This is a genomic window from Streptomyces sp. NPDC058045 (assembly GCF_042885635.1).
Taxonomy (GTDB): Bacteria; Actinomycetota; Actinomycetes; order Streptomycetales; family Streptomycetaceae; genus Streptomyces.
The window spans coordinates 1-57,671 of the sequence record NZ_JBHVRR010000031.1; the positions used below are offsets into that span (position 1 = coordinate 1).

The window sequence follows — 57,671 nt, forward strand, 5'->3', positions numbered from 1 at the left end:
TACTGCAGGGGGGACCCTGTGGGAGAGTAGGACGCCGCCGAACAGTCATTGATGAGAGGCCCCCGTGCTTGCACGGGGGCCTCTCGCATTTCCAGAGTTTTTTGCTGCCTTGGCCCGCCGCCCTTTTTTCGGAGTTTTCTTCAGAGCTTTCCGGCGGCTTTGAGGGCGAGGTAGGCGTCGGCGAGAGCGGGGGGCAGTTCGTCGGGGAGGGCGTCGACCACGGTGACGCCGTGGCGGCGGAGGCGTTCTGCGGTCTGTCGGCGTTCCGTTGCGGCCTGGGCGGCGGCTGCGGCTCCGTATACGGCGTCGATGGTGCCGCGGCCGGTGGACATGCGGGCAAGGTGCGGGTCGGCGACGGAGGCGGCGATGACCGTGTGGCGCTGGGTGAGTTGGGGGAGTACCGGCAGCAGGCCCTCTTCGACGGGGGCTGCTTCGAGGGTGGTGAGCAGGACGATGAGGGAGCGGCGGGGGGCGGTGCGGAGGGCGGTGGCGGCCATGCCGTGGGCGTCGGTTTCGACGAGTTCGGCGTCCAGGGGGGACAGGGCGGTGACCAGGGCGGGGAGGAGTTCGGCGGCTGGTCGGCCCTGGACCAGGGCGCGGATGCGGCGGTCGTAGGCGAGCAGGTCGACGCGGTCGCCGGCGCGGGAGGCGAGGGCGGCGAGGAGGAGGGCGGCGTCCATGGCGGCGTCGAGGCGGGGTGCGTCGCCGACGCGGCCGGCGGCGGTGCGGCCGGTGTCGAGGACGAGCAGGATGTGCCGGTCGCGTTCGGGGCGCCAGGTGCGGACGGCGACGGTGGTCTGCCGGGCGGTGGCCCGCCAGTCGATGGAGCGGGTGTCGTCGCCGGGTACGTACTCGCGGAGGCTGTCGAATTCGGTGCCTTCGCCGCGGAGCAACACGCTGGTGCGGCCGTCGAGTTCGCGGAGGCGGGCGAGTTTCGACGGGAGGTGGCGGCGGCTGTGGAACGGGGGCAGGACGCGCACCGTCCATGGCACGCGGTGGGTGCCTTGGCGGGCGTAGAGGCCGAGGGGGCCGTAGGAGCGGATGGTGACGCGGTCGGCGGTGCGGTCGCCGCGGCGGGTGGGGCGGAGGCGGGTGGTGAGGCGGCGGCGTTCGCCGGGCGGGATGGTGAGGCGGTGGCGGGAGGCGTCGGTTTCGGTGCCGGGTTGCCAACTGCTGGGCGGCCAGGCGTCGCGGAGGCGGGCGCGTAGGGGGCGGCGGGTGGGGTTGGTGACGGTGAGGGTGATGTCGGCCGGTTCGCCGGGGCGGGCGGTGGTGTCGCCGGAGCGGCTGAGGGTGAGGCGGCGGACGGGGGCGGCGAGGGCGGCGTCGCAGGCGCAGGCCAGGGCGATGGGGGTGTTGACGGCGAGGAGGCCGGTCCAGCTCGGGTCGAGGAGGCCGACCGGGAGGGTGCCGAGTGCCGTGAGGAGGGCGGCGCGTCCGGTCAGTGCCATGGTCGGTCCTTGTCGTTCGTGCCGGGTGCCGGTTCGGGTGGGGCGGGTCAGCGGGGTACGGGGACCTGGCTGAGGATCGCTTCGATGACGGAGTCGGCGGTGACGCCTTCCATTTCGGCTTCCGGCCGGAGTCTGACGCGGTGCCGGAGGGTGGGCAGGGCGAGGGCTTTGACGTCGTCGGGGGTGACGTAGTCGCGGCCGGTGAGCCAGGCCCAGGCGCGGGCGGTGGAGAGGAGGGCGGTGGCGCCGCGGGGGGAGACGCCGAGGGTGAGGGAGGGGGATTCGCGGGTGGCGCGGCAGATGTCGACGACATAGCCGGTGATGTCGGTGGAGACGGTGGTGGCGGCTACGGCTCGGCGGGCGGCGTCGAGTGCGGCGGGGCCGGCGACGGGCCGGATGCCGGCGGCGGTGAGGTCACGCGGGTCGAAGCCCTGGCTGTGGCGGGTGAGGACGTCGATCTCGTCCTGCCGGGAGGGCAGTGGCACCGTCAACTTGAGGAGGAAGCGGTCGAGTTGGGCTTCGGGCAGGGGGTAGGTGCCTTCGTACTCGACGGGGTTCTGGGTGGCGGCGACGAGGAACGGTTCGGGGAGGGGGCGGGGGGTGCCGTCGACGGTGACCTGGCGTTCTTCCATGGCTTCCAGGAGTGCGGACTGGGTTTTGGGCGGGGTGCGGTTGATCTCGTCGGCGAGCAGCAGGTGGGTGAAGACGGGGCCGGGCTGGAAGGAGAACTCGGCGGTGCGGGCGTCGTAGACGAGGGAGCCGGTGATGTCGCCGGGCATCAGGTCGGGGGTGAACTGGACGCGCTTGGTGCCGAGTTCGAGGGAGGCGGCGAGGGCGCGCACTAGGAGGGTCTTGGCGACGCCGGGGACGCCTTCGAGGAGGACATGGCCCCGGCACAGCAGCGCCACCACCAGGCCGGTGACGGCGGGGTCCTGGCCGACGACGGCTTTGGCGATCTCCGTGCGGAGTGCTTCGAGCCCGGCGCGGACGGCCGCCGGGTCGTCGGTGGCGACCTTGGTGAGGGGGGCGTTGTCAGTGGTGGGGTCCATCATGGATGGCGTACCTCTCGTTCGAGGGCGTCGAGCTGGTCGGCGAGGGCGATGAGGGCTGCGTCGTCGCTGGGTGGCGGCCCGAAGAGGAGGGTGTGCAGGGCGGGGCCCGGGGTGCCGAGGCGGGCGGTGAGGGCGGGGACGAGTGCTTCGGGGGTGTGGGCCTGGGCGGTGGGGGTGCCGGTGAGCGGGGCGAGCCGGTCGCGGGTGGCGGTGCGCAGTGCGGTCGCGGCCCGGTCGCGGGCGCGGTGTCTGCGGTAGAGGCGGGCGCGGCCTTCGGCGGTCTCGGAGGCCCGTACGGCGACGGGGAGGCGTTCGGGGACGAGGGGGCCGAAGCGGCGGGCCCGCCAGGCGGCGGTGAGCAGGACGGCGATGAGGAGTTGGGCGGTGGCCCAGAGCCAGCCGCCGGGGATGAGGTCGAGGAGGGTGCGGTTGCCGCCGGTGGCGGTGGAGTCGGTGAGGGAGGGGAGGTACCAGACGAGGTGGGGGCGGGTGCCGAGGAGTTGCAGCGCGAGGGAGGCGTTGCCCTGCTGGTCGAGGCGGCTGTTGTAGAGGAGGTCGGGGGCGCCGAGGAGGACGGTGTCGCCGGTGGCGGCGGGCAGCCGGACGAGGGTGGCGGGCCCGTCGCTGCGGTAGCAGGTGTCGGCGTCGGGGAGGGCGGTGGTGTAGCGGCGCCCGCCGGTGTCCGCGGGGCCGGCGCGGCGGGCGGCGGGCAGGTCGCAGCCGGGGCTGAGGGTGGTGGTCGTGCTGGGGCCGTCGGCGAGGGCGACGCCGGGGGCGAGGGTGCCGGTGGCCCTCTCGCCGGGGGCGATGAGGACGGTGCGGCCGCCGGCTTGTGCGGTGGCGGTGTGCAGTTGGGTCTGCTGGTGCCGGGTCAGCAGGTCGGGGACGGCGACGAGGAGGGTGGTGTCGGGGCCCGCGGCGGCGGCTGCGGCGTCGGCGGTGGTGACGGTGCGGGTGGATACGCCGCGGTCGGCGAGGAGTTGGGCGACGGCGCGGGAGCCGAGGGGGTCGGCGGCCCGCGGGTCGAGCCTGCCGTGCTGGTCGCCGGAGCGGACGGTGGCGATGGTGACGGCGGTGGCCAGCAGCAGGACGGCGGCCAGGAGGAGGCCGCGGTTGCGGGTCCACATCCGCCGGGCGCCGGGTGCCGTCGAAGTGGCGACGGTACGCGGGGTGTTGGCGGCTGGTGCGGTGTCGGCGGGTGGGGTGGTGCCGGTGGGGCCGGGGCGGGTGTCGGTCATGGGCGGGGCTCCGGGGGCGGTCCGCCTGAGCCGGTGCCGCCGGTGCCGGGTGCGGTCGTGGTGAGGACGGGGCGGGCGCGCTCCAGGGCCTGGTCCAGGTCGGTGAGGCGGGCGTAGGCCGTGGCGTCACCGGGGCGGCCGCCGTAGGTGACGTCGTCGAAGTCGCGGGCCGCGGTGCGTAGTTGGGGGCGCAGGGCGGGCAGGGGGCGGGCGGCTTCGGTGGCGGCTTCGTCGGCGGTGCGGCCGGCGCGGGGTTCCAGCAGGGCGCGTTCCTCCAGGGCGCGGACCACGGCCCGCATCCGGTCCTGGACGGCGAGGCTCCAGTGCTGCTGGGCGGCGTGGGCCTCGGCGGCGGCCCGGTACTGGGCGGCGGTCCGCGGCTGATCGGCGAAGAGGGGTTCGGCGGTGGTGGCGCGGCGCTGCGGGGTGCCGAGCCGCCACCACAGGGCGGCGGCGAGCGCGGCCACCGCCAGCAGGATCACGACCAGGCCGAGGGCGCCGCCGGGGGTGGCGCCGGCGACTCCGGCGAGCAGGTCCCCGATCCAGCGCCAGACGTGGTCCATGAGTTGTTGCAGCAGGCCGGGGTCGTGCTCGTGGTAGCGCTGCTCGGACAGTTCCCGGCGGGCCGCCTCCCGGGCCGCTTCCCGCCCGATGCGCACCGGCGGGCCCCCGTCACCGCCCGCCGCCCGCAGCACGTCCCCCGTGCCCCGCACCCGGTCAGCGTCCCGCGGTCGGGCCGGGGTCCGGGAGGCCGGCGGCGCGGGCGAGTTCCAGGTCCAGGGCCTCGCGGCGGATGCGCTGGTCGATGTAGAGCAGCACCGTCACACCGGCGCTGATGGGCAGCGTCAGGGTGGTGCCGATCACCGAACCGATGCCGGTGAGCACCAGGAACGTCCAGTTGAGGTCGCCGCTGCCGAGCAGTCCGCCGACGCCGTCGCCGGTGATCACCGAGGCGATCACGGTGAACGGCACCACGATGATCGCCGCCACGATGTACGCGATGAGACCGGCCAGCAGCTGGATGCCGAACACCCGCCACCAGGAGCCGCGGACCAGTTTGGTGGAGCGGCTGAGGGCCTTCAGCACGGTCTGCCGCTCCAGCATCAGCGCCGGGGACGCCAGCGAGAAGCGGATCATCAGCCACACCGCGACGACCGTGGTGGCGAGCCCGCCGAGTACGGCCAGGGCGACGCCCGGGTCGTGGGGGCCGGCGACGGCCATCAGGATGCCGGGCAGGGCGCCCACTCCGATGAGGAGCATCGTCAGCAGCGGCAGCAGCAGCGTCAGCCCGAGCAGCCGCAGCAACTGCGGCCGCGCCTCCTGCCAGGCTTCGGCGACGGTGGCCGGGCGGCCGAGGACGGCACGGCTGGTCACCGAGGTCAGCAGGGCGGTGGCGACGACGGTGCCCAGCAGCGTGATCAGCAGCACCAGCACACTGCCGAGCAGGTTCAGCAGCACCGTCGACATCAACTCGTCGTTGCTGGCGCCGGGGTCGAGCAGCGGGTCGGTGCCGGTGGAGTCGCCGAGGGCGTAGCGCTGGAGGAAGAGCGCGCCGATCTCGGTGACGACGGCCACGGCCAGCGAGATGCCCAGCACGGTCCGCCAGTAGGCGCGCATCGTGGAGACGGCGCCGTCGAGGATCTCGCCGACGCCGAGCGGGCGCAGCGGGATGACGCCCGGTTTCGCCGCCGGTGGCTGCGCCGACCAGCCCCAGCCCGGACCGTGCTGCCCGCCCCACCCGGCGCCTCCTCCCGGGCCGCCCGTGCCGGGGCCGCCGGGTGGCGGGGTGCCGCCCCGGCCGGACCCGGCCGTGGGGGAGTGCGGCGGGGTGGGGCCGCCGGTGCCGCTGCCGGGCGCGGTCCACTGGGCGGGCGGCGGCTGCTCCTTGGACCACTTCGGCGGTGTGCCGTCCTGCTGGGGCGGCACCTCGGCGGTCCCGTCCTGGCCGGCGGCCCCCGGCTGCTCCGGGTCGGAGGAGGCGGATCCGGGCGATGCCCAGCCCGGAGTGTCGTTCATCGTCGCTCCTTCACAGTGCCCCGCCCGCGGGCGCGGCGGCAGGTTGGCAGCCATCGTGCCACGGTGCCCGCCGGCACCGACCGGGCGGACCCGTACCCGTGCCCGAACCGGTCCCCGGGCACCCTCGCCCGGTTCGCCGTCGGCTGAACTTCTGCTGGACGCCGGGTACGGGGCAGACTGGGCAGATGGCTGATCAGCAAGCGCATCCCCCCGACCCCGGGCCCGTCCCGCGAGACCCCGGGGACGAGGCCGCCGGGGCGCCGTCCGCGGCGACGGGGGCGGCCGACGGTCCCGGCGGTAGCGGCCCCGGTGACGGTCCCGGCGTATCGGGCGCCGCGGGTCCCCGCGGCTTCGGTGACCTCGCTGGTCGTCCCGGTCCCGCGGCCACTGGCACATACGGCCCGCGGGAGTCAGCAGGGGTGCCGGCCATCCGCTGGGCCGAGGGGGCCGAGGGGCCGGCCGGGGCGGTCGTGGTGCTGCTGGACCAGACGCGGCTGCCCGCCGAGGAAGCCGAGTTGGTCTGCGCCGACCCGCAGGCCCTGGTCGGCGCGATCCGCAGTCTCGCGGTGCGCGGTGCGCCGCTCCTCGGGATCGCCGGCGCCTACGGGGTGGCGCTCGCCGCCGCCCGCGGCCATGACGTGGACCAGGCGGCCGCCGCACTCGCCGCGGCCCGGCCCACCGCCGTCAACCTGGCGTCCGGAGTGCGTCTCGCACAGGCCGCGCACCGCGGCGCCCTCGCTGCCGGAGCGGACGCCTCCGCCGCCGCCCGCGCCGCGCTGGCCGCCGCCCGCGACCTGCACACCCGGGACGCCGAGGCCAGCGCCCGGATGGCCCGGCACGGGCTGGCCCTCCTCGACGAGCTGCTGCCCGCCGGCGCGCACCGCATCCTCACCCACTGCAACACCGGCGCCCTGGTCTCCGGCGGCGAAGGCACCGCGTTCGCCGTCGCCCTCGCCGCCCACCGCGCGGGCCGCCTCGCCCGCCTCTGGGTCGACGAGACCCGCCCCCTGCTCCAGGGCGCCCGCCTCACCGCCTACGAGGCCGCCCGGCACGCCATGCCGTACCGGCTGCTCACCGACAGCGCGGCCGGTTCCCTGTTCGCCGCCGGCGAGGTCGACGCGGTGCTGATCGGCGCGGACCGGATCGCCGCCGACGGCTCCGTCGCGAACAAGATCGGCAGCTACCCGCTGGCCGTCCTCGCCCGCTACCACCATGTGCCGTTCGTGGTCGTCGCACCGGTGACCACACTCGACCCGGACACCCCCGACGGGCCGTCCATCGAAGTGGAGCAGCGCCCCGGCCGCGAAGTGACGGAAATCCCCGCCGTGGTGGCGGCACCGGGAACGGAACCGGCCGCCGTCGCACCCCCGGGAACTCAGGCGTACAACCCGGCGTTCGACGTGACGCCACCCGAGTTGGTGACGGCGATCGTCACCGAAGAAGGCGCCGTGTCGCCCGTGACAGCGACGGCGCTCGCCGAGCTGTGTGCCAGGTCACGCCAGGTAACGATTAGCTAATGGGATGATGGCGTTCATGAAGGGACGAGTCCTTGTCGTCGACGACGACACCGCACTGGCCGAGATGCTCGGGATTGTGCTGCGTGGTGAGGGTTTCGAGCCGTCGTTCGTGTCCGACGGGGACAAGGCGCTGGCCGCATTCCGCGAGAGCAAACCGGACCTGGTCCTCCTGGACCTGATGCTGCCCGGCCGTGACGGCATCGAGGTATGCCGCCTCATCCGGGCCGAATCCGGCGTGCCCATCGTCATGCTCACCGCCAAGAGCGACACCGTGGACGTCGTCGTCGGCCTCGAATCAGGCGCCGACGACTACATCGTGAAACCGTTCAAACCCAAGGAACTGGTCGCCCGCATCCGGGCGAGGCTGCGCCGCTCCGAAGAACCCGCACCCGAGCAGCTCGCCATCGGCGACCTCGTCATCGACGTCGCCGGCCACTCCGTCAAACGCGAAGGCCAGCCCATCGCCCTCACCCCCCTCGAATTCGACCTCCTGGTCGCCCTCGCCCGCAAACCCTGGCAGGTCTTCACCCGCGAAGTCCTCCTCGAACAGGTCTGGGGCTACCGCCACGCCGCCGACACCCGCCTCGTCAACGTCCACGTCCAACGCCTCCGCTCCAAAGTCGAGAAAGACCCCGAACGACCCGAGATCGTGGTGACCGTACGCGGCGTCGGCTACAAGGCCGGACCGAGCTGACATGCCCAGGGACGACGGAGCCGCTCCGGCACCCGGCACGCCGGGAACCCGCCCGGAGCGGCCGGTCGGTCTCAGGACGCCGGGCCCACGCCTCACCCACCTCCTCGACGGCGTCCTCCTCCAGGGCGGCGTCCAGGGCAGCCCCGTGCTGCGGCTGTTCGCCCGCTGGATCCGCCGCCCCCTGCTGCCCGCCCTCCGCCTCTGGCGACGCAACATCCAACTCAAAGTCGTCGCCACCACCCTCCTGATGTCCTTCGCCGTGGTCCTCCTCCTCGGCTTCGTCGTCATCGGACAGGTCTCCCACGGCCTCCTCGACGCCAAGGTCAAAGCCAGCCAGAGCCAGGCCGAAGGCGGCTTCCGCGCCGCCAAGGACGCCGCCGACACCGCCAGCACCAACACCGGCAACCAAGGCGGCAACAGCCCCGACGGCCGCCCCGAACAGAACGCCGCCGCCTGGATCAACGACCTCGTCGGCCAACTCTCCAGCAGCGGCCAGAGCGCCTTCTACGTCGCCACCCTCACCCCCGGCGGCGACGGCGACACCTCCAGCGTCCGCGCCCCCCGCGCCCCCGACGCCGTCGACCCCATCGCCAGCGTCCCCGAAGCCCTCCGCAGCCGCGTCTCCGGCACCACCGGCGCCTCCCAGAGCTACACCCGCATCACCTACACCAACGGCCAGGCCTCCGAACCGGGCCTCGTCATCGGCAAGCAGCTCAACGGCATCAACGGCGACTCCTACCAGCTCTACTACCTCTTCCCCCTCACCCAGGAAGAGAAGTCCCTCGACCTCGTCAAGACGACCCTCGCCACCGCCGGCCTCTTCGTCGTCGTCCTCCTCGGCGCCATCGCCTGGCTCGTCGTACGCCAGGTCGTCACCCCCGTACGCATGGCCGCCGGCATCGCCGAACGACTCTCCGCCGGCCGCCTCCAGGAACGCATGAAGGTCACCGGCGAAGACGACATCGCCCGCCTCGGCGAAGCCTTCAACAAGATGGCGCAGAACCTCCAGTTCAAGATCCAGCAACTCGAAGACCTCTCCCGGATGCAGCGCCGCTTCGTCTCCGACGTCTCCCACGAACTCCGCACGCCCCTCACCACCGTCCGTATGGCCGCCGACGTCATCCACGAAGCACGCGGAGACTTCGACCCCGTCACCGCACGCTCCGCCGAACTCCTCGCCGACCAGATAGACCGCTTCGAATCCCTCCTCGCCGACCTCCTGGAGATCAGCCGCTTCGACGCCGGCGCCGCCGCCCTCGAAGCCGAACCCATAGACCTCCGCGACGTCGTACGCCGCGTCGTCGGCGGCGCCGAACCCCTCGCCGAACGCAAAGGCACCCGCATCCGCGTCGTCGGCGACCAGCAGCCCATAGCCGCCGAAGCCGACGCCCGCCGCGTCGAACGAGTCCTGCGCAACCTCGTCGTCAACGCCGTCGAACACGGCGAAGGCCACGACGTCGTCGTCCGCCTCGCCGCAGCAGGCGGCGCCGTCGCCGTCGCCGTACGCGACTACGGCGTCGGCCTCAAACCCGGCGAAGCCACCCGCGTCTTCAGCCGCTTCTGGCGCGCCGACCCCGCCCGCGCCCGCACCACCGGAGGCACCGGCCTCGGCCTCTCCATCGCCCTCGAAGACGCCCGGCTGCACGGCGGCTGGCTCCAGGCCTGGGGCGAAGCCGGCGGCGGCAGCCAGTTCCGCCTCACCCTCCCCCGCACCGCCGACGAACCCCTCCGCGGCTCCCCCATACCCCTCGAACCCGACGACTCACGCCGCAAGAAACGCGCCGCGAAACACCCCACCCCCCAGGGCGCCACCCGCAACCTCGCCACCGTCCCCGCCCAACCCCCCGCGGCCACCACCCCCCTACCGCCCCACACACCCGCACCATCCGCCCTCACCGGCACCACCCGCCCCGCACCACCCACCGCAGACCCCACCGCCCTCCCCGGCAACGGCGCCCGCGTCATCGCCCGCCCCGCACCCGGCGACCCGGCACCCCACAGCACCGACAGCACGGCACCCCCAGCGGGTGCGGACAACGCGGAGGGAACCCGTGGGTGAACCCCGCGCCACCGACCCGGCGCCCCACCACACCACCCCCCGCCACCCCCGGCGGACCCGGCACCTCCGCACCGGCGCCCTCCTCGGCTCCACCGCACTCCTCCTCGCCGGCTGCGCCTCCATGCCCGACAGCGGCGACGTCCACGGCGTCGAAGCCTCCCAACGCTCCGACTCCCAAGTCCGCGTCTTCCCCATGCCGCCCCGCGACAACGCCGGACCCGAAGAGATCATGCAGGGCTTCCTCGAAGTCCTCACCAGCGACGACCCCCAGTTCGAAATGGCCCGCCGCTACCTCACCACCGACGCCGCCCACACCTGGCACCCCGAACTCTCCACCACCGTCCTCACCGACGGCCCCAACCTCCAACGCACCACCGACCGCTCCGGCTACGACGACGCCGAAGGCCGCCAATACACCCTCAACGGCCGCAAGATCGCCACCGTCGACGAACAACACGCCTACGCCCCCGCCCAAGGCGGCTACCGCGAAACCGTCCACCTCACCCTCCAGACCCGCAACGGCCACCGGGAATGGCGCATCGACCGCCCCCCGAGCAGCGCCGTCCTCGGCACCTCCGACTTCCAACGCATGTACCGCCCCGTCGACAAGTACTACTTCGCCCGCGACGACTCCACCGGACCCGGCGCCCAAGCCCCCCTCGTCGCCGACCCCGTCTACGTACGCCAACGCCTCGACCCCGTCACCCAGACCGTCCGCTCCCTCCTCGCCGGACCCAGCCGCTGGATCGACCCCGCCGTCCGCAGCGCCTTCCCCGCCGGCACCGCCCTGCGCCCCGGAACCCGCGCCATCGCCCCCGACGACGAGAACCGGCTCCGCGTCCCCCTCAACACCAAAGCCGACCACATCACCCAGCCCCAGTGCCTGCGCATGGCCGCCCAGATCGTCTTCACCCTCCGCGACCTCACCGCCACCGGCATCGCCGAAGTACAACTACGGCGCTCCGACGGCTCCTCCCTCTGCGAACTCGGCAAGGACCGCGCCGAGACCGTCGCCCCCCACCACAGCGCCGACCGCCCCGGCCACCAGTACTTCCTCGACGACAAGAACCGCACCGTACGACTCCCCGCCACCGGCAGCGACGACCAGGCAGAACCCGTCCCCGGCCCCCTCGGCACCGGCGACAAACCCCTCTCCGCGATAGCCGTCGCCCGCGACGAACAACGCGCCGCCGGCATCTCCCTCGACCGCCGCACCCTCTACATCACCGACCTCGCCACCAGCGCCACCCTCGGCGAACCCGCCCTGCACAGCAAAGCCAAAGCCGAGAAGGACGGCCTCACCGCGCCCAGTTGGGACGCCCGCGGCGACCTCTGGGTCGCCGACCGCAACCCCAGGAAACCCGCCCTCCTCCTCCTCGACCCCGACACCGACCAGCCCCTCCGGGTCGACACCCCCGGCCTCGACCCCGCCCGCATCGAAGCCGTCCGCATCGCCTCCGACGGCGTCCGCATCGCCCTCCTCACCGAGGACCACGGCAGCACCTCCCTCAGCATCGGCCGCGTCCACCGCACCCGCGACGCCGACGGCGGCCCCGTCGTCACCGTCACCCAACTCCGGCCCGGCGCCCCGCAGATGGAAGACGTCACCGCCATGTCCTGGGCGGGCGGCAGCCGCCTCGTCGTCGTCGGCCGGGAATCCGGCGGCGTCCAGCAGATCCGCTTCGTCCAGTGCGACGGCTCCGCCCCCGCCAGCGGCGTCCTGCCCGGACTCACCGGCGTCCAGCAGATCGCCGCGTCCGACGACGACCGGCTGCCCCTCGTGGCCCACTCCGACGACGGCATCGTCCGCCTCCCACCCGGCACCCCCTGGCAGACCGTCCGCAAGAAGGGCACCGCCCCCGTCTACCCCGGCTGACCGGCCCGCGGCCCGACCGGTCACCCCGCTCACGGCAGCAGCATAGGCAGCGGCGCACCCTTCACAGCCCCTTGTCCACAAGCCCCATTCATCACAACAATCCCTGTCCACAAGCCTTGTCCACAGCCCCTGTCCACAGGGGTGGCCCGCCCGCCCCCGCCTTGGCAGAGTGAAGACATGCGAGGTTGGTGGCAGGACCTCATGGACCTGATGCTCCCCGCCGAGTGCGCCGGCTGCGGAATCCCCCGCACAGCACTCTGCGGACAGTGCCGAACGGCCCTGACGGGCGGCCGCCCACACCGGGCGCGGCCCCACCCGGAACCGCCGGGGATACCCGTGGTACACGCCGCGGCACCCTACGGCGACGAGGTCCGAGCCCTCATCCTCGCCCACAAGGAACGCGGCGCCCTCGGCCTGGCCCGGCCACTCGGCACCGCACTCGCCACAGCAGTCCGGGCCGGCTGCCACCACGGCGAGAACGACCTACTACGACAGGAGCGGGGGCAGGAGGGGCAGCGGCAGGGACTGGGGTGGCGGGATGGGGATGGGGCGGAGGGGAGGGGGGAGGGGGAGGGGCCCCACCCCGCCCCCTGGATCCTCGTCCCCCTCCCCTCCACCCCCCGTGCCGTCCGGGCCCGTGGGCATGATGCTGCGCGCCGGCTGGCCTTCGCGGCGGCGGGTGAGTTGAGACGGTCGGGGACCGCGGCGCGGGTGGCGCCGGTGCTGCGGCAGCGGCGGCCGGTCGCGGACCAGTCGGGCCTGTCCGCGCGGGAGCGCCGCCGCAATATGGCGGGTGCGCTGGGGGTGGCCGAGGGGGCCGGCCGGTTGCTGTCCGGCGCCGGGCGCATCGTGCTCGTCGACGACCTGATGACGACGGGGGCGACTTTGGCGGAGGCGGCCCGTGCATTACGTGTAGAGGGAACGGGGACCGGGGTAGGAGCGGCAGTGATCGCTGCCCCACCGGATTCCCTTGAAATAAACCGGAACTGACGGGAAACCTGCGTCGTTGCAGGTGGTGAGAGGTTCAATTCACTTGAACGGAGGTACACCGAACAAGAGGGTGACGCCATCCGCCGACTGGGGATATGTTCGGTTGTGAGGAATGACGGAGGTCGTCTCCTCGCATATCGGAATGCCTTCCGCGGGTTTCCGGGCCGTGTTTTCCACCTGTCATCCCCCTTGGGAGGGGTGGCGATCTCACCCGCGGGGGAGAAGGAGGTGGACGTCACCGAGTCCGAGGTTCCGGCGCCGGCCGGGGCCTGGTGCAATCGGGAGATCTCCGCCTCGTGCGGAGTGATCCGGGAACGGAGTTCTGCGTGGACATCGTCGTCAAGGGCCGCAAGACCGAGGTGCCCGAGCGGTTCCGCAAGCACGTGGCCGAGAAGCTCAAGCTGGAGAAGATCCAGAAGCTTGATGGCAAGGTGATCAGCGTCGACGTGGAGGTGTCCAAGGAGCTGAACCCTCGCCAGGCGGACCGCTGCGGCCGGGTGGAGATCACGCTCCGCACCCGTGGCCCGGTGATCCGGGCGGAGGCAGCCGCCAGCGATCCGTATGCGGCGCTCGACCTGGCGACGGAGAAGCTTGAGGCAAGGCTGCGGAAGCAGCACGACAAGCGGCGTACCCGGCGGGGCACCGGCAGGATCTCCGCCGCGGAGGTCGCCGAGCGGGTCCCCGACGCCGCTGTTCTCAACGGTGACGGCAGCATCGCGCGGGACGAGGAGAGCGACGGCGTCCCGACCAAGAAGGTCGGTTCCATCGAGGTCAAGGGCGACGGCCCGCTGGTGGTGCGAGAGAAGACGCATGTCGCGGCCCCGATGACGCTCGACCAGGCGCTCTACGAGATGGAGTTGGTGGGGCACGACTTCTATCTCTTCGTCGACTCGGAGACGAAGGAACCCAGCGTCGTGTACCGGCGGCACGCCTATGACTACGGCGTCATCCACCTCACCACGGACCCGATGGTCGCAAGCCCCGGTGACGGAGCCGGTGGGGCACTCGGCGGCTGAGCCGGGGAACCGGCGGCGCTCGCCCCGTCGTTGACCAGTTTGATCAGGTGGCCCCCGGGGGGTGTTGGTCCCTCTGGGGGCGCCTGTGCACCTGTGTACGACGGCTCCCGGATCGCTTGTGTGCACTGTCGCGCGGCCCGGCATGGAATCATGTCGCCCAGCCCAACCGCCGTACTGCTGAACGGGGTTGGGCGGGATCGCCCGGCAGTGAGACAACGGGCCACGGCCTTCAGGGGGAGGAACGATGGCGGACAGCTTCGGTCCGATGTACGACGAGGACGCCGGGGAGGGCGACACCGGTTTCGACGGGATGGGCTCGGACCGCGGGATGCGGCGGGCGGAGCCGATCCGGGTCCTCGTCGTCGACGATCACGCTCTTTTCCGCCGGGGCCTGGAGATCGTGCTTGCCGCCGAGGAGGACATCGAGGTCGTCGGTGAGGCCGGGGATGGTTCGGAGGCGGTCGACAAGGCGGCGGACCTGCTGCCCGACATCATCCTGATGGATGTCCGGATGCCCAAGCGCAGCGGTATCGAGGCGTGCACCTCGATCAAGGAGGTCGCCCCCAGCGCCAAGATCATGATGTTGACGATCAGCGATGAGGAAGCTGATCTGTATGACGCGATCAAGGCGGGCGCGACGGGCTATCTGCTGAAGGAGATCTCCACCGACGAGGTGGCGACGGCGATCCGTGCGGTGGCCGACGGGCAGTCGCAGATCAGTCCGTCGATGGCTTCGAAGCTGCTCACCGAGTTCAAGTCGATGATCCAGCGCACCGACGAGCGGCGGCTGGTGCCGGCGCCGCGGCTCACCGACCGTGAGCTGGAGGTGCTGAAGCTGGTCGCCACCGGCATGAACAACCGGGACATCGCCAAGGAGCTCTTCATCAGCGAGAACACGGTGAAGAACCATGTGCGGAACATCCTGGAGAAGCTTCAGCTCCACTCCCGGATGGAGGCCGTGGTCTACGCGATGCGGGAGAAGATCCTCGAAATCCGCTGAACTGCCGCCCCGCGTCGGCCGGTTCAAGCACCGCTTCCGCTGAGCCTCCCTCCCTCGTGCGGGTCCGCCGCCCGGTCCGCCTTCTGTCTTCCGCCCACCGCTCCGCCCGCTCAGGTGCGGGCCAGTGCCGTCTTGAGTTCCGTGGCCAGTCGGTCCCGCACCTCCCCGCCGGTGACCCGCTCGATACGGACGTCGGAGCACCCGACCCAGCCGGCGGCCGTCACCAGGGCCTCGGCCACGCCGCGCAGCGCTTTGGCGTCGCAGATCTCCATCGACACCTGCCGTGCGACCAGGGTCGTTCCGTCCCGTCCCGGGTCGACGCGCCCCACGAGGCGTCCCCCGGTGAGGACCGGCATGGCGAAGTAGCCGTGCACCCGCCGTGGCCGCGGCACATAGGCCTCCAGACGGTGGGTGAAGCCGAAGATCCGCTCGGTGCGCGCCCGTTCCCACACCAGTGAGTCGAAGGGGGAGAGCAGCGTCGTACGGTGCCGGCCGCGGGGCTCGGTCTCCAGGGCGGCCGGGTCCGCCCAGGCGGGGCGGGACCAGCCGGCGACGTGGACCGGGACCAGTCCGCTGTCGGCGATCACCGTGTCGAACTGCTCGGCCTTCAGCCGGTGGTAGTCGGCTATGTCGGAGCGGGTGCCGACGCCGAGTGCGCGCCCGGCCTGTGCCACCAGCCGCCGCAGGCACTCCCGGTCGTCCAGCCCGTCGTGCAGCAGCCCGGTGGGGATGGCGCGTTCGGCCAGGTCGTAGACGCGTTTCCAGCCGCGGCGGGTGGTGCAGACCACTTCGCCGTACATCAGGGCTCGTTCGACGGCGACCTTCGCGGCGGACCAGTCCCACCAGGGGCCGCCGTTCTTCGCGCCGCCCAGCTCTGTCGCGGTGAGCGGGCCCTCGCTCTGCAACTGGGCCAGGACCTGCTGGTAGGCGCCGTCGGGCAGGTGGTGGTTCCAGTGCGGGCGGGCGCGGTAGGCGCGGCGGCGGAAGGCGAAGTGCGGCCATTCCTCGATGGGGAGGATGCAGGCGGCGTGCGACCAGTATTCGAAGGAGTGGGGCGGGCCGCCCTCGGCCGGGGTCCAGTAGGCGTTCTCGACGGTGCGGCGGCCGACGGGGCCGAGGCGGGCGTAGGGCACCAGCTCGTGGGAGCGGGCGAGGACGGAGATGGTGTCGAGCTGCACGGCGCCGAGGTGGCGCAGGACGCCGCGGACTCCGGCCCGGCGGTCGGGTGCGCCGAGGAGGCCCTGGGCGCGCAGGGCGATGCGGCGGGCTTCGTCGGCGGTGAGCTCGACGGCGGGTGCGTGCGGACTCTGCATGACTGGCACGATAGGCGCCGCCACTGACAGTGGTCCGCCGCCGGGAAAATTCGGTGGGGATCGGTGCGTGACGATTCGTCGCTCGCTGTGTCTTAGGTGTGGGGGACGGGCGGGTTTTCCGGCCGGAGGCGGCACCTTCGGCGGCTCCCGGCCGTTGTCCCCTTTGGCCTTCGTGTGTTGTCGTCCTGCCACACCTCCCGGCGTGGCGGGGTCCTCGCTTACGATGGCCGTTGCTCAACGGAAACCGACCGCCAGGCCGACCGGCAAGGAGACCAACCCCCGTGTCCGTCCTCTCGAAGATCATGCGTGCAGGCGAAGGCAAGATCCTGCGCAAGCTGCACCGCATCGCGGACCAGGTCAACTCCATCGAAGAGGACTTCGTGAGCCTCTCCGACGCCGAGCTGCGGGCCCTCACCGACGAATTCAAGGAGCGTCTCGCGGAGGGCGACACCCTTGACGACATCCTCCCGGAGGCGTTCGCCGCGGTCCGTGAGGCCGCGAAGCGGGTCCTGGGGCAGCGTCACTACGACGTGCAGTTGATGGGCGGTGCGGCGCTGCATCTCGGGTATGTCGCCGAGATGAAGACCGGCGAGGGCAAGACCCTGGTGGGTACGCTGCCGACGTATCTGAATGCGCTGTCCGGCAAGGGCGTGCACCTGATCACGGTCAACGATTATCTGGCCGAGCGCGACTCCGAGATGATGGGCCGCGTCCACAAGTTCCTCGGTCTGAGCGTGGGCTGCATCCTGGCGAACATGACGCCGGCGCAGCGCCGCGAGCAGTACAACTGCGACATCACCTACGGCACCAACAACGAGTTCGGCTTCGACTACCTCCGCGACAACATGGCCTGGGCGCAGGACGAACTCGTCCAGCGCGGCCACAACTTCGCGGTGGTGGACGAGGTGGACTCCATCCTCGTGGACGAGGCGCGTACGCCGCTGATCATCTCCGGTCCGGCCGACCAGGCGACCAAGTGGTACGGCGATTTCGCGAAGCTGGTGCTGCGGCTGAAGCGCGGCGAGGCGGGCAACCAGCTCAAGGGCATCGAGGAGACCGGCGACTACGAGGTCGACGAGAAGAAGCGGACTGTCGCGATCCATGAGTCCGGTGTGACCAAGGTCGAGGACTGGCTGGGGATCGACAACCTCTACGAGTCGGTGAACACCCCGCTCGTCGGCTACCTCAACAACGCCATCAAGGCGAAGGAACTCTTCAAGAAGGACAAGGACTACGTCGTCATCGACGGCGAGGTCATGATCGTCGACGAGCACACCGGTCGTATCCTCGCGGGCCGCCGCTACAACGAGGGAATGCACCAGGCGATCGAGGCGAAGGAGGGGGTGGACATCAAGGACGAGAACCAGACCCTCGCCACGATCACCCTGCAGAACTTCTTCCGCCTCTACGACAAGCTGTCCGGGATGACGGGTACGGCGATGACGGAGGCCGCCGAGTTCCACCAGATCTACAAGCTCGGCGTCGTCCCGATCCCCACCAACAGGCCCATGATCCGCATGGATCAGTCGGACTTGATCTACCGCACCGAGGTCGCCAAGTTCGACGCGGTCGTGGACGACATCGCGGAGAAGCACGAGCAGGGGCAGCCGATCCTCGTCGGTACCACCTCGGTGGAGAAGTCCGAGTATCTGTCGCAGCAGTTGAGCAAGCGCGGTATCCAGCACGAGGTGCTCAACGCCAAGCACCATGAGCGGGAGGCGTCGATCGTCGCCCAGGCCGGCCGCCGCGGCGCTGTCACCGTCGCGACCAACATGGCGGGCCGCGGTACCGACATCAAGCTCGGTGGGAATCCGGACGATCTGGCCGAGGCCGAGCTGCGGCAGATGGGCCTCGACCCGGTGGAGCATGTCGAGGAGTGGGCGGCGGCGCTGCCCGCCGCGCTGGAGAAGGCCGAGCAGTCCGTGAAGGCCGAGTTCGAAGAGGTCAAGGACCTCGGCGGGCTGTATGTCCTGGGCACCGAGCGGCATGAGTCCCGCCGGATCGACAACCAGTTGCGCGGTCGCTCCGGCCGTCAGGGCGACCCGGGCGAGTCCCGTTTCTATCTGTCCCTGGGCGATGACCTGATGCGGCTCTTCAAGGCGCAGATGGTCGAGCGCGTCATGGCCATGGCCAACGTCCCGGACGATGTGCCCATCGAGAACAAGATGGTCACCCGCGCCATCGCCTCCGCCCAGTCCCAGGTCGAGCAGCAGAACTTCGAGACCCGCAAGAACGTCCTCAAGTACGACGAGGTGCTCAACCGGCAGCGCGAGGTCATCTACGGGGAGCGGCGCCGCGTCCTCGAAGGTGAGGACCTGCACGAGCAGATCCAGCACTTCATGGACGACACCATCGACGCCTATGTCTCCGCCGAGACCGCCGAGGGTTTCGCCGAGGAGTGGGACCTCGACCGGCTGTGGGGCGCGTTCCGGCAGTTGTACCCGGTCAAGGTCACCATCGAGGACCTGGAGGACGAGGCGGGGGACCGCGCGGGTCTCACCGCGGAGTTCATCTCCGAGTCGATCAAGGACGACATCCACGAGCAGTACGAGGCGCGTGAGGAACAGCTCGGCTCCGACATCATGCGTGAGCTGGAGCGCCGCGTGGTGCTGTCGGTCCTGGACCGCAAGTGGCGTGAGCACCTCTATGAGATGGACTACCTCCAGGAGGGCATCGGCCTGCGCGCCATGGCGCAGAAGGACCCGCTGGTCGAGTACCAGAGGGAGGGCTTCGACATGTTCGGCGCCATGATGGACGGCATCAAGGAGGAGTCCGTCGGCTATCTGTTCAACCTGGAGGTCCAGGTCGAGCAGCAGGTCGAGGAGGTTCCGGTCGAGGACGCGGAGTCCACCACCTCCCAGGAGAAGGAGCCGGCGCAGGACGCGGTCCCGGCGGGCGCCGGTCGCCCCGAGATCCGCGCCAAGGGTCTCGACGCACCGCAGCGGCCCGACCGGCTGCATTTCTCCGCGCCGACCGTCGACGGTGAAGGCGGCGTCGTGGAGGGCGACTTCGCCTCCGGCGAGGCGCCGGCGCGGTCCGAGTCGGACGGTATGACCCGTGCCGAGCGGCGCAAGCAGCAGAAGGGCGGACGCCGCCGCAAGAAGTAGCCGCAGCCACCGCACCCCGGCGCCCGCCATCACATGGGCGCCGGGGTGCGGTGCTGTCCGGCGCGGTGCCCTTTCCCTCCGCCCCGCTCCCTGCCCCTCTCGGGGGGGAGGGGGACGGGGCGGAGGGATTCGCGCTGGAGCGATGAGTTCTGCGGTCCCGGGGAGTCGTTCCTCTGTACAGACACGGGTACGGGCAGATGCGCCGGAGTACGGCCACGCCCCGGACCCGCATCAGGCAGGAGCAGAACGAGGAGGCAGCACCCATGGCAGCCACGAGCAACATCACCGGACTCGGCGTCGTACTGGGCTCCACCGAGCCCGACGGGCTCGTCGAGTGGTACCGCGCAGCCCTGGAGCCGCTGGGCGCCCGCTGGGAGAGCCATATGCTGATGATCGGCAAGGAAACGATCATCGGCTTCGACGGGCGGGACGATGTCGCCGAGAAGGCGGCAGAGCCCGGACGGCACTTGGTCAATCTGATGGTGCGCGATATGCGGGCCGTCGAGCAGCACCTCAACACGCTGAATGTGACCTGGGTACGGCCCGTGGACGCGGTGGAGGGCGGCTGGATCTTCGCCACCATCCTTGATCCCGTGGGCAATTACCTCCAGTTCGTACAGGGCCCGGCGGACGAGGGCTGACGGGAGCGGGCAGTAGTCCGCTGCGGCGGCTTGCGGCCCTCCACCGCCGTCAGTTGGTGGGCGGGCGGAGGGAGGGGCCGCCGAGTTCGACCGCGGTGCAGCGCCAGCGCAGGTCGGGGAAGCGCTCCAGGCGGAAGGCCATGGCGCGCAGCCGCTCGCCCGCGCCGATGCGGGCGAAGGCCTCGACGGCGCCGTCCGCGGTCACGAAGTAGCCGAGGTCGCGTACCACCGGCCGACTGCCGCTCCTGGCGCGCAGCGGTGAGCGTTCCGCCAGCCACACCAATTCGTCGTAGGCCTGTCCCGCCGTGTGCCGCAGCATCCAGTGCACCGGGCGCTGGCCGCTGAGGACGGCCAGCAGGCGCTCCGCGAAGAGGTCCGGCGGCCGGACGGCGGTGGGCCGCGCGGGCGGCCGGGAGAGGGCGCGGCCGGCCCCGGGACGCCGTGGGTCCCGCCGCCCCGGCGGGCGCCCGCCCGGTCCGCCGCGCATCCCCGCTCGCCCCGCCGCCCCCGGACCGGGGCGCGAACTCTGCCGGAACCCCTGCCGGGGGACCCACTCCGGCCGGTACCCGGACCCGCTGACCGCGCCGGGGGCGGCGCCCGTATCGGACCCGGCACCCTCCGCGGGCCCGGTCTCCGCCCCCGCGTACGGGAGTTGCGACGGTGCCCCGCGATCCGTGGCGCCGGTGGGCGGGGGACCGGGCCGCGCACCGGGAGCCGACTCAGCAGCCCGACCAGCCACCCCCGATGACCGGACCACGACAGCCGGGGACCGGTCGGCGGCGTCGGCATCCTGCCCCGGAGGCAGCCCCGGCCCGCCGCCCAGGAGGCCCGGTCCCGGTCCCGGTGCTGCGGTGGGGTAGGCCGGTGCTGCGGTGCGAGCCGCAGGTGCTGCGCCGGGTTCGCCGTCGTCCTGCCGGGATGGCCGTTGCATGGGGTGATCTCCTTGCCGCGCCGTTGAGTTGACGGCCCGGTCTTCGCGGTCCGACGGCCGTTCCGAGTCGGCGCTGCGAGCGGGCCCAGGATTCTGGTCGGTCCGGTCGGAGTCCGGGGGAGTGGTGGACGTGGACATGGGTGTGGACGTGGATGTTGGCACCGTGCGAGCCCCCGCTTGGTGTCGGCCCGGTGGGGATACCGGGCAGTAGCTTCTGCTGGGGATCTTGTACGAGGCCGGGGGTGGGCTCCGCAACACGTGTCGGGCCGAAAGGGGCCGCCGAGAGAATTCACCTATCAGGGTGACGGCCCTTGCGGGGACTGGGCTGTGGGCGTCCGCCGGGGGCCCGTAGCGGCTGCCGGGGCGTGGAGGAGGGCAACTCGAAGGGGGACGTCCGCACGTATCCTGATGGCCCTTCCCGCCGCCTCGCGCCGGTGCGGGTTCCCTGCGACGAAAGCGGTCCGAGATGCGTGTCTACGTTCCCCTGACCCTCCCCGGTCTCGCCGAGGCGTACCGGACCGGAGAGCTGGGACCCGGCCCGCTGACCGCGTACGCGGTGACTCCGGCGCTCCGGGAGTGGTATGTGTCCGACGACATCGAGGAGTTGGAGTACGCGGCGCTGAACCGGGCCGCGCTGGCCTCGCTGCGCCTGCTCGCCACCACGCCGGGGACGCCGCGGCGCCGGGTCGTGGTCGCGGTGGACGTGCCGGACCAGTCGGCGGCGGTCGACCCGGACCGGGGCCTTGATCCGGGGGCGCTCGGTGAGGTGCGGATGGAGCGTGCGGTGCCGTTGGCGAAGGCGGCGGCGGTCCATGTCGACGCGGACGACGCGGAGGCCGATGTGTCCGCGGCGGCGGAGGCGCTGGGTGCGGCGGACCAGGGGGATGACGACGCCCGGTTCACGGTGGACGGCGCGGAGGACCACGAACTGCTCTGGTACGCGACCCAGGAGATCCCCCACCTCCTCCGCTGAACCCCCCGAGCCCCAGACCGCAGAGCCGCAGGTCGCGGCGTCGGAGGAAGTTCGGGCCCGCCGCGTTGTCAGTGGTGCCGGGTACCTTTTTCCGCATGGTGTCTTCGGGGAGTTCGGGTGGTTCGGGGCGGCGGGCCGGTACGGCGGCGGCGCACATCGTGTGGGACTGGAACGGGACGCTGTTCCACGACATCGACGCGGTGGTGGCGGCGAACAACGCGGCCTTCGCGGAGATAGGGCTGCCGCCGATCACACTGGAGCAGTACCGCGAGTTGTTCTGCGTGCCGGTGCGGCTCTTCTACCAGCGGCTGATGGGGCGGGTGCCCAGTGAGGGCGAGTGGGCGGCGATGGACGGCGCGTTCCACCGGCACTACACACAGCAGCGGGCGGCCTGTGCGCTCACCGAGGGGGCGGGGGCGCTGCTCGCGGACTGGCAGGCCGCGGGGCGCAGCCAGTCGCTGCTGAGCATGTACGGGCACGAGGAGTTGGTGCCGCTGGTGCGGGGCTTCGGGATCGAGTCGCGGTTCGTGCGGGTGGACGGACTGCGCGGGCCCACGGGCGGCAGTAAGGCGGAGCACATGGTGCGGCATCTGGCGGCGCTGGGCGGGACGGGCGGGCCGCCGCCGCGGACGGTGGTGATCGGGGACGCGGTGGACGACGCGGTGGCCGCGCGGGCGGCGGGGGCGCGGGCGGTGCTGTACACGGGTGGTTCGCACAGCCGGGAGAGTCTGGCGGCGGCGGGGGTGCCGGTGGTCGACTCCCTGGCGGAAGCGGTCGCCCTGGCCGAGGCGGCGGTCACCTGCGACTGATCTCCCTACCACCCGCCGACGCAAGCTGAGCCCCGGCGCAAACGAAGCCAAGCCCCCAACGCAAGCCCCCAACGCAAGCCACCCGCACCGGAGTTCACGGCGCTCGCCCGCCGCCCCCCGCCCCCCAGAAGCGGACGATCGCCTCCCCTTTCCCTGGAGGCATCGCGCCTGCCTCCAGGGGACGCCGTACCCCCGCCCTGCCTGTGCAAAGTGTCAAAATTCCGCTGGGGATTTGGACAGGAGCGGCCCGTGACGCGGTGCCGTGGGAGAGAGATAGCCTGGGTGCCGTGATCAGCGCGATATCCCGCGGGGGCCGGTGTGTCCCTGCCGCTCGCCCGGCGCGTACGGAGCACTTCCGTGGCCGGGCCGTCGCTGGTCGGCACCGGTGGGTCGGAGCGCCCGACATGGCGTATTCCGCCCCATTCGTCTCTCATCACCGCATAACGTCGACCACGACCGGACACCCCGCGTCGCGGCGTTACGTCACATCGCCATCTTCTAGGTCACGCAACGGCGCGCGACAGGAGCCAGAGGACCATGCAGACCAAGCTGGACGAAGCCAAGGCCGAGCTGCTCGAACGGGCCGCCCGGGTTGCTGAGAACGGTCCGGTCGGGAGCTTTCTGCCCACCGGGACGAAGGACGGGGGGGCTCCGGACCGGGAAGCGGTGCTCGCCTTCCTCCAGCGCTACTACCTGCATACCGCGCCCGAAGACCTCGCCGACCGGGACCCGGTGGACGTCTTCGGCGGCGCGCTCTCCCACTACCGGCTCGCCGAGAACCGCCCGCAGGGCACGGCGAACGTCCGGGTCCACACCCCCACCGTCGAGGAGAACGGCTGGACGTGCAGCCACTCCGTGGTCGAGGTCGTCACCGACGACATGCCGTTCCTCGTCGACTCCGTCACCAATGAGCTGTCCCGGCAGGGCCGCGGCATCCATGTGGTGATCCACCCGCAGGTCATCGTCCGCCGCGATGTCACCGGCAAGCTGCTGGAGGTACTGCCCGCCGGGCTGCCCGCGGACAGGGCCGAGCAGCCGCACGATGTGCACACCGAGTCCTGGATCCATGTCGAGATCGACCGGGAGACCGACCGCGGCGATCTGAAGCAGATCACCGCCGACCTGCTGCGCGTCCTGTCCGATGTGCGGGAGGCCGTCGAGGACTGGGAGAAGATGCGCCAGACGGCGCTCGGCATGGCGGAAGGGCTGCCGGACGAGCCGACCGCGCGTGATCTGCCCGAGGCGGAGGTGGAGGAGGCGCGGGAGCTGCTGCGCTGGCTCTCCGCGGACCACTTCACCTTCCTCGGCTACCGCGAGTACGAGCTGCGCGACGACGACTCGCTGGCCCCGGTCCCCGGCACCGGCCTCGGTATCCTGCGCGCCGACCCGCAGCACGGCGAGACCGAGGACCACCCCGTCAGCCCGTCCTTCTCGCGGCTGCCGGCGGACGCCCGCGCCAAGGCCCGCGAGCACAAGCTCCTCGTCCTGACGAAGGCGAACAGCCGGGCCACCGTGCACCGCCCCTCGTACCTGGACTACGTGGGGGTGAAGAAGTTCGACGCGGACGGCAATGTGGTGGGGGAGCGGCGCTTCCTCGGGCTGTTCTCCTCGGCGGCGTACACCGAGTCGGTGCGGCGGGTGCCGGTGGTGCGGCGCAAGGTGCAGGAGGTGCTGCGCGGCGCCGGGTTCCAGCCCAGCAGCCACGACGGGCGCGACCTGCTGCAGATCCTGGAGACCTATCCGCGCGACGAGCTGTTCCAGACGCCGCCCGACGAGCTGCGGGAGATCGCGACCAGCGTCCTCTACCTCCAGGAGCGCCGCCGGCTGCGGTTGTACCTGCGCAAGGACGAGTACGGCCGCTACTACTCGGCGCTGGTGTATCTGCCGCGGGACCGGTACACGACCGGCGTGCGGCTGCGGATCGTGGACATCCTCAAGGAGGAACTGGGCGGCACCAACGTCGACTTCACCGCGTGGAACACCGAGTCCATCCTGTCCCGGCTGCACTTCGTGGTGCGGGTCCCGCCCGGTACCGAGCTGCCGGAGCTGAGCGACCAGGACAAGGACCGGATCGAGGGCCGGCTGGTGGAGGCGGCCCGCTCCTGGGCGGACTCCTTCGCGGAGGCGCTGAACGCGGAGTGCGGTGAGGAGCGGGCGGCGGAGCTGCTGCGCCGCTACTCCGGTGCGTTCCCCGAGGGCTACAAGGCGGACCACTCGCCGCGCGCGGCCGTCGCCGACCTGGCGCACCTGGAGAAGCTGCTCGACGGTGAGCAGGACTTCTCCCTGTCGCTGTACGAGCCGGTGGGTGCGGCGCCCGACGAGCGCCGCTTCAAGATCTACCGCTTCGGCGGGCAGGTGTCGCTGTCCTCGGTGCTGCCGGTGCTGAGCCGCCTCGGCGTGGAGGTCACCGACGAGCGCCCGTACGAGCTGCGGTGCGCGGACCGGTCGACGGCGTGGATCTACGACTTCGGGCTGCGGATGCCCAAGTCCGCGGTGGCCGCCGGGGATTACCTCGGGGACGACGCCCGGGAGCGCTTCCAGGAGGCCTTCTCCGCGGTGTGGACCGGCGAGGCGGAGAACGACGGCTTCAACGCGCTGGTGCTGGGCGCCGGGCTGACCTGGCGGCAGGCCATGGTGCTGCGGGCGTACGCCAAGTACCTGCGGCAGGCCGGGGCCACCTTCAGCCAGGACTACATGGAGGACACCCTCCGTACCAATGTGCACACCACGCGGCTGCTGGTGTCGCTGTTCGAGGCGCGGATGGCGCCGGAGCGGCAGCGGGCCGGCACCGAGCTGACCGACGGGCTGCTGGAGGAGGTCGACGGGGCGCTCGACCAGGTGGCGAGCCTCGACGAGGACCGCATCCTGCGTTCGTTCCTGACGGTCATCAAGGCGACGCTGCGGACGAACTTCTTCCAGCACTCCGAGACGGGCCACCCGCCCGCCTATGTGTCGATGAAGTTCGACCCGCAGGCCATCCCGGACCTGCCGGCGCCCCGCCCCGCGTTCGAGATCTGGGTGTACTCGCCGCGGGTGGAGGGCGTGCATCTGCGCTACGGCAAGGTGGCGCGCGGCGGTCTGCGCTGGTCGGACCGGCGGGAGGACTTCCGTACCGAGATCCTCGGACTGGTCAAGGCGCAGATGGTGAAGAACACGGTGATCGTGCCGGTGGGCGCGAAGGGCGGGTTCGTCGCCAAGCAGCTTCCCGATCCGCAGGTCGACCGGGACGCCTGGCTCGCGGAGGGCACCGCCTGCTACCGCACGTTCATCTCCGCGCTCCTCGACATCACGGACAACCTGGTCGGCGGGGAGGTCGTGCCGCCGAAGGACGTGGTGCGCCACGACGAGGACGACACCTATCTGGTGGTCGCCGCCGACAAGGGCACCGCGACCTTCTCCGACATCGCCAACGAGGTCGCCGAGAGCTACGACTTCTGGCTCGGGGACGCCTTCGCCTCCGGCGGCAGCGCCGGCTACGACCACAAGGGCATGGGCATCACCGCCCGCGGCGCCTGGGAGTCCGTGAAGCGGCACTTCCGGGAGCTGGGGCACGACACCCAGACCGAGGACTTCACCGCGGTCGGCGTCGGCGACATGTCGGGTGACGTGTTCGGCAACGGCATGTTGCTCAGCGAGCACATCCGCCTGGTCGCGGCCTTCGACCACCGGCACATCTTCATCGACCCGACACCGGACGCCGCGACCTCGTACGCGGAGCGGCGCCGGCTGTTCGAGCTGCCGCGGAGCTCCTGGGCCGACTACGACACGGAGCTGCTGTCCGCGGGCGGCGGGGTCTTCCCGCGGTCGGCGAAGTCGATCCAGCTCAACGCCCACATCCGGGAGGCCCTCGGCATCGAGGGCAAGGTCTCCAAGATGACCCCGGCCGACCTGATGCGCACCATCCTCCAGGCCCCGGTGGACCTGCTGTGGAACGGCGGCATCGGCACGTACGTCAAGTCCAGCGCCGAGTCCAACGCCGACGTCGGGGACAAGGGGAACGACGCGATCCGGGTGGATGGCGCGGACCTCCGGGCCCGCGTCGTCGGCGAGGGCGGCAACCTGGGCGCCACCCAGCTCGGCCGGATCGAGTTCGCGCAGACCGGCGGCCGGATCAACACCGACGCCATCGACAACAGCGCCGGGGTGGACACCTCCGACCACGAGGTGAACATCAAGATCCTGCTGAACGCGGTCGTCGCGGACGGCGACATGACGGTGAAGCAGCGCAACAAGCTGCTCCTGGAGATGACCGACGAGGTCGGCGCCCTCGTCCTGCGGAACAACTACGCGCAGAACGTGGCCCTGACCAACGCCAGCGCCGAGGCCTCCTCCCTGCTCCACGCCCAGCAGCGGTTCATGCGCCGTCTGGGCCGGGCCGGGCATCTGGACCGCGCTCTGGAGTTCCTGCCCACCGACCGGCAGATCAAGGAGCGGCTGAACGCGGGCCGCGGCCTGACCCAGCCGGAGCTGGCCGTCCTCCTCGCCTACACCAAGATCACCGCGGCTGGGGAGCTGATCGCGACGCGGCTGCCGGACGACCCGTACCTCCAGCGGCTGCTGCACGCCTACTTCCCCAAGCCGGTGCGTGAGCGGTTCCCCGAGCAGGTCGAAGGGCACGCCCTGGCCCGGGACATCGTGACCACCGTCCTCGTCAACGACACGGTGAACACGGGCGGTTCGACCTTCCTGCACCGGCTGCGGGAGGAGACCGGGGCGTCCCTGGAGGAGATCGTCAGGGCCCAGCTCTCCGCCCGGGAGATCTTCGGCCTGAACCAGGTGTGGGACGCCGTCGAGGACCTCGACAACAAGGTCGCGGCCGAGGTGCAGACCCGTATCCGGCTGCACTCGCGGCGCCTGGTGGAACGCGGCACCCGGTGGCTGCTGAACAACCGGCCGCAGCCCCTGGAGCTGGCCGAGACCATCGGCTTCTTCCAGGAGGGCGTGGCGCAGGTCTGGTCCCAGCTCCCGAAGTTGCTGCGCGGCTCGGACGCCGAGTGGTACCAGTCCATCCACGACGAGCTGACCGAGGCGGGCGTGCCGGAGGCCCTCGCGGAGCGGGTCGCCGGCTTCTCCGCGGCGTTCCCGACGCTGGACATCGTGGCCATCGCGGACCGGATGCAGAAGGACCCGATGGCGGTCGCCGAGGTGTACTACGACCTCTCCGACCGGCTGGACATCGCCCAGCTCATGGACCGTGTCATCGAGCTGCCGCGCAACGACCGCTGGCAGTCCATGGCCCGCGCCTCCATCCGCGAGGACCTGTACGCGGCGCACGCGGCACTCACCGGGGATGTGCTCGCGGTGGGCGACGGCTCGGCCACACCCGAGCAGCGCTTCAAGGCCTGGGAGGAGCGGAACGCACCCATCCTGGGCCGGGCCCGCGCCACGCTGGAGGAGATCCAGGGCTCCGACTCGTTCGACCTGGCGAACCTGTCGGTGGCGATGCGGACGATGCGGACGATGTTGCGTGCGTAGTCGCTGACGCTGGTCTTGGCGGTGGCTTGGCGGGGCGCCTGCACCCTTTGTGGTGTGGGCGCCCCGCCGTCGTTTGCCGCGCCGCCGTCTGCCCCAGGCGGGCTGGGATCGCGGCCTTCGGCCCGATGTCCTCAAACGCCGGACGGGCTGGATTGAGCGGGCTGGATTTCGGGTGCGGGTGCGATGGCCGCTGATCCGGTGATTAATGGGAGGTACGGCAGGAACGGGGTGAGGGTGGACCTGTGGAGGGTGTATGCGGGTGGCCGGCGCGTCGGGGGTGGTGTCTCCCGACGTCACCGTGGTGGTGATCGTCTACAACGATGAGGCGCGGCTGCCGGCGGCGGTCGGGTCGGTGCTGGCGCAGACCCTGCGCGGGGTCGAGGCGGTGGTCGTGGACGATTGCAGTACGGACGGTTCCTTCGCGCGGGCCGAGGAGTTCGCGGCGCGGGAGCCGCACCGGGTGCGGGCGCTGCGGCTGCCGCGGAACAGCGGCGGCTGCGGTGCGCCCCGCAACCGCGGGGTGGAGGCCGCCCGCGGCCGCTATGTGATGTTCCTGGACAGCGACGACGTACTGGAGCCGAACGCCTGCCGGAACATGCTGGAGGCCGCCGAGCGCACCGGCGCCGACCTGGTGTCCGGGCTGTGCGTCCGGGTCCGCGTCGACTCCCGGCACCGGAGCGCCGACCCCTGGTATCCGTGGCTGTACCGCACCACCCGCACCCTGGAGTCCATCGCCGAGCTGCCCGATCTGCTGGTCTACGACACCCTCTCCACCAACAAGTGCTATCGCCGCGCCTTCCTCACCGGGCAGCGGCTCACCTTCCCCGTCGGCGTCCACTACGAGGACCTGCTGTTCTCCGCGCGGGCCTACACCGCCGCCCGCCGTATCACCCTCATCCCGAACCGCGTCTACGAGTGGCGGGTGGCGAGCGGCGGCGGGCGGCGCTCCATCAGCAACCGCCGCGACGAGATCGGCAACTTCGCGCAGCGGATGGAGATCCACCGCCGGGTGGACCGGTTGCTCGCCGAACGGGGCCTGGATGAGCTGAAGTTCGCCAAGGACGTGAAGTTCCTCAAGCACGATCTGGTGCTGCATCTGCGGGATCTGCCGCTGCTCGACGAGGAGTACCGGCAGGCGTTCGCGGAGCTGGCGGGCGGCTATCTGGCGACGCTGGATCCGGCGGCGCTGCGGGAGGTCGACCCCGTCCACGCGATCTGCGCCTATCTGCTGGCCCGCCGCGACTGGGCCGAGCTGCTGCCCGCCGCGGACACCCTCGCCAACCGCGGCAAGCTGTCCGCGCCACTGGTCGAACGCGACGACCGCGTCTACTGGTGCGGCGGGCATCTGGCCGACCCGCTGGGCCGCGAGGTGCTGGATGTGACCCAACTCGGTTACCACACCGCCCCGTTGGGGGAACTCTTCCTCCGCAACGAGCTGACCGGCTACCGGGCGGACGCGGACGGCACCGTGTTCCTCGCCGGTTCCGTCGTCAATCCGCTGGGCCGGATCGGGCCCGGGACGCCGCTGCGGGGCCGGCTCGAACTGCGGGCCCGCCGCCACTCCCCGCAGACCTTCCGGGTGCCGCTGACCACCCTGCGCCGCACCGACCGCGCCCTCCACTGGACGGCCTGCGTCGACCTCCCGAAGGTGCTGCGGCCCCTCGGCGTCTTCGACACGGTGTGGGACGTACGGGTGGAGCTGGCCGTGGGCGACGGTGAGGGGGAGCGGCTGCGGACCCGGATCAGCGGTGGGGGTACGGCACTTGAGGGTGCGGCGTCGCTGCCGGTGCGGCCCCGGCTGACCCGGCTGGCGGCGGACCGGGTGGCGCCCGAGCTGTCCCGCCGCGGGCATCTCGCCTTCCATCTGCTGGCCGAGGGCCGGGCCGCGTCCCGGACCCAGGGCTGGGTGCGGGCCGCGCTGGCCACCGGGGCGCTGGGCCGCGTGAAGGACGCGCTGCGCCGGGCGCGGCGGCTGGCCCGCTCCGGTGAGACCAGGATCCGCCTCTACCACCGGGTGTTCTGCCGGCTGCCGCACCGCCGCGGCCTGGTCGTCTTCGAGAGCCACCTCGGCCGCCAGTACAGCGACAGCCCGCGTGCCCTCTACGAGGAGATGCGGCGCCGCGGACTGCGGTTCGAGGCGGTGTGGTCGTACGCGGGCGGGCGGCCGGAGGGGTTTCCGTCGGACGCGGTGCTGGTGCGGCGGTGGAGTCTGCGGTATCTGCGGGCGCTGGCGCGGGCCGAGTTCTGGATCGACAACCAGGGCTTCCCGCTGAAGCTCGCCAAACGGCCCGGAACCACCTATATCCAGACCTGGCACGGGTCGGCGCTGAAGCGGATGGGGTTCGACGAGCCGGGGCTGAGGGCGATGCCCGCGACCGCGCGGGCCGCGCACCGGGCGGCGCTGGACCGCTTCGACTGCTTCCTGGTCCGCTCGGAGCACGATGTGCGAACCCTGGTACGGGCGTTCGGGCTGCCGGAGGGGGTGCCGCTGCGGTCCGGGTATCCGCGCAACGACGCCCTGGTCGCGGCCCGGCTGCGGGAGGAGGAGACCGGGGTGCGGCGCCGGGGACCGCTCGCGGAGCGCCTCGGCATCACCCCCGACCGGCAGATCCTGCTGTACGCGCCCACCTTCCGCGGCGCGGGCGGCGGCCCCACGCCGCTTGAACTCCCCTTCGACGTCGAGGAGTTCACCCGCCGCTTCGGTGACCGCTTCGTCCTGCTGGTGCGGGCCCACTACCTGGACCGGGTGGTGCTGCCGCCCTCGGTGCGGGGCACCGTGCTGGACGTCGGCGCCGAGCATGACATCACCCCGCTGCTGACCCTCGCCGACGGCCTGATCACGGACTACTCCTCGGTGATGTTCGACTATGCGCTGCTGGACCGGCCGATGCTGTTCTACGCCCACGACTGGGACGAGTACGCGGGACAGGGCCGCGGCACCTACTTCGACCTGCGGTCCGAGGCACCGGGGCCGGTACTCGCCGACCAGGCGGAACTGTTCACCGCGATCGGCGAACTCAAGGCAGCCGACAGTCAGTTCACCGAAGCCCGCCGCCAATTCCGTGAGCGCTACGGGGAGTTGGACCGGGGTGACGCTGCGGCCCGGGTGGTGGACGTCTACTTCGGTGCGGGGGACCGGAGTTGAGCGCCCCCGACCACGGCACGGGCACCGGCGGGCGGGACATCCTGCTGGTCGCCAACAGCGTGGACGAACTGGGCGGGGTCACCACCTGGTCGCACCGGATGGCCCGGCTCTTCACCGCCCGCGGCCACCGGGTGCACCTGGTCGGCATCCGGCCCGCGCCCGCCCAACTCACCCAGCACCTAGGCGAGTTGCCGTATCCGACGACCACCCTCCACCCTGAGCATCCGCCGCCCGTGCCGCGCGGCCGGGGGCCGGTGGCCGGGCTGCGGCGGCGCCGCCGGGAGGCCGGGGCACGGCGCCACGCGGCCCCGCTCACCCGCCTCTGCCGGGCGGCGCGACCCGGAGCCGTCGTCATCGTCGCCCAGGTGTGGGCGATGGAGTGGGTGGCCCGCGCGGACACCGCGGGCCTGCCGGTGATCGGGATGAGCCATGAGTCGTACCAGGCCACCCGAGGCAGCTCCCGCTTCGGCCGCTGCCTCACCTACTACCGGGATGTGGCCCGGATGCTGGCGCTGACCAGGGAGGACGCCGATCTGTGGATCACCCGCGGCGGGCTGGACAACGTCGGCCACCTACCGAACCCGCTGCCCGCACCGCCCGCCGAGCCGTCCCCGCGCACCGAGCCGGTGGTGCTGAGCGTGGGCCGCCTCGGCGACGAGAAGGGCATCGACCTGCTGCTCGACACCTGGGCCGAGTGCGCGCCCCGGCACCCGGGCTGGCGGCTGCGGATCCACGGCGACGGCGAGGACGAGGCGGCGCTGCGCGCCCGCTGTACCGCGCTCGGTCTGGACGGCGGTGTCGAGTGGGCGGGCCGCACCGATGATGTGGCGGGGGCGCTGCGCCGGGCCTCGCTGTTCGTGCTGCCGTCCCGCTCCGAGGGGTTCCCGCTGGCGCTGATGGAGGCGATGGCGGCGGGCCTGCCGGGTGCCGCGTTCGACTGCGCGCCCGGCGTCCGCGAGATCGTCCGGGACGGTGAGGACGGGCTGCTCGCGGCACCCGGCAACACCTCCGAACTCGCCCGCCGCCTCGATGAGTTGATCGCCGACCGGGAACTGCGCGACACCCTCGGCGACGCCGCCCGCCGCAACATCCGCCGCTACTCCGCCGAGGAGGTCCTGCACCGCTGGGAGGAACTGTTCACCCTCCTGGAACGGTGACGGCGCCCCGCGAACGGTGATCGTCCGCCGCGCCCGGCCCCCGCGGCCCCCGTGGCTACTTCTTCGCCCCGGTGAACTCCTCGTAGGCGCCCAGGACTTCATCCGTCGGCCCGTCCATCCGCAGCTCGCCGCGCTCCAGCCACAGCACCCGCTCGCAGGTGTCGCGGATCGACTTGTTGTTGTGGCTGACCAGGAACACCGTGCCGGCCTCCTGGCGCAGCTCCCTGATCCGGGCCTCGGACCGCTTCTGGAAGCCGCGGTCCCCGGTGGCGAGCGCCTCGTCGATGAGCAGTACGTCATGGTCCTTGGCGGCGGCGATGGAGAACCGCAGCCGGGCCGCCATACCGGAGGAGTACGTCCGCATCGGCAGGGTGATGAAGTCGCCCTTCTCGTTGATACCGGAGAAGTCCACGATGGAGGCGTAGCGTTCGCGGACCTCGGCGCGGGACATGCCCATCGCCAGGCCCCCGAGATGGACGTTGCGCTCGCCGGTCAGGTCGTTCATCAGCGCCGCGTTCACCCCGAGCAGGGAGGGCTGGCCGCCGGTGTGGATGGCGCCCCGCTCCACCGGCAGCAGTCCGGCCACCGCCTTCAACAGGGTTGATTTCCCTGAGCCGTTGGTGCCGATCAGGCCGATCGCCTCGCCCCGCCACGCGGTGAACGACACCCCGCGCACCGCATGGACCTTCCGCACCCCGAGGGCCGTCTCGTCCCCGCCGCGCCGCAGCATCCGGCTGAGCGCGGCGGTGGCGGCGCCCCGGCCGCCCTTGGTGCCGTTGACCCGGTAGACGATGTGCACCCCGTCCGCGATCACGGTGGGCACCGGGTTCTTGCCGTTGTCGTCAGCCACGGCCGTAGGTCTCCTCCGCCTGCCAGAAGAAGACGAACCCGGCCGCACCCGCCACCAGCGCCCAGCCCGCCGCCAACAGCCATACGTGGTGCGGGAGTTGGCCGGCGGTGAAGGTGTCGATGAGGGCGAAGCGCATCAGGTCGATGAAGACCGCCGCCGGATTGCACTCCAGCAACAGCCGTACCGGGTACGCGAGATGGCGCCCGGAGGTCACCTTCTCGATGCTCCACATCACCCCGGAGGTGTACATCCAGGTGCGCAGCAGGAACGGCATCAACTGCGCGATGTCCGGCGTCCTGCTGCCGAGCCGCGCCACGATCAGCGCCAGCCCCGCGTTGAACACGAACTGCAGCACCAGCACCGGCACCGCCAGCAGCCACGAGGGCCGCGGCGGCACCCCGAAGCACAGCAGGATCACCACCAACGCGCCCATCGAGAACAGCAGTTGCTGCAACTGCTGGAGGCAGTACGACACCGGCAGCGCGGCCCGCGGGAAGTGCAGGGCCCGCACCAGGCCCAGGTTCCCCGCGATGGCGCGGGTGCCGGCGAGCACCGAACTCTGGGTGAAGGTGAACACGAAGACACCGGTCACCAGGAACGGCACGAAGTCCGGCACATCGCGCCGGGTGTTCATCACCACACCGAAGATGAAGTAGTAGACCGCCGCGTTCAGCAGCGGCGTCATCACCTGCCACACCTGCCCGAGCTTCGCCTGGCTGTACTGGGCGGTGAGCTTGGCGGTGGCGAACGCGGTGATGAAGTGCCGCCGCTGCCACAACTGCCGCACATACGCGGGCAGCGAGGGGCGGGCACCGCTGACCGACAGCCCGTGCCGCGCGGCCAGTTCGGCCGGCGACAGGGCCGGTTCGGCCGCCGGTGGCGCCGGGGGCGGTGGGGTGTCGAGGACCTGACTCACATCGGTGGCTTCCGCTCGGGGTGGGATGGCACGCGGCACGGAACCCGCACGAGGCGTCGCTACCGTCACGTCGCAACGGTTCCGTATCGTCGCACCGCAGAGCGTAGGGCCGATCGACGTCGCAACGCAACCGTTTCGTCGTCCCCCCCTATGCTGGGGCCCATGACAGTGAGGGAGACGGGGGACGAGACGCCCCGGCCGCGGCGCAGGGCGCCCGCCGGTGCCGCGGTGCTCCGGGAGGACAAGACCGAGGCGATCCGGGCGGCCGTCTTCGGCGAACTGGCGGCCGTCGGCTACGCCCGGATGTCCATCGAGGGCATCGCCCGCCGCGCCGGTGTCGGCAAGACCGCCGTCTACCGCCGCTGGCGCTCCAAGCTGCACCTCGTCCTCGACCTGGTGTCGGCGCTGGCCGTCCAGGGCCTGCCCACCCCCGGCACCGGCACCCTGGAGGGCGATCTGCGCCTGCTGTACGAGGTGACGGCGCGCGCCCTGCGGCACCCCGTCGCCTCCCAGATCCTCCCCGACCTCCTGGCCGAGGCGGCCCGCAACCCGGACATCGCGCAGGCACTCCAGAAGGCGCTGCGCGACGCACAGCACTCGGTGGCCAGCGGGGTGGTGCGCGCCGCCCGCGAGCGCGGCGAACTCTCCGCGGAGTTCGACGAGGACCTCGCCCTGGACCTCATCTCCGGCCCGCTGTACTGGCGCGCGGTGGTGATGCGCGGCCCCCAGCCGCGCGACTACCTCCCCGCCCTGGCCCGCGCCACGGCGGCCGCCCTCAAAGCCCTCTAGGACGCGGGCACTTGGGGGTTACTCAGGTACTCGGCTACTCGGGGCGGTCAGGGTCCCGTGGTGCCGTCCAGGGCCTCGCGGATCAGGTCGGCGTGGCCGTTGTGCCGGGCGTACTCCTCGATCAGATGGCCGAGGATCCAGCGCAGCGAGACCTCACGGCTGCCGGTGAAGAGCGCCTCCCGCTCGGACAGCAGCCCGCACTCCTCCAGCGCGACCCCGGCCGTCAGCTCCCGGCTCCGCGCCACCTCCGCCCGCCACCGCTCCAGGGCCTCGGCCATCCCGCGCTCCGGGTGCAGATCGAAGCCGTTCGTGGCGTCCGGGTACACCGCCGGCACGTCCGCCTCCCGGGCCAGCACCCGCTGGAACCAGTTGCGTTCGACCTCCGCCAGATGCTGCACCAGACCCAGCAGCGTCAGCGCGGAGGACGGCACCGCGGCCCGCCGCACCTGCTCGTCGTCGAGGCCCGCGCACTTCACCGCGAGGGTGTCGCGGTGGAAGTCGAGCCAGGACTCCAGGGTGGCGCGTTCATCGGCTTGCGGGGGCGGGACGGCGCGTCCGTCGGGCAGGGTCACCATGCCCGCCACCCTGCCATACGGATCTTGGCGGCGGGTCGGCCCCCGGCGGGCGCGGCCGCCCTGGTAGACGGGGGCAGCCGGGGTCCCCGCGGCCGCACCCGGCGCCCGCACAGGACCCGCACCCTGGACGGCCGCGGCAGGACCGGGAGTTGAGCACCATGACCGACCGCGGCGGGCGTCTGCCGGGCGGCACCCTCCGGCTGGTGCGGCGGACCGAGCGGCCGGACGCGGCGGTCCTGCTGCTGCCCGGCGGGTTCACCCGGAGCCGTCGCCCGGCCCGGCCCTGGCAGGCCGCGGTACTGCGGATGCGGCCGATGGCGGACGCGATCCTGGACGTCGCCGACCGCGGCGGGACCGCCCGGCCGCTGGTGGCCCTGGTGCACTACCGCTACCGCGGCTGGAACGGCCCGTCGGCCGACCCGGTGCGCGACACCCGGGAGGCGCTGCGCGCGGTGGCGGCGGTGGCGGGGCCGGTACCGGTGGTGCTGGTGGGCCACTCGATGGGCGGCCGGGCCGCTCTCCGCGCCGCCGGGCTGCCCGGGGTACGGGGCGTGGTGGCGCTCGCCCCGTGGTGCCCGCCCGGCGAGCCGGTGGCCCAACTCGCCGACCGCTACCTGCTGGTGCTCCACGGCGACCGGGACCGCACCACCGACCCGGCGGCCTCCGCGGACCTGGTACGCCGGGCGCGGGCGGCGGGGGCGCGCGCCGGGACGGTACGGATGTCCGGCGCCGGGCATCCGATGCTGCGGCGCGCCCCCACCTGGCACCGCCTCACCGCCGAGGCCGCCACCGCCCTCCTCGCCCCCGACCCGGCGACCACCGCCCCCGACTGGCTCCGCACCGCCCTCACCTCCGACGGCCCGGTGGAGCAGTAGCCCCGTCGGCGACGGCCCGGAACAGCAGCAGGCCCGGCGACCGCAAGGACGGTCACCGGGCCTGCTCGCCGGCGGGGCGGACGCGGGTCGCGCCCGTCCCGCCGCCGGATGTCACTTCACCGCGCCCGCCATCACTCCGGACACGAACTGCCGCTGGAACGCGAAGAACACGATCAGCGGGATCACCATCGAGATGAACGCACCGGGCGCCAGCACATCGATGTTGTTGCCGAACTGCCTCACCTGCGTCTGCAGAGCGACCGTGATCGGCTGGCTGCCCGAGTCGGTGAAGATCAGGGCGACCAGCATGTCGTTCCACACCCACAGGAACTGGAAGATGCCGAGCGAGGCCACCGCGGGGCCGCCCAGGGGCAGCACCACCCGGAAGAACAGGCGCAGTTCACCCGCACCGTCCAGCCGGGCGGCCTCCAGCAGCTCCCTCGGGATCTCCGCGAAGAAGTTCCGCAGCAGGAACACCGCGAACGGCAGCCCGAAGCCGACGTGGAAGAGGATCGCGCCGAACACCGAGCCGAAGATCCCGATGGAGCCGAACAGCTTGGCGATCGGCAGCAGCGCCACCTGCACCGGCACCACCAGCAGCCCGACGACCGCCACGAACCACCAGTCGCGGCCCGGGAACTCCATCCAGGCGAAGGCGTAGCCGGCGAGCGCGCCGATGATCACCACCAGCACCGTGGCGGGCACCGTGATCAGGAGGGAGTTGACCAGCGAGCCGGTGATCGCCGAATTGTCCAGCAGCTTCTGGTAGTTGTCGAGGGTGAGCTTCGACGGGGCGCTGAACACCGTCCACCAGCCGCCGGACGCCAGGTCCCCGGAGGTGCGCATCGAGGAGAGCAGCAGCCCGATCGTCGGCACCAGCCAGAACAGGCCGACCACGATCAGTACCACCTGGAGCAGCCCGCCGCTGAGGCGCTGCGCGAGCCGCGTCCCGAGCCGCTCGGGGGCCGCCGGGGCCGGGGCGGGCGCGGCGGGCGCCGGCACCTCGCTGCCGACTGTCTGGCTGTCCGCCGTCATCGCCGCACCTCCTTGCGCAACCGCCGCACATTGACCCACATCATCGGAACCACCAGCAGCAGCAGGAGGATCGCGATGGCGCTGGCCACTCCGGGCCGCCCGTCGGAGAACGCCGACCGGTAGAGCTGGAGCGCCAGTACGTTCGCGTCGTCCTGCGAGGAGCCCGGCGCGATGATGAAGACCAGGTCGAAGATCTTCAGCACATTGATCATCAGGGTGACCAGGACCACCACCAGGACCGGCGCCAGCAGCGGCACCGTGATCCGGCGGAAGACCTGCCATTCGGTGGCCCCGTCGACCCGGGCCGCCTCCAGCAGTTCACGCGGCATCCCGGCGAGCCCGGCGGCGATCAGCACCATGGCGAAACCGGCCCACATCCAGACATAGCTGCCGATGATCGCGGGGGTGGCGATCGTCGGGCCGAGCCAGTCCACGCCGCGGTACGGCTCGGCGAAGTTGCTGGCGGGCAGCTTCAGCAGTGCCCCGTCGGCCTTCTCGGAGAGCGTGAAGGTGCCGTCCGCGGCGGCCGTGGTGGAGTCCACCACCTTGCCGTCCTTGACCGCCTCGATCCGCATCCCGGGGTAGCCCTGCTCGGTGGCGTCCGGTTTGCCGAGGACGCCGACGCCCTTGCCGCGGGTGAAGTCCTGCCAGGTGGTGCCGGTGACCTTGCCCGGTTCGGCCTGGGCGGCCTTGGCGGGCGCCGCGTCCTTGGGCATCACATCGGGCGCCACGCCGACCAGCGGCAGCGCCACCGGGGTCCCGGCCTTGACCGGGGTGCCGGTGACGAAGTCGCCGCCGCCCGCGCGCTTCAGCGGCGAGTTGCGGCCCGGGTGGGCCTGCGGGAAGGCGGACGACTCGGCGAAGGTGTCGTGCAGGCCCACCACCACGGCGTTGGCCACACCGCGGTCCGGGTCCTGCTCGTAGACCATCCGGAAGATGATGCCGGCGGCGAGCATGGAGATCGCCATCGGCATGAAGATCAGCAGCTTGAACGCGGTGCCCCAGCGGACCCGCTCGGTGAGCACCGCGAAGATCAGGCCGAGCGCGGTGGCCACCGCCGGCGCCACCGCCACCCAGATCGCGGTGTTCTTGATCGCGGTGACGATGCCGTCGTCGGTGAAGAGTTCCCGGTAGTTGTCCAGGCCCGCGAAGCCCGTCCCCGACTGGTCGAGGAAGCTGCGGACCAGGGAGTAACAGATCGGGTAGACCACGAGCGCGCCCAGCAGCACCAGCGCCGGAAGCAGGAAGAGCACCGCAATGGACTTACGTGTACCTGTCACGCTCTTACGTGTACGGGGGGCGGGGGGCGCCGGCTCGGCGGCGCCCCCCGCGGTGGTCGATGCCATCGGCCGTCAGTTCCCGTACGCCTTGGCTGCCGCGGCCTCAAGCCGCTTCTGCGTGCCGGCCACGTCCTTCGGGTTCTTCAGGAAGTCCTGAAGTTCCTTCCACTCGCCCTTGCCGGGCGTGCCGCCGAAGGCCTGCGGGGTCTGGTCCGACATGTCGAAGCGGAAGTCGTTGCCCGCGTCGATCAGCGCCTTCGCCATGCTGCGCTGCACGTCGTTCGGGTACGCCGCCAGGTCCAGGCCCTTGTTCGGCGAGAGGAAGCCGCCCGCCTTCGCCTCGATCTTCGCGGCGTCCGCGGACGCGAGGAACGTCAGCAGCGCCTGGCTCGCCTTGGAGTCCTTCAGCACCACGGCCGCGTCGCCACCGCTGACCACCGGCGGCTTGGCGCCGACCGCGGGGAACGGGAACATCTTGGCGTCGGTGCCGATCTTCGCCTTCGCCTGGGTGATGTTGACGGCGGCGAAGTCGCCCTCGTAGACCATGCCGGCCTTCGGCTGGTCGCCGCCGGTGAAGGTCTGGGTCACCGAGTCCGGGAAGCCGGTCTGCAGGGTGCCGCTGGGGCCGCCCGCCAAGTAGCCCTTCTTGCCGAGGAGTTCGGCCATCGTGGTCAGCGCCTTCGCCACCGAAGGATCGGTCCACTTGATCTTGTGCTCGGCGAGCTGGTCGTACTTGTCCGGGCCGGCCTGCGACAGGTAGATGTTCTCGAACCAGTCGGTCAGCACCCAGCCGTCCGCGCCGCCCACCGACAGCGGCGTCACACCGGAGTCGTACACGGACTGCGCGGTGGCCTGGAACTCCTTCCAGGTCTTGGGCTCCTTGGCGCCCGCGTTCTCGAAGACCTTGGTGTTGTACCAGACCAGCGACTTGTTGGCGGCCTTGAAGTACACGCCGTACTGCTTGCCGTCGACCGCGCCGAGGTCCTGCCAGCCCTGGTCGTAGTTCTTCTTGAGCTGGGCCTCGACCTCGGGGCTGGCGGGCTTGGCCCACTTCTTCGCCACGGCCTGCTTGATGGCGCCGACCTGCGGCAGCAGCGCCACGTCCGGCGGGGCGTCACCCGCGATCTTCGAACCGAGGAAGTTGATGATCGGGTCCTGCGCGGGAACGAACGTCACCTTCGCGCCCGTACGCTTCTCGAACTCGGCCAGGACCTTCTTGAAGTTGTCCTGCTCGGCGCCGGTCCACACCGCGGCGACTTCCAGCTTGGCCCCGTCCAGCTTGGGCAGCTTCACCGAGGCCGAGCTGCCGCCCTTGTCGGCGCCGGCCTCCTTGTCCTTTTTCCCGTCGTCACTGGAGCAGGCGCCGAGGCTGAGCACCAGCGCCCCCGCGACCAGGGCGGCCCCGGCCCGGGCCGCCGGAAGGGTACGTCTGGCGCCGGCCGCGCCCGAGGTCCGGGTGGTGTGAAGGGTGGTGCGCATCAGTGCCCCGTTCTCTTCATTGCTTGAACGCACGAACCGACTCGCGCGCTGTATCCGTGCGGACTGTTTACGCCCGCCTGCGCAGCACGGGCAAGGGCACTTACACATCCAACGCCCTGATCGTGACTACCTCGTGATTACGACTTTATTAACGGTGCGTTAATTACTTTGTCGGGGAAGGGGGTTGACCCTTTACTGCCCGTTAGACCCCGTTGTGGGCGGCCGGACCGCCGGAGAGCGGCACCGGCGCGAAAACTCCGCTCCCGAGGACGTTCACCGCGCGGCCCGCTCCACCGCACTCGCCAGCAGCGCCAGATCCGTCGGCCCGTTCCCCAACTCCCGTACGCTGCGCCGCGCCGGCGGGTCCCCCATGCGCGCCCACTCCAGCGGCACCACCGTCGGCCGCAGGGTCGCCGTCCGCGGTATCCGCCCGGTGACCCGGCCCCCCTGGAAGCCGGTCTCCCGGCCGTCCCCGCGGTACAGCACCCCCCGGCCCGGGGCCGGGTCCTCCGGACCGCCGCCCGGCTCCCGCAGCACCACCCGCAGCCCCGCCCGCCGCCCCAGCTCACTGTCCGCGGTACGGCCGCCGGGCCCGGTACTCGCCACCAGGTGCACCCCGAGCCGCGCCCCGTCCCGCGCCACCGCCTCCAGCGCCCGCACCACGGAACCCGCCGCGGGCCGGCCGGTGGAGCCCAGCGGCGGCGACAGCAGCGCGTCCACGTCGTCCACCAGCACCACCAGCCGGGGCAGCGGCTCGACCGGCTCCGGGGTTTGCTCCGGCGCCCCGGGCCGGAGCCGCAGCGTCGCACTCGTGGCCGCCTCCACCTCGGCGGCCGCCCGGCGTCCGGCGCCCGCCTGGCCGGAGCGCTGCGCCACCAGCCGCCCGGACAGCTCCTGCCCGGTGTGCCACTCCGAGAAGTCCAGCCGCCCCAGCAGCTCCGCCCGCCGCTTCAGCTCCGTCGTCAGGGACTGCGCGAACTCCCGCATCCGCACCGGGTCGTCCGCGGTCAACCGGGCGGTGACATGCGGCAGTTCGGTACAGGCACCGAGGCCCTCCGCCGCACCCGCCGCGGGACCGGCCGCGGTGGGGCCGCGTACCGCGTCCCGGCCGTCGACCAGTGCCAGCCCCAGCCGCCCCGGCCGTTCCGCGGACGCCAGCGAGGCCGCCACCGCCCGCAGCAGCTCGGTACGGCCGCTGCCGGGCGGGCCCTCCACCAGCAGATGCGGGCCGGCCCCCTCGGCCGCCAGATCCACCGAGACCGGGCCGCGGGGGCCCGCGCCCAGCACCGCCCAGGCCCGGCCGCCCAGCGCGCCGGTGTCGTCCGCGGCCGCCGCCCAGCGGGCCAGCAGCGAGGCGGGGGTGGCCCGGGCCAGGCCCAACTCGTCCAGCAGCCGGGCGCTCCGCGGCAGCGGCGCCGACACCCGCGGACGCCCGGCGGCGCCACCCTCGGGCCGCAGCGGCGCCAGCGCCCGGGCGAAGCGGTCCGCCCACGCCGCGGACACCGCGTCCACCGTGGCCAGCACCCCCTGCCCGACCGGCACCCCCTCCGCGGTACGCAGCAGCCGCAGCGTCGTCGCCACCTCACCGCTGAGCAGCCCCACCGCCCCGCAGGACCGGAACGCGGGCGACACCGCGCAGGCCGCCTCGAAGGTCTCCGCCACCGGGGACGACGCGGAGGCCGGTGCCGTGGTCGCCAGGCACACCACATGCATCCCCGCCGCGGGCCCCTCCCGCGTGATCCGCAGTACGGCGTCCCGCAGCGCGGCGGAGCCCGGGTCGCCGTCCACCAGCAGCACCGTGGCGGAGCGCGGCGCCGCCGGCTCCGCCCCCGCGGCCGCGTCCTCCGCCCGGTCGTCGAGCCGCCGCAACAGCTCCCCGGTGCGGGCCGCGGCCTGCTCCCGGTCGAAGGCGAGCAGCAGCCGGCAGTCCTGGCCGTGCGCCGGACGGGACTGCGGCAGCCAGCCCAGCCAGCCCCACTCGGCCGTCCGCTCCTCGGCCGGACGGGCCCGGTCCGCGGCGATCAGCACGATCTCCAGGGTGTCGGGGCCGTGCAGCGCGGCGAGCTGCGCCACCACCGCGCGCGCCAGCCCCGCCAACCGCTCCGGCGGCCCCGCGAGCCCGAGCGCCCCAGCCTCCCGCAGCCCGACCGTCACCGGCACCGCGGGCAGCGGCTCACCACCGCCGGGCGCGGGCCGGTCCGCGGTGCCCAGCCGTACGGTCAGCGCCTCCGGGTGGTCCGGGTCGCGCTCCCAGAGCTGCGGGCCCGGGCCCAGCACCGTCAGCAGCAGCGTCGCCGGATCCGGCCACACCTGCGGGGCACCGGTGCCGCCCGGCACGAGCGCCCCGGTGGCGCTACGGGTGCCCCCGCCGCCGCCCGCGCCTTCCGTCGTCGGCGCACCGGTACGCGGCGCCTCGTCCGCGGGCCGCGCCTTCCACCGCCGGGCCCAGGCCGCCAGCCCCCGCCGCCGCCCGGCCCCGCCGTCCCGGTCACCGTCACCGGGCGCGCGTCCGTCCTCCGTGAAGTCGGGCGAGGGATGCGCGGCACCACCGGGGGAGGTGTCGTACGCACTGCGGGTGTGCGCCTCTTCCTCGCCGCCCCGGCCGTACGGGGACCGGTGGGCGCTCCGGGCGCCGGGGGCAACGCCGTTGGCCTCGGGGGGAGTTGAGGGGCCGGGGATGGTGGGGCGGGCCGGGCCTCCGGGACCGGCCGGGGACCCGAAGGCGTCCGGTCTCCCGCGCCCCGGACCTCCGCTCAGGCCCTCCACCCCGGGGGCGCCGCCCTGGCCCGGCACCGTGCCCGGACCGGGGGAGTGCGCGCTGCCCGGGTCCGACGCGGCCCAGGCGGCGTCACCGTCGGCCCGTGCCGTCGCCCCGCGCGGACCGCCGCCGGACGCCCCGCCCTGCCGCGGCACGGCGGCCCCGGCCTCGGCCTCGGTCTCCTCCGGTGCCTCCGTACCGAGCCCCCGTACCCGTACATGGCCCTCGCCGTCGGGTGCTGTGGGAAGGGGCTCGGCGGGCTCGGGGCCGCGGGTGAGGGTGAGGGCGGACTCGCCGAGCCGCAGCAGCGCGCCGGCGGGCAGCCGCACGGGGCGCTCGCCGACGGGGCGGCCGTCGAGGGTGGTGCCGTTGGTGGAGCCGAGGTCGGCCACCGAGACCGCGCCGTCCGGGGCCAGCGTCACCGCGCAGTGCAGCCGGGACACGTCCGGGTCGTCCAGCGGCACATCGGCCCTGGCGGAGCGGCCGATCTGGATCCGGCCGCCGTGCAGCAGATGCACCCCGCCCGCGTCGGGCCCGGCCACCACATGCAGATGGGCCTGCGCGCCCGCCGGCTCGGGCCCCGGCTCCGCGGGCCCGCCCAGCGACAGCACCACCCCGTCCAGCAGCGGCGGCTCGCCCAGCGTGCACCGCCGCACGTCCAGCTTCTCGGCGCCCGCGTACAGCGCCGCCGAACCGTCGCCGCCCGCGGCCGAGGCCAGGGCGGCGGCCACCGCGGCCAGCGCGGTCCCCGCGGGTGCGGTCACCAGCACGTCTCCCGCGAGGCGGGCGGAGGGCGCGTCGGTGCGCGACCCGAGGACGGTCAGCCGGATCTGCATCGCCGTCGGCGGTCCCTTCTGTGCGGGCGCCGGGCCGCGGGGGCTGCGCTGCCCTCCCCCGCACCGCGCACCGGCACCTCGGCCAGTACCCAGATACGGGGAGCATCCTTGCACCTGCCGCTGACAACGCGCCCGCGGGTCGGCGAAAAATGATCTTGATTGGCCGGCTCTGCCCGAAAAACAGCCGGGCCGGCCCGGGTTCACCTGCGGCCCGCCGAGGTCGAGGCCGCGGCAACCAACCCGGTCCGGTCCGCGTCTTCCCCGGGGCGGATTCCCTCCGGGTGGATTCCCTCCGGGCGGTCGGCCAGGCCGCCGGCCGGCCACCGCTCGCGGCTGTTTCCGGCCACCGGAATCCGGGCCGCCGCCCGGTCGGCCGCCTCGGGCGGGACGGGCCCGCGCCCGGCATTACAGTGGGTCGGACCGTCCGGGCCGACGGGTGCCGTCCGCGGCGCCGGCACCCGGTACCAGCAGGCGACAGTCGGTAACAGCGATCAGCAGGGAGTGCATGACGTGCGGCCGGTGGGCAGCAAGTACCTCCTGGAGGAGCCGCTCGGACGCGGCGCCACGGGCACCGTCTGGCGCGCCAGGCAGCGCGAGGCCGCGGGCGAGGAGGCCGCCGTCCAGGGCGCGCCCGGCGAGACCGTGGCGATCAAGGTCCTCAAGGAGGAGCTGGCGAACGACGCGGACATCGTGATGCGCTTCCTGCGCGAGCGCTCCGTCCTGCTGCGCCTCACCCACCCCAACATCGTGCAGGTGCGGGACCTGGTCGTGGAGGGCGATCTGCTGGCCCTGGTGATGGACCTGGTCGACGGCCCCGACCTGCACCGCTATCTGCGGGAGAACGGGCCGTTCAGCCCCGTCGCCGCCGCCCTGCTCACCGCCCAGATCGCGGACGCGCTCGCCGCCAGCCACGCCGACGGGGTGGTCCACCGGGACCTGAAACCGGCCAACGTCCTCCTCAAGCAGGACGAGGCCGGTATGCACCCGCTGCTCACCGACTTCGGCATCGCCCGCCTCGCCGACTCCCCGGGCCTCACCCGCGCCCACGAGTTCGTCGGCACCCCGGCCTATGTGGCCCCCGAGTCCGCCGAGGGCCGCCCGCAGACCTCCGCCGTCGACATCTACGGCGCCGGCATCCTGCTGTACGAACTGGTCACCGGGCGGCCGCCGTTCGCCGGTGAGAGCGCCCTGGAGGTGCTGCACCAGCATCTGAGCGCCGAGCCCCGCCGCCCGTCCACCATGCCGGGTCCGCTGTGGACGGTGATCGAGCGCTGCCTGCGGAAGAACCCGGACGAGCGGCCCAGCGCGGAGAACCTCGCCCGTGGCCTGCGCGCCGTCGCCGAGGGCACCGGAGTGCACGCCACGGCCGCCCAGATCGCCGCCGCGGAGGGCGTCGGCGCGCTCCTCGCCCCCGACCCGGACCCGGCCACCGTGCCCGGCGGCGCCCCGGCGTCCGACGGCACCTACGACCCGTCGGCCGCGACCAGCGTCCTGCCGCACACCGCGGCCTCGGCCTCCGACGCCACCTCGGTCCTGCCCACCGGCGGTGACAACCAGCCGACCTCGGTGCTGCCGCCCGTGCCGCAGGGCCCCCCGGGCGGCGGTCCGGACAGCCCGCACCCCTGGGAGAACCAGTTGCGCGCGGCCCGCGACCGCAACGAGCAGACCCAGGTGCAGCAGTATCTGGCCCCCGACGAGGACCCGCTGCGCCACCGCCCGCAGCGGCAGGTGGCCCGCCGCCAGCAGCCGCAGCAGCAGTACGCCCCGCAGCAGTACCAGCAGCGGCGGCAGACCCCGCAGCCCGACGCGTACGCCCCGCAGCGGTACGCGCCGCCGCAGCAGCCGGCCCAGCGCCCGCCGCGCGAGCCGCGCCGCAGCAACCCCAACAAGATGCGGATCCCCGGCCTCGGCTGCCTCAAGGGCTGCCTGTTCACCCTGGTCATCCTGTTCGTGGCGGGCTGGCTGGTATGGGAGTTGAGCCCGCTCCAGGAGTGGATCGGCACCACCAAGGGGTACTGGGACCAGCTCGGCGAGTGGTTCGACACCGCCAGCACCTGGGTCGGCGACCTCGGCAACAAGTAGCGGCGGTGAGCGGGGCGTTGGCGATGCCGCGACGGCAAGTGGCGGCAAGTGGCGCCGCCCGCAGGCCCGTTGCGTCCCGGAGAGATCAACTCCGGTCCCGCCGCGGTCCCTTCACCGCCCGGTACGGTGATTTGTCGACATCCAGGGGTGGATTTCCCGCGCTGAGGTGAAGGCCGCTGCCGTGGGCGCGTAGCTTTGGCGCCAACAAGCGTCCGTAGGAGCAGCCTTGGCACGGAAGATCGGCAGCCGGTACACCGCCCACCAGGTCCTGGGGCGCGGTAGCGCCGGCACGGTGTGGCTGGGTGAGGGGCCCGAGGGCCCCGTCGCCGTCAAGTTGCTGCGCGAGGACCTGGCGTCCGACCAGGAGCTGGTGGGCCGCTTCGTCCAGGAGCGCACCGCCCTGCTCGCCCTGGACCACCCGCATGTGGTCGGCGTGCGCGATCTGGTCGTGGACGGCAACGACCTGGCCCTCGTCATGGACCTGGTACGCGGCACCGATCTGCGGACCCGGCTCGACCACGAGCGGCGGCTCGCCCCGGAGGCCGCCGTCGCCATCACCGCCGATGTCGCCGAGGGCCTGGCCGCCGCGCACGCCGCCGGCATCGTCCACCGCGACGTCAAACCGGAGAACGTCCTCCTCGACATGGAGGGCCCCCTCGGTCCCGGCGGCGCCCACCCCGCGCTGCTCACCGACTTCGGCGTGGCCAAGCTGATCGACACCCCGCTGCGGGCCCGCGCCACGAAGATCATCGGCACTCCGGACTACCTGGCCCCGGAGATCGTCGAGGGCCTCCCGCCGCGCGCCGCGGTCGACATCTACGCCCTCGCCACCGTCCTGTACGAACTGCTCGCCGGCTTCACACCGTTCGGCGGCGGGCACCCCGGGGCCGTACTGCGCCGCCATGTCACCGAGACCGTGGTGCCGCTGCCCGGCATCCCGGAGGAGCTGTGGCAGTTGATCGTGCAGTGCCTCGCCAAGGGCCCGGCGTCCCGGCTGCGCGCCTCCGAACTGGCCGCCCGCCTCCGCGAACTCCAGCCGGAACTGGCCGGCCTGCCGCCCCTGGACGTCGACGAGCAGGCCGTCGACGACGAGGACGATGCCGACGACTCCGCGTACGGCGAGGAGGACGGCACCGAGTCCGCGGCCCGCGGTTCCGAGGCCGAGACCCCGCCGCGGGCCAGGCGGGGCGCGGTACCGCTGGTACGGGGCACCGCGCCGGACTCCAACCGCGACACCCACACCAGCATGAGGGTGCCGGGCCGGGATGAGCTGGCGGGCGGCGCCCGCGGCACCGCCCGAGCGCCCCGGGCCAGCGGCGCCCCCCGCCCCGGCTCGGCGCGCAATCGTGCCGCGGCCCGCAGACGCCGGGTGGCGCTCACCGCGGGCGGGGTGCTGCTGGCGGCCGCGATCGGCGTGGGCACCTGGCTGGCCGTCGGCGGCGACGACTCCGAGACCCCGCCGCAGGACACCACCCACTCGGCACCCGGCACCCCCTGACCACCCCCGGCGTCCCCGGGGTTCTCCCCGCCCCGGACGGAACGCTTGCGGCAGCCGTTACGCTGGACCCGTGGCAGTCGTCGATGTATCCGAAGAGCTCAAGTCCCTCTCCTCGACCATGGAGTCGATCGAGGCCGTCCTGGACCTCGACAGGCTGAGGGCAGACATCGCAGACCTGGAGGAGCAGGCGGCCGCGCCCTCCCTCTGGGACGACCCGGAGGCGGCGCAGAAGATCACCAGCCGCCTCTCCCACCTCCAGGCCGAGGTCCGCAAGGCCGAGGGCCTGCGCGGGCGGATCGACGACCTGGAGGTGCTGTTCGAGCTGGCCGAGGCCGAGGACGACCCGGACGCCCGCGCCGAGGCCGAGACCGAACTGGCCGCTGTGAAGCGCGCCCTGGAGGAGATGGAGGTCCGCACCCTCCTCTCCGGCGAGTACGACTCCCGCGAGGCCGTGGTCAACATCCGCGCCGAGGCCGGCGGTGTCGACGCCGCCGACTTCGCCGAGCAGCTCCAGCGCATGTACCTCCGCTGGGCCGAGCGCCACGGCTACAAGACCGAGCTGTACGAGACGTCGTACGCGGAGGAGGCCGGCATCAAGTCGACCACCTTCGCCGTGCAGGCCCCCTACGCCTACGGCACGCTCTCCGTGGAGCAGGGCACCCACCGGCTGGTGCGGATCTCGCCCTTCGACAACCAGGGCCGGCGCCAGACGTCGTTCGCCGGTGTCGAGGTGCTGCCGGTGGTCGAGCAGTCCGACCACGTGGACATCGACGAGTCGGAGCTGCGGATCGACGTGTACCGCTCCTCCGGCCCCGGCGGCCAGGGCGTGAACACCACGGACTCCGCGGTCCGCATCACGCACATCCCCACCGGCATCGTCGTCTCCTGCCAGAACGAGCGCTCGCAGATCCAGAACCGCGCCACCGCGATGAACGTCCTCCAGGCCAAGCTGCTGGAGCGGCGCCGCCAGGAGGAGCAGGCCAAGATGGACGCCCTCAAGGGCGACGGCGGCAACTCCTGGGGGAACCAGATGCGTTCCTACGTCCTGCACCCGTACCAGATGGTGAAGGACCTGCGCACCGAGTTCGAGGTGGGCAACCCGCAGTCGGTGCTGGACGGCGAGATCGACGGCTTCCTGGAGGCCGGGATCCGCTGGCGCAAGCAGCAGGAGAAGTAGCGGCGCGCGAGCACCCGGAAGGGGCGTGACCTGGGCCGCCGCCCGCCGGTCACGCCTCTTCCGGCACGTCCGCCCCGGTGAGCGCCAGCCGCAACTGCTCGTCCTCCACGATCCGCCGGGCCAGTGCCGCGTGGGAGATGTCCACCGCCTGCGGATCCGACTCGGCCAGCTCGCTGCGCCGGGCGTAGGCGTCGAAGCTCTTCTGCCGCTCGGCCAGCACCTCCACCAGCCGCTGGTCCACACTGCCGGTCGCCAGCAGCCGGTGCACCTGCACCCGGCGCACCTGCCCCATCCGCTGCGTACGGCCTATCGCCTGCGCCTCCAGGGCGGGCGTCAACTGCGGCTCGCACAGCACCACCACCGAGGCGGCCTGGAGATTGATCCCGAGGCCGCCGGTCTGGATCTGCGCGGGCAGCACCGCGGGGCCCTCGGTCGCGGTGAACTCGTCGATCAGCTCCTGCCGCCGCTCCAGCGGCACACCGCCGGTGAGCGCCTCGGACACCGGCGGCCCCCCGGCCGCGGCGAGCGCCGCCGACACCGTGCCGAGGACCTCGCGGAACGCGGAGAAGACCACCACCTTCAGCCCGTTCTCCGCGGCCTCCGCGACCACCTCCTTGAGCCGCCGCAGCTTCGCCGACTGCGCCGGGTCCGCGTAGGCGGCGCGGCGCATCGCCGCGAAGTCCCGCCCCTCGACGGCCTGCCGGTACGCGGCCTGGTCCGCCTCGGAGAACTCCTCCCAGGCGTCGGTGTGCAGCACCCCGGGCAGTTCGGTCAGCACATCGGGCTGGTTGCGCCGCAGATAGCAGTCGGCGACCCGGGCCCGGAACACCCGCGAGTCCTCCGCCCGCACGCCGGTGGTCGGCTCGGGCAGCGACCGCGGCCGCAGATACCGCACCAGGGCACGGAACTCCTCCGGCCGGCTCTGCATCGGCGTACCCGTCAGGAACAGCACCCGCCCGGTGCTCCGCCGCCGCACCAGGGTGTCCACGGCACGGGCCCGCTGGGTGGAGTGGTTCTTCACATAGTGCGCCTCGTCCACCACCAGCATCTCCAGGCCGACGCCCTCCGGCAGGGTCAGATTCCGCAGTACGTCGAAGCTGGTGACGGCCACCCCGCCCTGCCGCCGCCAGGCGTTCAGTGCGGTGGCGCGGTCCGGCCCGTGCAGCCGGTGCGCGGTCAGGGCGCTGCGGCGGCCGATCTCCCGGATCCAGTTGAGCAGGACGCCCGCCGGGCACACCACCAGGAAGTGCCGGCCCTGCTCGGCGGCGGCCAGATGCGTCAGCGCGGCGATGGCCTGCACCGTCTTGCCGAGGCCCATCTCGTCCCCGATCAGCACCCGTCGGCGGGCCAGCGCGAAGCGGGCGCCGAAGGCCTGGTAGCCGCGCAGCTCCACCCTGAGCAGCGACTCGTCCAGCGGCTGGGCGCGGATCTCCTCGGCCGCCCCCACCGGCAGGAAGCCCTCCGCGGACGCCCGGTCCACCACCCGGTCGGTGATCCGCGGCAGCAGGGTGTAGTAGTCGGCGGCCCGCACCTCGAAGTCCAACCAGGCCTGGTCCACCGGCAACGGCCCCCGCAGCAGATCCACCGCGGCCTGCCGCAGCGCCAGCAGCACCTCGTCCCGCTCGGCCCGCTCCAGTACGGCGGCGAGGCGGGCGGCCGCGGAGCGTGCCGCGGCCCGGCGGCGGCGCCCGGAGAAGAACAGCCGCAGCCGGGAGGCCGCCGGGCGGGCCGCGTCCAGATCGGCCTCGATCTCCTCGGCCGTCCGCCGGGCCAGGCGCACCGCGGCGTCGATGCCGGGGCCGGCCAGCAGCATCCGGTTGAGCGAGAGCAGCAGCGCGGTACTGAGCGGCTCGCCGGTGGTGGCCGCGTCCATGTCGATCCGCACCGCCACCCCGTCCACCGCCGCCCGCGCCAACTGCTCGGCGGCCGCCATGAGTTGGCCCGCGGTGGCGGCCCCGATCCCGGGCAGCGCCCGCAGCGGGTACGTCCCGGCCGCCAGTACCTGGCCCACCGTGCTGTACCCGCCCAGCTCCAGGGCGCGCAGGGTCTCCTCCCGGAGGTGCCCCGCGGTCACCTCGTTCAGCCGGGGCAGCGGCAGCCGCTCCAACTCGGCGCGCGCCAACCGCTGTTCGAGCCCCGCCACCGCCTCCCGCACCGCGTCCCGCGCCGCCTCGTCCTCGTCCCGCACCCCGCGGGCGGCGGTCAGCAGCTCCCCGGCCTGCTCCAGCAGTACGGCGGCGCGGCGCCCGGTCGGCGCGGCGGTGTCCGGGGCGGGCTCGTCCTGCGCCGGCTGCCCGTGCTCCATCCGCACCCCCACCATCCCTGTCGTTTCGGCTTCCATGCTGCCATCGGCCACCGACACCACGGCGCCGGACCCCGCCCGGGGAAGTGGGCGTGCGGGGGCCGTAGTTGGGCGGGACGAGTAGTGAATGCGTCACAGTCTCATGGCCATACGCCGGGCAAGTGCGGATGAATACGACATCCCACCTGGAACGGCCTTGACGCATTCATTAAGTCTGGACAGGCTTCGACCCAGCACGTATGTCTGGGGCGGGTGCGACAGGGGGATGGGCGGACGGCCTCTCCGTGAGGCGCGACACGCACGGTACGACCCCGAAGGGCCGCGGCACCGCATATGGCTGCTCCGAATTCGGCGAACGGCTACTGGGGGTAGCAGTTTCATGACCAATAAGATGCGGGTCCGCGTTGCGCGGGTGGCCGCCGGCGCGGTGATCGCGGCAGGCGCGTCGCTGACGGTGGCGGGAGTCGCCTCGGCGACCACCGCCGCCCCGCAGTCCGAGACCAAGGACGCCAAGGACGACGGCCTGGTCGGCGGACTCATCGGCGGGATCATCGGCGGCGGCACCTCCGGCGGCGAGACGGACGGTGGCACCACCGACGGCGGCCAGACGGACGGCGGTCAGACGGACGGTGGCACAACTGACGGTGGCCAGACAGATGGTGGCCAGACCGATGGCGGTACCACTGACGGTGGCCAGACGGACGGCGGCCAGACGGACGGTGGCACCACCGATGGCGGCCAGACCGATGGCGGTCAGACGGACGGTGGCACAACTGACGGTGGCCAGACGGATGGTGGCCAGACCGATGGCGGTACCACCGATGGCGGCCAGACCGATGGCGGCACCACGGACGGCGGCCAGACCGACGGTGGCAGCACCGACGGCGGCGACAACGGTGGTGGCAACAACGGCGGCGGTGGCAACAGTGGCGGCCAGGACGGCGGCAACGTCACCGGCGGCAACGACAACACCAACCCCGACAACAACGGCTCCCAGCCGGTCGAGCAGGGCAAGGGCAAGGACGGCCTGACCGACACCGGTGACGCGCCCGCCGGCTCGCAGCCCGCCGAGCAGGGCAAGGCCAAGGACGAACTGGCCGAGACCGGTGCGCCCGAGACCGCCTTCCTGGTCATCGGCGCGGCCACCATGATCGCCGGTGGTGTCGCCTTCCGCTTCCTGCCGCGCCTGGTCGGCAACCGCGGTGGCGGTGCCGCCGCCTGACGTCCCAGGACGCCGGCGGCACCCACCCGCGACGGCGGGTCACCGTACACGGAAAGGACCCGGAGCATTCCGCTCCGGGTCCTTTCCCGTTTAGGCTCCGCGTTCCGCTTCCGGACTTCCGGGCTCCGCGCGAGGGCGGCCTCAGACGCCCTGGTGGGCCAGCAGGGCCACCGTCGCGATCAGCACCGCCAGCAGCGCCAGCAGGGTCATCGGGCTCAGCGCGGCCAACGGGTTCTGCTGCTGGAGGCGGTCTCGGCTGGCCCGGCAGACGGGGCAGCGGCCCTCGTTCACCGGGGCTGCGCAGTTCGCGCACACGAGCCGGTCGTACGTCATGCGCTCTCCTCCTCCCGCGCGGCCATGGCCTGCCGCAGCGGCCTTCACCCTGGACAACGCCCGGGGAAACCCGACCGTTCCCCCGTCCGCTCTTTCCACTGTGCCAGCTCCGCCCGGATCCGGCGCGGGCCCCCTGCGTACCCGAGCGGGCACGCTGCGTGTTCCGGCCCGCACCGTCGGCGCCCTCTTTTCATGACAAAGCGCGCAAGCAGTGCACAACTCCGGCCGCCGACTGCGCTCGTACACCCGGGTCGCGTATGGTCACGCACACCTACCCCCGGCCAACCGTGGTGCATCCGTGATCCGATTCGACAACGTCTCCAAGGTCTACCCCAAGCAGACCCGCCCCGCACTCAGGGATGTCTCCCTGGAGGTGGAACGCGGTGAGTTCGTCTTCCTGGTGGGCTCATCCGGCTCCGGAAAGTCCACCTTCCTGCGGCTCGTACTGCGTGAGGAGCGGGCCAGCCAGGGCCAGGTGCATGTGCTGGGCAAGGACCTCGCGCGCCTGTCCAACTGGAAAGTGCCGCAGATCCGGCGCCAGTTGGGCACCGTGTTCCAGGACTTCCGGCTTCTGCCGAACAAGACGGTCAGCGAGAACGTCGCGTTCGCGCAGGAGGTCATCGGCAAGTCACGCGGCGAGATCCGCAAGTCCGTGCCGCAGGTGCTCGACCTCGTCGGGCTCGGCGGCAAGGAGGAGCGGATGCCGGGCGAGCTGTCCGGCGGTGAGCAGCAACGCGTCGCCATCGCAAGGGCCTTCGTCAACCGGCCCAAGCTGCTGATCGCCGACGAGCCCACCGGCAACCTCGACCCGCAGACCTCAGTCGGCATCATGAAGCTGCTGGACCGGATCAACCGGACCGGCACCACCGTCGTGATGGCGACCCACGACCAGAACATCGTGGACCAGATGCGTAAGCGCGTCATCGAGCTGGAGAAGGGCCTTCTCGTCCGCGACCAGGCGCGCGGCGTGTACGGCTACCAGCACTGACCGCCGGCGGGCCGTCCGCCCGCCCCGCATCCACCGGCTCCACGGAAAGGCCAAGTAGACGCCATGCGCGCCCAGTTCGTCATGTCGGAGATCGGCGTCGGTCTCCGCCGCAATCTCACGATGACCTTCGCCGTCGTCGTCTCCGTGGCCCTCTCGCTCGCCCTCTTCGGCGGTTCGCTCCTCATGCGCGACCAGGTGAGCACCATGAAGGGCTACTGGTACGACAAGGTCAATGTCTCGATCTTCCTCTGCAACAAGAGCGACGCCGAGTCCGACCCCAACTGCGCCAAGGGCGCCGCGACCGGCGAGCAGAAGAAGCAGATCGAGACCGACCTGCACAAGATGGGGGTGATCCAGAACGTCACCCACGAGTCCGCCGACGAGGCGTACAAGCACTACAAGCAGCAGTTCGGCGACTCCCCGCTGGCCAGCTCCCTCACCCCGGACCAGATGCAGGAGAGCTACCGCATCAAGCTCAAGGACCCGGAGAAGTACCAGGTCGTGGCCACCGCGTTCAGCGGACGCGAGGGGGTGCAGTCGGTACAGGACCAGAAGGGCATCCTGGAGAACCTCTTCGGCCTCCTCAACGGCATGAACTGGGCGGCGCTCGCGGTGATGGCGCTGATGCTGGTGGTGGCGCTGATGCTGATCGTGAACACCGTCCGGGTCTCCGCGTTCAGCCGCCGCCGCGAGACCGGCATCATGCGGCTGGTCGGCGCGTCCAGCTTCTACATCCAGATGCCGTTCATCATGGAGGCCGCCGTTGCCGGCCTCATCGGCGCCTTCGTCGCCTGCGGAATGCTGCTGCTCGGCCGGTACTTCATCATCGACCACGGGCTGGCGCTCGCCACCAAGCTCAATCTGATCAACTTCGTGGGCTGGGACGCGGTCCTCGCCAAGCTCCCGCTGGTCCTCGCCATCGGCCTGCTGATGCCCGCCCTCGCCGCCTTCTTCGCCCTCCGCAAGTACCTGAAGGTGTAGGGCGTTCACCCGGGGCACCTCGTCACGCAAGGCCCCGGGCATGTGACAGGAGTCGCTGCGCCGCACGGTTCAACTGGCCGTGCGGCGCAGCGCGTTGTCCTAGACTCCGACCATGCCCGAATGCGACTTGTTGGACGAACCTCCCGACGGGAGCCGCCGGTTCAGACGCGGAGCCGCCCTCACGTTCGTCCTGCTGAGCGTCCTCGCCGCCGGTGCCGCCGCCGGAGCCTGGACCGACGGGCACCGCTCCGACGACTCCGCGGACCGCTCCCGCACCACCCGCCCCGGCCCCGCCGACAGCCGCCGGGATGTCGCCGACGCCGCCGAGGAAGCACTCTCCGACGGCTCCTCCCCTCTCAAGGCCGCCCGGCGCGCGGTCAGCCGCAGCGGCGACCGCTGGGGCGCCGTCTACTCCCCGGGCGAGTACGCCGAGTTCGAGCAGGCCCTCGACGGCACCTACACCGGCGTCGGCATCTGGGCCCGCCGCAGCCCCGACGGCACGGTACGGATCTCCGGCGTCAAGTCCGGCAGCCCCGCCGCGCACGCCGGCCTCCGCACCGGCGACCGGCTCCGCCGTATCGACGGCCGCCGCGTCGACCGCCTCCCCGTCACCGAGGTACTGGCCCGGCTCCGCGGTGACGCCGGCCGCACCCCGCCGCCCGGCCCCGGTTCCGCCGTCACCCTCGACCTCGGCCGCGGCGACCGAGCCTGGACGGCCACCTTGAAGCGGGCCCGCCTCTCCACCGACCCGGTCACCGTGCGGCGCCTCGGCCCCGGCGCCGGCCACGCCCTGCTGATCCGGGTGTCCTCCTTCACCAAGGGCTCCGGCGACCGGGTACGCGAAGCCGTCCGGGCCGCCCCCGCCGACAGCGGCGTCCTGCTCGACCTGCGGGGCAACTCCGGCGGACTCGTCACCGAGGCCACCCGCGCCGCCTCCGCCTTCCTCGACGGCGGCCTCGTCGCCACCTACGACGTCCGCGGTGAGCAGCGCTCCCTGCACGCCCGGCGCGGCGGCGACACCCGCCGCCCCGTCGTCACCCTCGTCGACGGCGGCACCATGAGCGCCGCCGAACTCCTCACCGGCGCCCTCCAGGACCGCGGCCGCGCCGTCGTCGTCGGCAGCCGCACCTTCGGCAAGGGCTCCGTGCAGATGCCCAGCGAACTCCCCGACGGTTCCGTCGCCGAACTCACCGTCGGCCACTACCGCACCCCCACCGGCCGCAACCTCGACGGCCACGGCATCACCCCCGACCTGGAGGCCGACGAGGGCACCCGGGCCCGGGCCGAGCAGGTATTGACTGGCCTCGGCACCCCCTCCTAGTGCGAAAATGGCAGCACTATGGCTAAGGAAAAAGGGCGCAAGCTGATCGCGCAGAACAAGAAGGCGCGGCACGACTACCACATCCTCGACACCTACGAGGCGGGCCTCGTCCTCAGCGGCACCGAGGTGAAGTCGCTGCGCCAGGGCCGGGCCTCCCTGGTCGACGGCTTCATCCAGATCGACGGCGGCGAGGCCTGGCTGCACAACGTGCATGTACCGGAGTACAGCCAGGGCACCTGGACCAACCACAGCGCACGCCGCAAGCGGAAGCTGCTGCTGCACCGGATGGAGATCGACAAGCTCGACACCAAGTCCCAGGAGACCGGCCACACCGTCATCCCGCTCGCCCTCTACTTCAAGGACGGTCGCGCCAAGGTCGAGATCGCCCTCGCCAAGGGCAAGAAGGAGTACGACAAGCGGCAGACCCTCCGCGAGAAGCAGGACCGCCGCGAGGCCGACCGCGCCATGTCCGCCGTCCGCCGCCGCCAGCGCGCCTGACCACCCGGCCCGCCCCCGCGGGCCGACGGGAATACGGTGGCACGGGACCGTGTTCCTCCCGTACGATGGCACTCGCCTCCCCAGTGGGGGCCTGCTAGAAAATGCTGGAAACGCTGATTGAAAACACAACATGGGGATGATCGGTTTCGACAGCGGCTGTCGAAGCAGGGGAAGCGAGCCGAGGAAGCGGCCATGATCTCGTAAACCACAGGCCGAAACCAATAATCGCCAATACCAAGCGCGATTCCTTCGCCCTCGCTGCCTAAGTAGCGACTTGCGAAGTGTCAGCCCGGGGGTGTTCCCGACCCGGATCCTGGCATCAGCTAGGGGACTTCACCGTTGAGCCCGGTCACGGGGTGCAGCGGGACAACAAACAGTGACTGAGCCCGTCGGAGACTTGTTCGCGTGATCTCCGGGGCTGAGAAAATCGCAGCGAACTGCGCTCGGAGAAGCCCTGGTTCCGCACCGTTGGACGCGGGTTCGATTCCCGCCATCTCCACTCGACGACAGGCGATCCATGCCCACGGACAACGTGGGCCATGGATCGCCTTCGTCGTTTCTGCGCGGCTTCGCCGCGCGAGGTGGGGGCTTCGCCACCCACACCCCCCGTTAGGTCGGCTCGGTGCCGTCATTCGCCGCTTGCCGGGTGGGACATCCTCATGGCCAGGGTGAGGGCGATGGCTGCTGCCGCGGGGGCCAGGGTGTAGGCGGGGGCGGGGGAGAAGCGGTCGATCAGCCAGCCGGCGGTGGCGGAGCCGGTGGCGATGCCGGTGAGGAGGGCGGTCACCGCGAGCGTCATGCCTTCGTTGGTGCGGCCGCCGGGGGTGCGGCGCTGGATCAGGGCCATCCCCGTCACCATGGTCGGTGCCGTCGCCATGCCCGCGACCAGCAGGGCGACCGCCAGCAGCGGCAGGGAACCGGTGGCCGTGGCGGCGAGCAGCGGCAGCGTCAGCAGGAACGTCATCGCGGCGAGGCAGCGCGGGAAGCGGCGTTCCGGCGGGCCCGCGAGGCGCAGCGCACCGTAGCCGAGGCCGGCGGCACAGGAGCCCGCGGCCTGGAGCGCCAGCACCGCCCCGGCCGCCGCCCGGTGCCCGGAGGCGTCCGCGAAGGCGATCGTCACCACCTCCAGCGAACCGAAGACCGCGCCCGTCGCGGCGAACACCGCGAGCAGGGACGGGATCCCCGGCTCCCGCAGGGGTGGCCGGCCCCGGTCCGGCGCGGGGTGCACCGGCGGTTCGGTACCGCGCTGCGCGGCGAACAGGCCGATCCCGGTGACCAGCAGCAGTACCCCGGTGAGGGTGCCGGCCTCGGGGAAGAGCGCGGTGCACAGGAAGGCGGCGAGGATCGGGCCGAGCATGAAGCACAGCTCGTCCGCGGCCTGTTCGAAGGAGTTCGCGGTGTGCAGGGCGGCCGGGT

The 57,671-nt window shown here is 72.5% G+C and carries 41 protein-coding genes and 1 other RNA gene (1 of these 42 running past the window's edge); 25 read left to right on the forward strand and 17 right to left on the reverse strand.

The window, feature by feature from the left end; all coding sequences use genetic code 11:
- Positions 1-140: 140 nt before the first annotated feature.
- The 5 genes from ACFVST_RS19490 to ACFVST_RS19510 are packed head-to-tail and all read right to left on the reverse strand — an operon-like array spanning position 141 to position 5,757.
- Positions 141-1,451 carry a DUF58 domain-containing protein gene (locus ACFVST_RS19490; RefSeq protein ID WP_390153207.1) on the reverse strand — a complete coding sequence of 437 codons (1,311 nt, stop codon included), beginning with the start codon at positions 1,449-1,451 and terminating at the stop codon, positions 141-143.
- 47 nt (positions 1,452-1,498) lie between these two features.
- A complete protein-coding gene (locus ACFVST_RS19495; RefSeq protein ID WP_390153210.1) occupies positions 1,499-2,503 on the reverse strand; it encodes an AAA family ATPase in 1,005 nt (334 codons plus the stop codon).
- A complete protein-coding gene (locus ACFVST_RS19500; protein ID WP_390153212.1) occupies positions 2,500-3,741 on the reverse strand; it encodes a DUF4350 domain-containing protein in 1,242 nt (413 codons plus the stop codon). The genes ACFVST_RS19495 and ACFVST_RS19500 overlap by 4 nt, the downstream gene beginning before the upstream one ends.
- On the reverse strand, positions 3,738-4,454 hold the full coding sequence (locus tag ACFVST_RS19505; RefSeq protein WP_390153215.1) for a DUF4129 domain-containing protein: 717 nt from the start codon (positions 4,452-4,454) through the stop codon (positions 3,738-3,740). Before ACFVST_RS19505 ends, ACFVST_RS19500 begins: the two co-directional genes overlap by 4 nt.
- 4 nt (positions 4,455-4,458) lie before the next feature.
- Entirely contained in the window at positions 4,459-5,757 is a 1,299-nt protein-coding gene (locus ACFVST_RS19510) for a hypothetical protein (protein WP_390153218.1), read from the reverse strand.
- A gap of 419 nt (positions 5,758-6,176) precedes the next feature.
- Here ACFVST_RS19510 and mtnA point away from each other — a divergent pair, with 419 nt between their 5' ends.
- The 7 genes from mtnA to ACFVST_RS19545 all read left to right on the forward strand — a co-directional run bounded on the left by mtnA (position 6,177) and on the right by ACFVST_RS19545 (position 14,909).
- Positions 6,177-7,274, forward strand: a complete 1,098-nt coding sequence (gene mtnA / locus ACFVST_RS19515) for an S-methyl-5-thioribose-1-phosphate isomerase (protein WP_390153221.1) — start codon at positions 6,177-6,179, stop codon at positions 7,272-7,274.
- A 4-nt stretch (positions 7,275-7,278) separates the two neighbouring features.
- On the forward strand, positions 7,279-7,968 hold the full coding sequence (gene mtrA, locus ACFVST_RS19520; RefSeq protein WP_390153224.1) for a two-component system response regulator MtrA: 690 nt from the start codon (positions 7,279-7,281) through the stop codon (positions 7,966-7,968).
- A gap of 1 nt (position 7,969) precedes the next feature.
- On the forward strand, positions 7,970-10,027 hold the full coding sequence (mtrB, locus tag ACFVST_RS19525) for an MtrAB system histidine kinase MtrB (protein WP_390153226.1): 2,058 nt from the start codon (positions 7,970-7,972) through the stop codon (positions 10,025-10,027).
- A 121-nt stretch (positions 10,028-10,148) separates the two neighbouring features.
- Complete coding sequence (locus ACFVST_RS19530; RefSeq protein WP_390153348.1) at positions 10,149-11,903, forward strand: LpqB family beta-propeller domain-containing protein; 1,755 nt, start codon at positions 10,149-10,151, stop codon at positions 11,901-11,903.
- Between the two features lie 177 nt (positions 11,904-12,080).
- A complete protein-coding gene (locus tag ACFVST_RS19535) occupies positions 12,081-12,893 on the forward strand; it encodes a ComF family protein (protein ID WP_390153229.1) in 813 nt (270 codons plus the stop codon).
- Between the two features lie 326 nt (positions 12,894-13,219).
- The gene (gene hpf / locus ACFVST_RS19540; protein ID WP_390153232.1) at positions 13,220-13,909 is read left to right on the forward strand and encodes a ribosome hibernation-promoting factor, HPF/YfiA family; all 690 of its coding nucleotides are present in this window, start codon (positions 13,220-13,222) and stop codon (positions 13,907-13,909) included.
- A 244-nt stretch (positions 13,910-14,153) separates the two neighbouring features.
- Positions 14,154-14,909: a response regulator gene (locus ACFVST_RS19545; RefSeq protein WP_390153234.1), complete on the forward strand. Its 756-nt coding sequence runs from the start codon at positions 14,154-14,156 to the stop codon at positions 14,907-14,909.
- 110 nt (positions 14,910-15,019) lie between these two features.
- On the opposite strand, the gene ACFVST_RS19550 is transcribed toward ACFVST_RS19545, so the two are convergent.
- Positions 15,020-16,222 carry a winged helix-turn-helix domain-containing protein gene (locus ACFVST_RS19550; protein ID WP_390153237.1) on the reverse strand — a complete coding sequence of 401 codons (1,203 nt, stop codon included), beginning with the start codon at positions 16,220-16,222 and terminating at the stop codon, positions 15,020-15,022.
- A 281-nt stretch (positions 16,223-16,503) separates the two neighbouring features.
- Here ACFVST_RS19550 and secA point away from each other — a divergent pair, with 281 nt between their 5' ends.
- Together secA and ACFVST_RS19560 are read left to right on the forward strand one after the other, a co-directional pair.
- Positions 16,504-19,329 carry a preprotein translocase subunit SecA gene (gene secA / locus ACFVST_RS19555; RefSeq protein ID WP_390153240.1) on the forward strand — a complete coding sequence of 942 codons (2,826 nt, stop codon included), beginning with the start codon at positions 16,504-16,506 and terminating at the stop codon, positions 19,327-19,329.
- 263 nt (positions 19,330-19,592) lie between these two features.
- Positions 19,593-19,970 (forward strand): VOC family protein, encoded by a 378-nt coding sequence (locus tag ACFVST_RS19560; RefSeq protein ID WP_390153242.1) that lies wholly within the window; start codon positions 19,593-19,595, stop codon positions 19,968-19,970.
- A 49-nt stretch (positions 19,971-20,019) separates the two neighbouring features.
- Here the strand turns inward: ACFVST_RS19560 and ACFVST_RS19565 are convergent, their stop codons facing one another.
- A complete protein-coding gene (locus ACFVST_RS19565; protein ID WP_390153245.1) occupies positions 20,020-20,457 on the reverse strand; it encodes an Rv3235 family protein in 438 nt (145 codons plus the stop codon).
- 910 nt (positions 20,458-21,367) lie between these two features.
- Between ACFVST_RS19565 and ACFVST_RS19570 the strand changes: the two genes are divergently transcribed.
- The 5 genes from ACFVST_RS19570 (at position 21,368) to ACFVST_RS19590 (ending at position 32,460) form a co-directional block, all read left to right on the forward strand.
- Positions 21,368-21,874 carry a DUF6912 family protein gene (locus ACFVST_RS19570; protein ID WP_390153248.1) on the forward strand — a complete coding sequence of 169 codons (507 nt, stop codon included), beginning with the start codon at positions 21,368-21,370 and terminating at the stop codon, positions 21,872-21,874.
- Positions 21,875-21,969: 95 nt separating this feature from the next.
- Positions 21,970-22,683 carry an HAD family hydrolase gene (locus tag ACFVST_RS19575; RefSeq protein ID WP_390153251.1) on the forward strand — a complete coding sequence of 238 codons (714 nt, stop codon included), beginning with the start codon at positions 21,970-21,972 and terminating at the stop codon, positions 22,681-22,683.
- A 537-nt stretch (positions 22,684-23,220) separates the two neighbouring features.
- Entirely contained in the window at positions 23,221-28,158 is a 4,938-nt protein-coding gene (locus ACFVST_RS19580; protein WP_390153254.1) for an NAD-glutamate dehydrogenase, read from the forward strand.
- Positions 28,159-28,417: 259 nt separating this feature from the next.
- Positions 28,418-31,303 (forward strand): CDP-glycerol glycerophosphotransferase family protein, encoded by a 2,886-nt coding sequence (locus ACFVST_RS19585; protein WP_390153257.1) that lies wholly within the window; start codon positions 28,418-28,420, stop codon positions 31,301-31,303.
- Positions 31,300-32,460: a glycosyltransferase gene (locus ACFVST_RS19590; protein ID WP_390153260.1), complete on the forward strand. Its 1,161-nt coding sequence runs from the start codon at positions 31,300-31,302 to the stop codon at positions 32,458-32,460. The genes ACFVST_RS19585 and ACFVST_RS19590 overlap by 4 nt, the downstream gene beginning before the upstream one ends.
- A gap of 55 nt (positions 32,461-32,515) precedes the next feature.
- Here ACFVST_RS19590 and ACFVST_RS19595 read toward each other — a convergent pair whose 3' ends face one another.
- On the reverse strand, positions 32,516-33,283 hold the full coding sequence (locus ACFVST_RS19595) for an ABC transporter ATP-binding protein (protein ID WP_390153350.1): 768 nt from the start codon (positions 33,281-33,283) through the stop codon (positions 32,516-32,518).
- 19 nt (positions 33,284-33,302) lie between these two features.
- The gene (locus tag ACFVST_RS19600; RefSeq protein ID WP_390153262.1) at positions 33,303-34,226 is read right to left on the reverse strand and encodes an ABC transporter permease; all 924 of its coding nucleotides are present in this window, start codon (positions 34,224-34,226) and stop codon (positions 33,303-33,305) included.
- 150 nt (positions 34,227-34,376) lie between these two features.
- Between ACFVST_RS19600 and ACFVST_RS19605 the strand changes: the two genes are divergently transcribed.
- Positions 34,377-35,015, forward strand: coding sequence for a TetR/AcrR family transcriptional regulator (locus tag ACFVST_RS19605; protein WP_390153265.1), 639 nt, complete (start codon positions 34,377-34,379; stop codon positions 35,013-35,015).
- A 47-nt stretch (positions 35,016-35,062) separates the two neighbouring features.
- Here ACFVST_RS19605 and ACFVST_RS19610 read toward each other — a convergent pair whose 3' ends face one another.
- Positions 35,063-35,590, reverse strand: a complete 528-nt coding sequence (locus tag ACFVST_RS19610; RefSeq protein ID WP_390153268.1) for a DinB family protein — start codon at positions 35,588-35,590, stop codon at positions 35,063-35,065.
- A 158-nt stretch (positions 35,591-35,748) separates the two neighbouring features.
- Here ACFVST_RS19610 and ACFVST_RS19615 point away from each other — a divergent pair, with 158 nt between their 5' ends.
- Entirely contained in the window at positions 35,749-36,465 is a 717-nt protein-coding gene (locus ACFVST_RS19615; protein WP_390153353.1) for an alpha/beta hydrolase, read from the forward strand.
- Positions 36,466-36,576: 111 nt separating this feature from the next.
- Here the strand turns inward: ACFVST_RS19615 and ACFVST_RS19620 are convergent, their stop codons facing one another.
- From ACFVST_RS19620 to ACFVST_RS19635, 4 genes are all read right to left on the reverse strand, one after another.
- Complete coding sequence (locus ACFVST_RS19620; RefSeq protein WP_390153270.1) at positions 36,577-37,500, reverse strand: carbohydrate ABC transporter permease; 924 nt, start codon at positions 37,498-37,500, stop codon at positions 36,577-36,579.
- Complete coding sequence (locus ACFVST_RS19625; RefSeq protein ID WP_390153273.1) at positions 37,497-38,780, reverse strand: carbohydrate ABC transporter permease; 1,284 nt, start codon at positions 38,778-38,780, stop codon at positions 37,497-37,499. The genes ACFVST_RS19620 and ACFVST_RS19625 overlap by 4 nt, the downstream gene beginning before the upstream one ends.
- A 72-nt stretch (positions 38,781-38,852) precedes the next feature.
- Positions 38,853-40,259: an ABC transporter substrate-binding protein gene (locus tag ACFVST_RS19630; protein ID WP_390153276.1), complete on the reverse strand. Its 1,407-nt coding sequence runs from the start codon at positions 40,257-40,259 to the stop codon at positions 38,853-38,855.
- Between the two features lie 273 nt (positions 40,260-40,532).
- Positions 40,533-43,853, reverse strand: a complete 3,321-nt coding sequence (locus tag ACFVST_RS19635; protein WP_390153279.1) for an FHA domain-containing protein — start codon at positions 43,851-43,853, stop codon at positions 40,533-40,535.
- A gap of 510 nt (positions 43,854-44,363) precedes the next feature.
- On the opposite strand from ACFVST_RS19635, the gene ACFVST_RS19640 reads away from it, so the two are divergent.
- From ACFVST_RS19640 to prfB, 3 genes are all read left to right on the forward strand, one after another.
- Positions 44,364-45,935, forward strand: coding sequence for a serine/threonine-protein kinase (locus tag ACFVST_RS19640; RefSeq protein ID WP_390153281.1), 1,572 nt, complete (start codon positions 44,364-44,366; stop codon positions 45,933-45,935).
- Positions 45,936-46,161: 226 nt separating this feature from the next.
- Entirely contained in the window at positions 46,162-47,433 is a 1,272-nt protein-coding gene (locus ACFVST_RS19645; RefSeq protein WP_390153284.1) for a serine/threonine-protein kinase, read from the forward strand.
- Positions 47,434-47,503: 70 nt separating this feature from the next.
- Complete coding sequence (gene prfB / locus ACFVST_RS19650) at positions 47,504-48,610, forward strand: peptide chain release factor 2 (RefSeq protein ID WP_390153287.1); 1,107 nt, start codon at positions 47,504-47,506, stop codon at positions 48,608-48,610.
- Between the two features lie 49 nt (positions 48,611-48,659).
- Here the strand turns inward: prfB and ACFVST_RS19655 are convergent, their stop codons facing one another.
- The gene (locus tag ACFVST_RS19655; protein ID WP_390153290.1) at positions 48,660-50,951 is read right to left on the reverse strand and encodes a DEAD/DEAH box helicase; all 2,292 of its coding nucleotides are present in this window, start codon (positions 50,949-50,951) and stop codon (positions 48,660-48,662) included.
- A 340-nt stretch (positions 50,952-51,291) separates the two neighbouring features.
- Here ACFVST_RS19655 and ACFVST_RS19660 point away from each other — a divergent pair, with 340 nt between their 5' ends.
- Positions 51,292-52,134: a hypothetical protein gene (locus ACFVST_RS19660; RefSeq protein WP_390153292.1), complete on the forward strand. Its 843-nt coding sequence runs from the start codon at positions 51,292-51,294 to the stop codon at positions 52,132-52,134.
- Positions 52,135-52,275: 141 nt separating this feature from the next.
- Here the strand turns inward: ACFVST_RS19660 and ACFVST_RS19665 are convergent, their stop codons facing one another.
- Positions 52,276-52,467 (reverse strand): hypothetical protein, encoded by a 192-nt coding sequence (locus ACFVST_RS19665; RefSeq protein ID WP_390153295.1) that lies wholly within the window; start codon positions 52,465-52,467, stop codon positions 52,276-52,278.
- Positions 52,468-52,765: 298 nt separating this feature from the next.
- On the opposite strand from ACFVST_RS19665, the gene ftsE reads away from it, so the two are divergent.
- From ftsE to ssrA, 5 genes are all read left to right on the forward strand, one after another.
- The gene (ftsE, locus tag ACFVST_RS19670; protein ID WP_390153298.1) at positions 52,766-53,455 is read left to right on the forward strand and encodes a cell division ATP-binding protein FtsE; all 690 of its coding nucleotides are present in this window, start codon (positions 52,766-52,768) and stop codon (positions 53,453-53,455) included.
- Positions 53,456-53,518: 63 nt separating this feature from the next.
- Positions 53,519-54,436: a permease-like cell division protein FtsX gene (ftsX, locus tag ACFVST_RS19675; protein WP_390153300.1), complete on the forward strand. Its 918-nt coding sequence runs from the start codon at positions 53,519-53,521 to the stop codon at positions 54,434-54,436.
- Positions 54,437-54,548: 112 nt separating this feature from the next.
- Positions 54,549-55,757: a S41 family peptidase gene (locus ACFVST_RS19680; protein WP_390153303.1), complete on the forward strand. Its 1,209-nt coding sequence runs from the start codon at positions 54,549-54,551 to the stop codon at positions 55,755-55,757.
- Between the two features lie 18 nt (positions 55,758-55,775).
- Positions 55,776-56,255, forward strand: coding sequence for an SsrA-binding protein SmpB (gene smpB, locus ACFVST_RS19685; RefSeq protein WP_390153306.1), 480 nt, complete (start codon positions 55,776-55,778; stop codon positions 56,253-56,255).
- A 132-nt stretch (positions 56,256-56,387) separates the two neighbouring features.
- Positions 56,388-56,757: a transfer-messenger RNA gene (ssrA, locus tag ACFVST_RS19690) on the forward strand.
- A 126-nt stretch (positions 56,758-56,883) separates the two neighbouring features.
- Here the strand turns inward: ssrA and ACFVST_RS19695 are convergent.
- Positions 56,884-57,671 carry the 3' portion of an MFS transporter gene (locus ACFVST_RS19695; RefSeq protein ID WP_390153308.1) on the reverse strand. Its footprint extends 496 nt past the window's final position, so only the last 788 of its 1,284 coding nucleotides appear in the window; its start codon lies beyond the right edge, outside the window; its stop codon occupies positions 56,884-56,886.

What these genes read in the sequence shown, in the direction of transcription:
- ACFVST_RS19530 (WP_390153348.1), top strand. Translation starts at nt 10,149, where the DNA reads ATGCCCGACAGCGGCGACGTCCACGGCGTCGAAGCCTCCCAACGCTCC.
- ACFVST_RS19630 (WP_390153276.1), bottom strand. Translation starts at nt 40,259, where the DNA reads ATGCGCACCACCCTTCACACCACCCGGACCTCGGGCGCGGCCGGCGCC.
- smpB (WP_390153306.1), top strand. Translation starts at nt 55,776, where the DNA reads ATGGCTAAGGAAAAAGGGCGCAAGCTGATCGCGCAGAACAAGAAGGCG.
- ACFVST_RS19575 (WP_390153251.1), top strand. Translation starts at nt 21,970, where the DNA reads ATGGTGTCTTCGGGGAGTTCGGGTGGTTCGGGGCGGCGGGCCGGTACG.
- mtrA (WP_390153224.1), top strand. Translation starts at nt 7,279, where the DNA reads ATGATGGCGTTCATGAAGGGACGAGTCCTTGTCGTCGACGACGACACC.
- ACFVST_RS19535 (WP_390153229.1), top strand. Translation starts at nt 12,081, where the DNA reads ATGCGAGGTTGGTGGCAGGACCTCATGGACCTGATGCTCCCCGCCGAG.
- ACFVST_RS19510 (WP_390153218.1), bottom strand. Translation starts at nt 5,757, where the DNA reads ATGAACGACACTCCGGGCTGGGCATCGCCCGGATCCGCCTCCTCCGAC.
- ACFVST_RS19655 (WP_390153290.1), bottom strand. Translation starts at nt 50,951, where the DNA reads ATGGAAGCCGAAACGACAGGGATGGTGGGGGTGCGGATGGAGCACGGG.
- mtrB (WP_390153226.1), top strand. Translation starts at nt 7,970, where the DNA reads ATGCCCAGGGACGACGGAGCCGCTCCGGCACCCGGCACGCCGGGAACC.
- ACFVST_RS19620 (WP_390153270.1), bottom strand. Translation starts at nt 37,500, where the DNA reads ATGACGGCGGACAGCCAGACAGTCGGCAGCGAGGTGCCGGCGCCCGCC.
- ACFVST_RS19545 (WP_390153234.1), top strand. Translation starts at nt 14,154, where the DNA reads ATGGCGGACAGCTTCGGTCCGATGTACGACGAGGACGCCGGGGAGGGC.
- ACFVST_RS19560 (WP_390153242.1), top strand. Translation starts at nt 19,593, where the DNA reads ATGGCAGCCACGAGCAACATCACCGGACTCGGCGTCGTACTGGGCTCC.
- ACFVST_RS19500 (WP_390153212.1), bottom strand. Translation starts at nt 3,741, where the DNA reads ATGACCGACACCCGCCCCGGCCCCACCGGCACCACCCCACCCGCCGAC.
- ACFVST_RS19635 (WP_390153279.1), bottom strand. Translation starts at nt 43,853, where the DNA reads ATGCAGATCCGGCTGACCGTCCTCGGGTCGCGCACCGACGCGCCCTCC.
- ACFVST_RS19565 (WP_390153245.1), bottom strand. Translation starts at nt 20,457, where the DNA reads ATGCGCGGCGGACCGGGCGGGCGCCCGCCGGGGCGGCGGGACCCACGG.
- ACFVST_RS19495 (WP_390153210.1), bottom strand. Translation starts at nt 2,503, where the DNA reads ATGATGGACCCCACCACTGACAACGCCCCCCTCACCAAGGTCGCCACC.
- ACFVST_RS19680 (WP_390153303.1), top strand. Translation starts at nt 54,549, where the DNA reads ATGCCCGAATGCGACTTGTTGGACGAACCTCCCGACGGGAGCCGCCGG.
- ACFVST_RS19550 (WP_390153237.1), bottom strand. Translation starts at nt 16,222, where the DNA reads ATGCAGAGTCCGCACGCACCCGCCGTCGAGCTCACCGCCGACGAAGCC.
- ACFVST_RS19570 (WP_390153248.1), top strand. Translation starts at nt 21,368, where the DNA reads ATGCGTGTCTACGTTCCCCTGACCCTCCCCGGTCTCGCCGAGGCGTAC.
- ftsX (WP_390153300.1), top strand. Translation starts at nt 53,519, where the DNA reads ATGCGCGCCCAGTTCGTCATGTCGGAGATCGGCGTCGGTCTCCGCCGC.
- ACFVST_RS19580 (WP_390153254.1), top strand. Translation starts at nt 23,221, where the DNA reads ATGCAGACCAAGCTGGACGAAGCCAAGGCCGAGCTGCTCGAACGGGCC.
- ACFVST_RS19615 (WP_390153353.1), top strand. Translation starts at nt 35,749, where the DNA reads ATGACCGACCGCGGCGGGCGTCTGCCGGGCGGCACCCTCCGGCTGGTG.
- ACFVST_RS19490 (WP_390153207.1), bottom strand. Translation starts at nt 1,451, where the DNA reads ATGGCACTGACCGGACGCGCCGCCCTCCTCACGGCACTCGGCACCCTC.
- ACFVST_RS19605 (WP_390153265.1), top strand. Translation starts at nt 34,377, where the DNA reads ATGCTGGGGCCCATGACAGTGAGGGAGACGGGGGACGAGACGCCCCGG.
- ACFVST_RS19660 (WP_390153292.1), top strand. Translation starts at nt 51,292, where the DNA reads ATGACCAATAAGATGCGGGTCCGCGTTGCGCGGGTGGCCGCCGGCGCG.
- ACFVST_RS19610 (WP_390153268.1), bottom strand. Translation starts at nt 35,590, where the DNA reads ATGGTGACCCTGCCCGACGGACGCGCCGTCCCGCCCCCGCAAGCCGAT.
- ACFVST_RS19665 (WP_390153295.1), bottom strand. Translation starts at nt 52,467, where the DNA reads ATGACGTACGACCGGCTCGTGTGCGCGAACTGCGCAGCCCCGGTGAAC.